This window comes from Streptomyces sp. NPDC030245, from assembly GCF_055572995.1.
Genome location: NZ_JBVICF010000005.1, coordinates 570,562 through 619,041, shown reverse-complemented (window position 1 = coordinate 619,041; position 48,480 = coordinate 570,562). Strand labels below are relative to the sequence as shown.

Here is a 48,480-nt window from a genome sequence, read left to right as displayed (position 1 = left end):
AAACGCCCGGTTACATTCCGAACCCGGAAGCTAAGCCTCATAGCGCCGATGGTACTGCAGGGGGGACCCTGTGGGAGAGTAGGACGCCGCCGAACAATTTTTGGAGGACCCTTGGTCCCAGCGTCCACGCTGGGACCAAGGGTCCTTTTGTTTTTGTCGAAGCGCGCCGGCCTCCAGGCTGCGCGAGAATGACTGCGGTACCGAAGACTAGGAGTCACCGATGTCCCCCAACTCTCCCGACGAGCGTCCGGAGCGCGAGCAGCGCGGCCGGGACGGTGGTGACCGGGGCGGATACCGCGGGGCTCCCCGTCGTGACAACAACCGTGGCGACCGTGGTGGTTTCCGCGGCCGCGACGACCGCCGCGACGGCAACCGTGGTGATAGCCGTGGCGACAACCGCAGTGGTGGCTACCGAGGTCGCGACGACAGCCGTGGCGACCGTCGCGAGGGGGACCGGGACCGCGGTGGGCGTCCCCCGTTCCGGCGTGACGACCGGCCGAGCAGTGGGCCGCGCCGTGACGACCGTGACCGTGGCGGCTTCCGTGGCCGGGACGACCGTCGTGACGGTGACCGTCCCGCCTTCCGCCGCGATGACCGGCGCGATGGCGACCGGCCCGCGTTCCGTCGTGACGACCGCAGGGACGATCGTCGTGACAACGACCGCGGCGACCGTGGCGGCTTCCGTCGCGACGACAACCGTGACAACCGTGGTGGCGGCTTCCGCGGGCGCGATGACCGCCGCGACGGGGACCGCGGTGGCTTCCGCCGCGACGACCGGCCGAGCAGTGGGCCGCGCCGTGACGACCGTGACCGTGGCGGCTTCCGTGGCCGGGACGATCGCCGTGACGGTGACCGTCCCGCCTTCCGCCGCGACGACCGGCGCGATGACCGCCGTGATGACCGGCGGGACAACGACCGTGGCGACCGTGGCGGCTTCCGTCGTGATGACCGTGACCGTGGTGGCTTCCGCGGCCGCGACGACCGCCGCGATGACCGTCGTGACGGTGACCGTGGTGGCTTCCGTCGCGACGACCGGCCGTACGAGCGTCGTGACGATCGTCGGGACGACCGGCGTGACGGTGACCGCGGTGGGTTCCGTGGTGGGCGTGACGACAACCGTGGTGGCGGTGGCTACCGGGGCCGTGACGACCGTGGGCGTGGACCGCGCCGTGACGACCGTGGCGGGCGCCCCGGTGGGTTCCGTGGGCGCGACGACCGGCGGGACGGCGACCGCGGTGGATACCGTGGTGGGCGCGACGACCGCGACCGTGACCGCGAGCCGATCAGGCGGCTGCCGATCCCCGAGGACGTCACCGGTCACGAGATCGACAAGGACGTACAGCAGGAGCTGCAGAGCCTTCCCAAGGGGCTTGCCGAGGACGTCGCCAAGAACCTGGTGATGGTCGCCAAGCTCATCGACGAGGACCCCGAGCAGGCCTACGCCTACTCGCGGATCGCCCTGCGGCTGGCCTCCAGGGTCGCCGCCGTGCGCGAGGCCGCCGGCTTCGCCGCGTACGCGAACCAGAAGTACAGCGAGGCGCTCGCCGAGTTCCGGGCGGCCCGGCGGATGACCGGCAGCGTCGAGCTGTGGCCCGTCATGGCGGACTGCGAGCGCGGCCTCGGCCGGCCCGAGAAGGCGCTGGAGATGGCGGGCGCGCCCGAGGTGCACAAGCTCGACAAGGCGGGGCAGGTCGAGATGCGGCTCGTCGCCGCCGGAGCCCGCCGCGACATGGACCAGATCGACGCGGCCATCGTGACCCTCCAGAGCCCCGAGCTGGCGTCGAACTCCGTGCAGCCCTGGACCGCGCGGCTGCGGTACGCGTACGCCGACGCGCTGCTCTCGGCCGGGCGCGAGGACGAGGCGCGGGAGTGGTTCGCGAAGGTCGTCGAGTCCGACAAGGACGGCAGCACCGACGCGTCGGACCGGCTCGCCGAGCTCGACGGCGTCGAGTTCGTGGACGCGCTGGGCGATGACGAGGACGCCGTGGAAGTGGTTGCCCCCGACGCCGACGGCCTCGACGACAGCGACATCGACGAGCGCGACAAGGACTGACGCGGGCAGTAGGCAGTAGGCAGGAAAGGGCGGGCTCCCTTGAAGGGGCCCGCCCTTTTTTGCGTACTGGCGGTCAGAACGTGAGGTCGCGCAGGACCAGGCCCGAAGCCGGCTTCGGGCCGAAGGACGTCGACTTGCGGGGCATCGTGACGCCCTGCCGGGCCAGCTCGCGGACCACCTCTTCGCGGACCGGGTGCATCAGGACCGCGGTGCCGCCGTCGCGCTCCGCCTTCTCGACCGTCGCCGCCGTGTCGTGGATGTACGCGATGTGCTCCGGGGTGTCGGGGATCCGCCACACGTGGTCGAGCAGGGTGGAGTGCAGGACCGTCGCGTCGAGGGTGCGCCAGGCCTCCGGGCGGTCGTCCGGGATCGTCCGGGCGAGGAGGTCCGGGGACGGATGGTGCACGAGGTGGAAGGCTCCGTCGCCCGCGAGGACGAAGGCGTTGCTCTTCGCCGCGGCCTCGGCCAAGGCTTCGAGGGCGTGGTCGAGCGGGCCCTCGACCGTACGTATGCGGAAGGAGTCACCGAGGGCCTGGAGAGCGTCGGCCACCGGCAGCCTGTGGAGGTAGCGGTGGATGGCACGGACTCGCAGCGGGTAGCGGGCGGTGTCCACCAGAAGGACGAGGCCGTAGTCCCAGGCGCTCGGTGACGGGTGCTCCGCGCGCAGGCGCAGATTGGTCGCCCAGCGGTGGTGGCCGTCCGCGATAAGGGCCTGGTGGTGGGCGAGGTCCGACCGGATCTCGGCGATCTCGGCGGGGTCCGTGACGGACCACAGGCGGTGGTGGAAGCCGTCCTCCGTAGTGGTCGACAGGAGAGGCTCGCGCAGGGCGGTCCGCTCGATGACGGCCATCGCGCCGCCGGCCTCGGGCCGCCCCGAGCCGTCCTCGTCGTCCCCGCTGTCACTGCGGTAGGTCAGGAGCAGCGGCTCCAGGTTGGCGGAGGTGGCCCGCATCAGGGCGGCGCGGTCCTCGACGACATGGGGCATGACGCCCTCATGCGGCAGGACGATGCCGTCCGCCGCCTCCGACAGGCGGAGCGCGCCGATGACGCCGCGCTGAAGGATGTCGCTGTCGCGCTGTTCGTAGACGTACAGGCTGGGCTCGGTGTCGGGGGCGAGGATGCCCTCGGCGAGCCAGGTGTGCAGGGTGTCCGCGGCCTGTTGGTTGCGGACGGCCGGGGTGGTGGCCTGGGGAAGGATCAGTCGGACGATGTTGTGCGGGTCGGCGGACTCCAGGTGCAGCAGGCCGTCCGGCCGTACGACCACGTCGTACGGCGGTGAGGTCACCGCGGCGAGACTGCCGACCCGTTCGGGGACATAGCGCACGCCCCGGAACGGGATCAGGTCGAGGCCGCTGTCGTCGGTGTGACCCGCTGTGTTCATTAGGGCATCGTATGTGTGTCAGTGGCATGAGCGATGATCGGGGGAGTGGGATCGAGCGAGGAGCGATGTGTAATGAGCCAGACCGCGGGCCGCAGTGCCGACAAGGCCGCGAGGACACGGCCGCAGGGCAGCGGTAGGGCGCTGAGTGAGGCCTACGACACGGCTCTGCTCGACCTGGACGGGGTGGTGTACGCGGGCGGCCGGGCCATCGCGCACGCGGTGGAGTCGCTGGGCACGGCGCGCGACGGCGGCATGCACCTCGCGTACGTCACGAACAACGCGCTGCGCACCCCGGACGCGGTGGCGGAGCATCTGACGGAGCTCGGGATCCCGACCGACGGCTCGGACGTCATCACGTCGGCGCAGGCGGCGGCCCGCCTGGTGAGCGAGCAGGTGCCCGAGGGGGCGCGGGTGCTGGTGATCGGCGGTGAGGGGCTGCGGGTCGCGCTGCGCGAGCGGGGGCTGGAGCCGGTCGAGTCGGCGGACGACGACCCGGTGGCGGTCGTGCAGGGGTACGGGGGGCCGGACCTGGCGTGGGGGCGCTTCGCGGAGGCCTGTTACGCGATCGCGCGCGGGGTGCCGTGGTTCGCTTCGAACACGGACCTGACGATCCCGAGCGCCCGCGGCATCGCGCCCGGCAACGGCGCGGCGGTCGAGGTCGTCCGGATCGCGACGGGCGCCGAGCCGCAGGTCGCGGGCAAGCCGCTGCCGCCGATGCACCGGGAGACGATCCTGCGGACCGGCGCCGAGCGGCCGCTGGTGGTGGGCGACCGGCTGGACACCGACATCGAGGGGGCGTTCGCCGGGGAGGTGGACTCGCTGCTCGTGCTGACCGGTGTCACGGACGGCGCGCAGCTGCTGGCCGCGCGGCCCGAGCACCGGCCGACGTACGTGGACGCGGATCTGCGCGGGATGCTCACCGGCCAGCCCGAAGTCGGCCCGGTGCAGGGCGGGTTCGGCTGCGGCGGGTGGACCGCCTCGGTGCGCGGCGAGGAGCTCGCGCTGGACGGCGAGGGCGAGGCCATGGACGGGCTGCGGGCGCTGTGCGCGGCGGCCTGGACGCAGGCCGGCGACGGCGTGTGCGAGCTGGACGCGGGGAAGGCGCTGTCCCGGCTGGGGCTGTGAGTCCGGGATGTGCGGCCCGGCGCGGGCCGTGACGGAAAGCGCCCGCTCAGGAGGAGGGTCCTGGCGGGCGCGGTACCGGTGCGGCGGTTTCGGTGTCAGGCTTCTTCGCCGCTGTCGATGAGCTGGTCCGTCGTCGTCCCCTTGCGCCAGTAGCCCGAGAACGACACCTTCTTGCGGTCGAAGCCGCGTTCGCCGACGAGGTGGCGGCGGACGGCCTTGACGGTGGAGGATTCGCCGGCGATCCAGGCGTAGGGGGTGCCTTCGGGAAGGTCCGCCCCGCGGATCGCGTCCGTGGTGGCGCCCTCGCGGGTGAGCCAGTGGATCTCCGCGTCGGCCGCGGTGGGCAGGTCCTGGCGGTCGGCGAGGTCGTGGACCTCGATCCAGACGCGGGTCGGCAGGCCCGCCGGCAGCTTCTCGAGGATGTTCGCGACGGCGGGCAGCGCCGACTCGTCGGCGGCGAGGAGCAGCCAGTCGGTCTCCTGCGGCAGGCGGAAGTCGTACGCCGCGTTCTCCTCCTCGACCGGGCCGAGGACGCCGATGCGGGCGCCGGGGCGCGCGGTCCTGGCCCAGCTGGTCGCCGGGCCGTCGGCGGGCGAGGGCGCCGGGTCGTGGACGGCGAAGTCGACGATCAGCTCGTCCGGGTCGCGGCGCAGCTGCCGGGTCGTGTACGTGCGCATGATGCCGCGCACCGACGGGTCGAGGGCGCACCACGCGGCGTACCAGGCGGCGGTGTCCCCGGAGTCGGTGTCGGGCATGACCGGGCTGTCCTGGCCGGGGTGCGGCAGGAAGATCTTGATGCGCTGGTCGGGGCCGCCCGCCGCCATGCCGGACAGGTCGGCGCCGCCGAGGACCACCCTGATCATGGCGGGGGTGACCTGCTCGGTGCGCAGCACCTGGACGTCGAAGTACTGGTACGGGGAGTCGGTCATCGCGGGGGCCTCGGGGTGCGCCGGGCTGCGTGCATGGGTGGTGCTTCTCTCGTCGGAGTCTCTCGTCGAAGGCGAGTGCGAGGGTAGGCTAACCTAACCCGGTGTTGGTCGACAGTCCCCCTGGAAGCCGCGCGGCGACCGCCCCCGCGCCCCCCGCACGCCGGGCGATACGCAGCGTCGGGCTGCTCGTCTCGGTGGCCGTCCTGCTGCTCGTCTTCCTGACGAGCGTCGCGGTCGGCGCCAAATCGATGTCCATGGACCAGGTCTGGCACGGACTGTTCCACGACACGGGGACGTATGCGGACGTCGTGGTCGGCGAGCGGCTCGCGCGCAGCCTGCTCGGGGTCCTCGCCGGAGTCGCCCTCGGCCTCTCCGGCGCCGTCCTCCAGGCGCTCACCCGCAACCCGCTGGCCGACCCCGGACTCCTCGGCATCAACCTCGGCGCCTCGGCCGCGGTCGTCAGCGCGATCAGCTTCTTCGGCGTCACCTCGCTGAGCGGCTACGTGTGGTTCGCGTTCGTGGGGGCGCTGCTCGTCGGCGTACTGCTCTACCTCCTCGGCGGCTCGCGCGGAGCGACCCCGGTGCGGCTCGCGCTGGCCGGCACCGCGCTCAGCGCGGCGCTCTACGGCTATCTGCAAGCCGTCATGATCATGGACGGTGCCGCGCTCAACAAGATGCGCTTCTGGACCGTCGGCTCCCTCGCCTCCGCCAACATGGACACCATCCAGCAGGTGCTGCCCTTCCTCGCGATCGGCACCGTGCTCGCCCTCGGCCTTGCCCGGCCGCTGAACGCCATGGCCATGGGCGACGACACCGCCCGCGCGCTCGGCGCCCACCTCACCCGCACGCGGATCCTGGCCATGGCGGCGGCGACGCTGCTGTGCGGGGCCGCGACCGCCGCCTGCGGGCCGATCGTGTTCGTCGGCCTGATGGTGCCGCACATCGTGCGCTCCTTCACCGGGCCCGACATGCGCTGGATCCTGCCGTACGCGGCCGTCCTCTCGCCGGTCCTGCTGCTCGGCGCGGACGTCGTCGGACGCGTCGTGACGCGGCCCTCGGAGCTCCAGGTGGGCATCGTGACCGCGGTCATCGGCGCGCCGGTCTTCATCTTCCTCGTACGCCGTCGGAAGGTGGCCCAGCTGTGAAGGCGATACGCACCAGGGGCGGCCTCTCCGTCCGGCTCGACGTCCGCACGGCCGTGGTCGTCACCCTCCTCGTCGTCGCCGCGCTCACCGCGAGCGTTGCCCTGATCGGCACCGGCGACTTCCCCATCCCGGCCGCCGACGTCGTCCGCACCCTCCTCGGCAACGGCGACGCCGGGCAGGAGTTCATCATCAACGACCTGCGGCTGCCGCGGGTCCTGGTCGGACTCCTGGTGGGCGCGGCCCTCGGGCTCGGCGGCGCGCTCTTCCAGTCCATCGCCCGCAACCCGCTGGGCAGCCCCGACGTGCTCGGCCTCGGCCAGGGCTCGACCGCCGGGGCGCTCACCATGATCGTCCTGTTCCAGGGCAGCGCGGCCGAGGTCGCGGGCGGCGCGCTCGTCGGCGGTCTCGTCACCGGCCTCGCCATCTATCTGCTCGCCTGGAAGCGCGGCGTGCACGGCTACCGTCTCGTCCTCGTCGGCATCGGCGTCTCCGCGTTCATCACGGCCATCAACGGCTATCTGCTCACCAAGGCGGACTTCGTCGACGCCGCCCGTTCCGTGGTCTGGATGACCGGCTCCCTCAACGGCCGCGACCGGGAGCAGGTGTGGCCGCTGCTCGTGCTCTGCGCCGTCCTCGTACCGCTCGTGCTCGTGTACGGGCGTCCGCTGCGGATGCTGGAGATGGGCGACGACGTCGCCAACTCCCTCGGCGTACGCGTCGAACGCACCCGGCTCGTCCTGCTGACGGCCTCCGTGCTGCTCACCGCGGCCGCCACCGCCGCCGCCGGACCGGTCAGCTTCGTCGCGCTCACCGCGCCGCAGCTGGCGCGCCGGCTCACGCGCTCGCCGGGCCCCAACCTCATGCCCGCCATGTTCATGGGCGCCACGCTCCTGATCGTCGCGGACTGGGCCTCGCAGCGGGCCTTCGGCGCGGACCAGCTGCCCGTCGGCGTCGTCACCGGCGTGCTCGGCGGCGTCTATCTGCTCTGGCTGCTCGTCACCCAGCGCAAGGCGGGCCGCATATGAAGTCCCGCCGCGACCCCGCCACGGACCCGAACCAGACCAAGAACCAGAAGCAGGAGCGTGCTGCTGTGAACCGGCTCGTCGCCGACGACGTCACCCTCGGCTATGACCAGCGCGTCATCGCGTCGAAGCTGTCCGTCGAGATCCCCGACAACTCCTTCACCGTGATCGTGGGCCCCAACGCCTGCGGCAAGTCCACCCTGCTGCGCGCCCTGTCCCGGATGCTCAAGCCGTCCGCGGGCCGGGTGCTGCTCGACGGGCACGTCATCCAGTCGATGCCCGCGAAGAAGGTCGCCAAGACGCTCGGCCTGCTGCCGCAGTCGTCCATCGCGCCCGACGGCATCACGGTCGGCGACCTCGTCGCCCGCGGCCGCTACCCCCACCAGGGGCTGCTGCGGCAGTGGTCGGAGGACGACGAGCGGATCGTCGACGAGTCGATGGCGGCGACCGGGGTGCGCGAACTCGCCGAGCGCTACGTCGACGAACTCTCCGGCGGTCAGCGCCAGCGCGTCTGGATCGCCATGGCACTCGCCCAGCAGACCCCGCTGCTGCTCCTCGACGAGCCGACGACCTTCCTCGACATCCAGCACCAGCTCGACGTCCTCGACCTCTGCGCCGAGCTCCACGAGGAGCAGGGCCGCACGCTCGTCGCCGTCCTGCACGACCTGAACCACGCCGCCCGCTACGCCACGCACCTCATCGCGCTGCGCGACGGCGCGGTGCTCGCCGAGGGCCCGCCGTCCGAGATCGTCACGGCGGAGCTGGTGGAGCAGGCCTTCGGGATCCAGTGCCGGGTCGTCGACGACCCGGAGACGGGGACCCCGCTGGTGATCCCGGCCGCCCGCGCCGGGCGGCGGGCCCCGGCTAAAGCAGCGACCTGAGCTTCAGCAGGTCCCGGAAGCCCGCCTCCAGGCGGACCCGGCCGGACGCCCAGGCCTTCGCGAAGTTGAGCTCGCCGCCCACCATCGACACCAGGTCGTCGCCCGTCATCGCGAGGCGGATCTGCGCCTTCTCGCGCGGCGGGCCCGGGTGGTCGTCGACCACCGTGATCCGGCCGTTCCCGAGACGGCCGGTGAAGGTGGCGTCGAGATCGGTGATGTGGCAGCTCAGCGAGCGGTCGAGGGCAGCGGCACCGCGCACGTCGCCGTCGGCGGACGCGAGCGTGTCCGAGAGTCTGTCGAGTGCGGTACGGCACTCCGCCATGGTCGCCATCGTGATCGACGGTACCCCAGGCCTTCGGGGTAGCGTCGTGCCATGAGCGACTCATACGCGGGCCCCGGGGAAGGGGAGGCGGTACGACCGGAGCTTCACGCTCCGGACGAGCCGTCGTACGACCCCGCGGCCCCCGCCCCCCTCGGCGTCGAGCGCACCCCCACCGGCAACGCCGAGGTGGACGCCTCGCTCGCCCGGCTCGGTGACGCCGACCACCTCGCCACGGACGGCCACATCGAGGTGTACGAGGATGTACACCGGGGCCTGCGGGACGCGCTGACCGCGCTCGACGCGCGCCCCGGCCCACCGGCACCCACCGGGGCGCCGCCATCATCCTCGTACGACAACAGGAGCTGAACCGAACGTGGCAGGAGTGGCACGACGCCGCCTCGACGCCGAGCTCGTCCGCAGGAAGCTCGCGCGCTCGCGCGAGCACGCGAGCCAGCTGATCGCCGCAGGCCGGGTCGCGGTCGGCAAGACCGTCGCGACCAAGGCGGCGACCCAGGTCGAGACGGCCGCCGCGATCGTGGTCTCGCAGGACGACAGCGACCCCGACTACGTGTCGCGCGGCGGGCACAAGCTCGCGGGCGCCCTCGCCGCCTTCGCGCCCCAGGGGCTCGTCGTCGAGGGGCGGCGCGCGCTGGACGCCGGCGCCTCCACCGGCGGCTTCACCGACGTGCTGCTGCGCGCGGGCGCCGCACACGTCGTCGCCGTCGACGTCGGCTACGGCCAGCTCGCGTGGTCGCTTCAGAGCGACGACCGGGTCACCGTGAAGGACCGCACGAACGTACGCGAGCTGACGCTCGAAGCCATCGACGACATCCCCGTCGACGTGGTCGTCGGGGATCTCTCCTTCATCCCGCTCGGCCTCGTGCTCCCCGCCCTCGTGCGGTGCGCGGCGCCCGACGCGGACCTCGTCCTGATGGTCAAACCGCAGTTCGAGGTGGGCAAGGAGCGGCTCGGCAGCGGTGGTGTGGTGCGCAGCGCCGAGCTGCGGGCCGACGCCGTGCGCAACGTGGCACGGCAGGCGTGGGGGCTCGGCCTCGGGGTGCGCGGCGTGACCGCGAGCCCGCTGCCCGGACCCTCCGGGAACGTCGAGTACTTTCTGTGGCTGCGCGCCGGGGCCGATGAGCTGGACCCGGCGGACGTTGACCGTGCCGTGGCGGAGGGGCCCCGTTGACCCAGACCCGAGTGACCCAGACCCGAGCTCGTACCGTCTTCCTGCTCGCGCACACCGGACGGCCCGCGGCCATCCGCAGCGCCGAGCTCGTCGTGCAGGGGCTGCTGCGCAGCGGCATCGGCGTGCGGGTCCTGGACGCGGAGGCGGTGGACCTGACGCTGCCCGCGGAGGTCCAGACGGTCGAGGAGGCCACCGCCGAGTGCATCGACGACTGCGAGCTGATCGTCGTCCTCGGCGGTGACGGGACGCTGCTGCGCGGCGCCGAGTTCGCCCGGGCGTCCGGGGTGCCGATGCTCGGGGTGAACCTCGGGCGCGTGGGCTTCCTCGCGGAGGCCGAGCGCGACGACCTCGACAAGGTCGTCGACCGGGTGGTCACCAGGGCGTACGAGGTCGAGGAGCGCATGACGATCGACGTCGTCGTGCACCGCAACGGCGACGTCGTGCACCGCGACTGGGCGCTGAACGAGGCGGCCGTGCAGAAGGTGTCGCCCGAGCGGATGCTGGAGGTCGTCCTGGAGATCGACGGGCGGCCCGTCACCGGCTTCGGCTGCGACGGCATCGTGTGCGCGACGCCGACCGGCTCGACGGCGTACGCGTTCTCCGCGGGCGGGCCCGTGGTGTGGCCGGAGGTCGAGGCGCTGCTCATGGTGCCGATCAGCGCGCACGCCCTGTTCGCCAAGCCCCTGGTGACCTCGCCGGACTCCGTGCTCGCCGTCGAGGTGCAGCCGGACACACCGCACGGGGTGCTGTGGTGCGACGGGCGCCGGACGCTGGAGCTGCCCTCCGGGGCGCGGGTGGAGGTGCGCAGGGGGGCGGTGCCGGTGCGGCTTGCGCGGCTGCACCATGCGTCGTTCACGGATCGGCTCGTCGCGAAGTTCGCGCTGCCGGTTTCGGGGTGGCGCGGGGCGCCCCACTAGGTCTCGCCGGGGGCGGTTGTGCGGTGCGGGTCGTGTGTGGCTGGGCGCGCAGTTCCCCGCGCCCCTTGGTTACCCTTCGCCCCCGGCGCTTTTACGTATTGCTCAGTACGGAGACTGCTCGTCTGCGCATCACTGCGCGTACCGGGACGCCCGTGGCCAGGAGCGTGAGGAGCAGCGTGCCTGTCGCCACTGCCGCCGGTACCGGCCACGGGAGGTACGGGACCGCCGAGCCGAACGCCGTGCTGAGGATCGGCGCCAGCGTGCCCAGTGCGATCGCCGTGCCCAGGAGCAGGGCCGTTCCCGCCACCACCACCGCCTCCCAGGCCGCCATCGCGCCCACCTGCCCCCGCCGGCTGCCGACGACCCGCAGCAGCGCCACGTCGCGGCGGCGTTCGAACGAGATCATGGCGAGGGTGTTCGCCGCGGCGATGGCGGCGAAGCCCGCGTACAGCCCCGTGCCCACGTAGTCGAGCCAGACCTCGCCCGCGCTGCCCGCGGATCCTGTGTGGTGCTGGGCCGTCGTGTGCATGCCGATCTTGGTGAGGCCGAAGCCCACGACCAGGACGAGGGGGACGACCGCGGCGGAGAAGCGGCGGGGCTGCGAGCGGACGTTGAGCATCGCCAGGCGTGCGCCGGGGCCGAACCGGCCGACGGCCGCCGAGACCAGCCAGGCCGCGGGGCCGATGAGGCGCGGGCCGAGCAGACCGGTGCCGACGCAGAAGAGGATGAGGACGAGGAAGGCGCCCTCGCCCGCCTCGCCCGCGGGCTGCTCCGACAGGAGCACGGAGACGAAGCAGGCCCCCGCCACCGCGAGCACGCCGAGCGGCGCCCGCAGGATGCCGAGCCCGCGGCGGCCCGTGGCGGCCTCGCTCAGGGCGCGGGCCGGGCGCAGCAGCGAGAACCGCAGGGCGGACAGGAGCGCGGCGACGGCCGTCGTCACCACGGCCACGCCGACGCACACCGGCAGGGCGAGCCAGCTGAAGCGGAAGCCGGCCTCGGCGGGCAGCAGCCCGTGGTCGACCATGCCGGCGTGCCACCACCGGGCCGCGAAGCCGCCGAGCACGAAGCCGGCGAGCGCGGCGGGGACCGACGCGGCGAGGGCCTGGACGGCCACCGCGCGGCGGACCTGGCGGGGCCTGGCGCCGATGGAACGCACCAGCGCGAGCTCGCGGTGCTGCTGCGCGACGGCCGTGCCCATCGTCGAGACGACCACGAAAATCGACATGTAGATGGAGCCGATCAGGAGGACGACCGCCATGTCGCCCACGCCGTTCTCCGCGATCTGCCTGCGGGCCGGTGCGGAGAGCCCGGCGCGGTCGGTGCTCGTCGTGCCGAGCATCATCGTCGACGCGCTCACCACGGTCGCCGCGAAGAGCGCGGCCACCCCCGTGCCCACAAATGCCGGGCGGTGCGCGCGCAGCGCCGCCCGTGCCAGTCCTGTCGTCATGTGGATCATGGTCGCCGCGGGTGTGGGCGCGGAGCCATGCGGCGAGCTGGTGGATCTTGCTGGGGATAACCCCACCCCCCACTCCAGCAGGTGCCCACCCCCACTCCAGCGGGTGACAGCGGCCGCGGATGCGCCGTTTCGACCTGCGCCTTCGCGGCCGGAGGCCAGGGCCCGTCGCACACCGGGCCTCAGACCTCGTAAGGTCGTGTCCGTGTTGGAGGAGATGCGGATACGGTCGCTCGGAGTCATCGACGACGCGGTCGTCGAGCTGTCGCCGGGCTTCACCGCCGTGACGGGTGAGACCGGTGCGGGCAAGACGATGGTGGTCACCAGCCTTGGCCTGCTGCTCGGCGGCCGTGCGGATCCCGCCCTGGTGCGGATCGGCGCGAAGTCGGCGGTGGTGGAGGGGCGCCTCGCCGTGCCCGCCGACGCCGCGGCGGTGGTGCGTGCCGAGGAGGCCGGGGCCGAACTCGACGACGGGGCGCTGCTCATCAGCAGGACCGTCTCGGCGGAAGGGCGCTCGCGGGCGCACCTCGGGGGCCGCTCGGTGCCGGTCGGGCTGCTCTCCGAACTCGCCGACGACCTCGTCGCCGTGCACGGCCAGACCGACCAGCAGGGTCTGCTCAAGCCCGCCCGGCAGCGCGCCGCCCTCGACCGGTACGCGGGCGACGCGGTCTCGGTGCCGCTCGCCAAGTACACGGCCGCCTACCGCAGGCTGCGGGCCGTCACCACCGAGGTCGAGGAGATCACCACGCGCGCGCGGGAGCGCGCCCAGGAAGCGGATCTGCTCCGCTTCGGCCTCGACGAGATCGCGGGGGTCGAGCCGCGCGCGGGCGAGGACGTCGAACTCGCGGCCGAGGCCGAGCGGCTCGGCCACGCGGAGGCCCTCGCCTCCGCCGCCACCGCCGCGCACGCCGCGCTCGCGGGCAACCCCGAGGACCCCGAGGTCGTCGACGCCTCGACGCTGGTCGCGGGCGCCTCACGGGCCCTCGAAGCCGTCCGCTCCCACGATCCCGCCCTGTCCGCCCTCGCCGACCGCCTCGGCGAGATCGGGATCCTGCTCGGCGACGTGGCGGGCGAGCTCGCCGGATACGCCGACGACCTGGACGCCGACCCGCTGCGGCTCTCCGCCGTCGAGGAGCGCAGGGCCGCGCTGACCCAGCTCACCCGGAAGTACGGCGCGGACATCGACGCCGTGCTCGCCTGGGCCGAGCAGGGCGCGGCGCGCCTCACCGAACTGGAGGGCGACGACGACCGGTTGGCGGAGCTGACCGCCGAACGGGACGCGCTGCGCGCCGAACTCGCCGGGCTCGCCCAGGCGCTGACCGACGCGCGGCAGGAGGCGGCGTCGCGGTTCGCCGCGGCCGTCACCGAGGAGCTCGCCTCGCTGGCGATGCCGCACGCGCGCGTGTCGATCGCCATCAGCAGCACGGAGGTGCCCGAGGGGTCCGACGGCGTGGAGGTCGGGGGCCGCACCGTGGCGTACGGTCCCGCGGGCGTCGACGAGGTCGAGCTGCTCCTCGCCCCGCACCCGGGCGCCCCGCCCCGGCCCATCGCCAAGGGCGCGTCGGGCGGTGAGCTGTCGCGTGTGATGCTCGCCGTCGAGGTGGTCTTCGCGGGCACGGACCCGGTGCCCACGTACCTTTTCGACGAGGTCGACGCGGGCGTCGGCGGCAAGGCGGCCGTCGAGATCGGCCGGCGCCTGGCACGCCTCGCCAAGTCGGCGCAGGTCGTGGTCGTCACGCACCTCCCGCAGGTCGCGGCGTTCGCCGACCGTCAGTTGCTCGTCGAGAAGACGAACGACGGGATGGTGACCCGCTCCGGGGTCCAGGTCCTTGAGGGCGAGGCGCGGGTGCGGGAGCTGTCGCGGATGCTGGCGGGCCAGGAGGACTCCGAGACGGCCCGTGCGCACGCGGAGGAGCTGCTTGCCACGGCCCGGGGCGACGGCCGGATCGCCCGCTGAGCGGCCGGACGTAGGGTGATCGCATGATCGAATCCGAGTCCGGCCGACGGCTCGGCGCGCTGGTCGCCGCCGCCGTCGTCACCCGTGCCGCGAGTGCCGCGCTGCGCTCGCGCGCGCCCGGCGGGGCCGCCCGGTGGACGCGGCGGAACTACGCGGGACAGAGCGTCGAGCTGTACGCCGGGCCCGCTGCCGCCGTCGGCGCCGCGGCCGGTGCCGCCGTGCTGCCCGCCCGTCCGCGGGCGGCCGCCGCCCTGGCCGTGCTCGCGGCCGGTGCCTGCGGGGCGTACGACGACATGGTGGGAGCCGGAGACCCGCGCCGCGGGTTCCGCGCGCACCTGGGCGCGCTGCGCGGCGGCGAGGTCACCAGCGGCGCCGTGAAGCTGTTCGGCATCGCGACGGCGGGGCTCGCCGCCGGGGCACTGCTCAAGGAGCGTCCCGTGGACAAGGTCCTCGCGGGCGTGGTGATCGCCGGGTCCGCGCACTTCGTGAACCTCGTCGACGTGCGGCCGGGACGGGCCTGCGCGACCGTGCTCGCCCTCGCCGGGCCGGGGCTGCTGCGCAAGGGGCCGGGCGCGGTCGTCGCCGCCGCGTCCATGGGGGCCGCGGCAGCCGTGCTCCCCGACGACATCGCCGAGCGCGCGATGACCGGCGACACCGGCGCACACGCGCTGGGCGCGGCCCTCGGCACCGCCGTCGCCGCGGGCAACGGCCGTTTGGGCCTGGCCCTGCACGCCGCGGCGCTGGTGGCCGCGGCGGTGTACGGGGACGGGCTCAGCCGGGCGGCGGGGGCGGAGCTCGGCTGATCCGGGAACCGAAGTACGGACGGGCGAGGTGTGGCAGCCGTCCGGCGCCGCGGCCGTCGTGCCGCTCGAAGCCGGCGTCTGGCTGTCCATGGCCTTTCCGCGCGTCCAGTTGCCCGTGCCCGTGACGGGTGGCATGCCCGAAGGTGCCCACCGGCGACGATCCGCTGCCGCCGTATCCCTTCCGGCTGTTCACGCCCGACCGGCGGGTGTTCCTCAGTACGCCGGCGCGGTTGCCCGCCGTCCGCGAGCCCTGGCTGTGCGAATTTCACGACCGTTTCCAGCACGGTCCGTACGCGTGTCCGTTCTGAGCGCCATCACCCATGTGGGTGATCCCGTCCGCTGAGTTGCCCGTCCAAATGCGGAAGTGACCTTTCGGCAGTGCCGGAACGCCCGTACGGACTGGCATCCTTGGCGCAGCATCTGCCCGAGTACCAGTCCGAGCACCGCCCGACGCAGACCCAGGAGCCCCGGCCACGTGAGCCACGTGAGCAGCCACTCGCCGCACGGACAGACGCCGCTGCACACCGTTCAAGTTCTCGGCGGGGGCAGCGCGGGCAGCAGCGCGCACGTCAGGTCACTGGCCGCGGGGCTCACCGCCAGGGGCGTGCGAGTCACGGTGTGCGCCCCCGAAGAGGCCGCCCGCACCTACGACCTCACAGGAACCGGCGCCCGGCACGTCCCCGTGCCCCGCAGCGGCGACCCCGCCGCCGTGGCCGCTCTCCGCGCGGCCTGCGCCGACGCCGACCTCGTCCACGCGCACGGACTGCACGCCGCCCTCCGCGCCGCCCTCGCCCTCACCGGGCGCCGCACCCCGCTCGTCGTCACCTGGCACACCCGTGCCCACGCCGAGGGAGCGCGCGCCCGCCTCCTGCGCCTCCTGGAGCGGCGCGTCGCGAAGGCCGCGGCCGTCGTCCTCGGGACCTCGTCCGACCTCGTCGACCGGGCCCGCAGCAGGGGCGCGCGCGACGCCCGCCTCGCGCCCATCGCCCTGCCCGCGCCGCGCCGCCCGGAACCGACGGACGAGACCGACTCCCTGTTCCACAAGGCCCGCGCCGAACTCGGCGCCGTGGAGCGCCCGTTGATCCTGGCCGTCGGCGCCCTCGAACAGAACCGTGGATACGACGTACTCCTGGACGCCACGCGCGCGTGGCGGCACCTGGACCCGCTGCCGCTCCTCGTCGTCGCGGGGGAGGGGCCCGCACGGGCCGCCCTCCAGCGCCGCATCGAGGAGGAGCAGCTCCCGGCCCGCCTCGTCGGACGGCGCGACGACGTCCCCGAACTCCTCGCGGCCGCCGACCTCGCGGTGCTGCCCAGCAGTTGGGAGTCCCGCTCCGTACTCGTCCAGGAAGCCCTCCACGCGCGCGTGCCGCTCGTGGCGCCCGCGGTCGGCGGCGTGCCCGAACTGGTCGGCGACGCGGCGGAACTCGTCGCGTACGGCGACGCGGAGGCCCTCGCCACCGCGGTCGTACGCCTCCTCGCCGACCCCGTCCGCCGGGCGGAGCTGAAGGACCGGGGCGCGGCCCAAGCGGCCACCTGGCCGACCGAGGACGACACGGTCACCCAAGTCCTCAGCGTCTACGACGAGTTGACCCAGCCCCAGCCGTACAGCTGACCGCGCCGCGGGGTCACGCCACGTGCCTGCGCGCCCGCAGCGCCAGGCTCAGCGCGAGCACCGTCTGCGGGTCGTCGAGATCGGTGCCGAGGAGCTCGCTGATCCGGGCGAGCCGGTTGTAGAGGGTCTGGCGGTTGAGATGCAGCTCGCGGGCGGTCTCCGCCTTGCGGCCCGCGTGCGCCAGATACGTTTGCAGCGTGGGCAGCAGCGGCGGCTTCGACCGCTCGTCGTGGGCGCGCAGCGGGCCGATCGCCCGGTCCACGAACGCCGCGAGGACCCCGTCCTCGTCATGCCGGTGCAGCCGCCACAGCAGCAGGTCGATGTCGAGGCGCCGCGCGTCGTACCAAGGGCGGTCGGAGAGCCCCTGCGCGGCCGTCGCCGTCTCCGCCGCGTGCCGCAGCCCCGCCGACGCCGCCGCCCAGCCGCCCGCGACCCCGACCACCACGACCGGCGGCTGCGCCCCGGGCCGCCGCATCCCGGCCCGCTCGACCCCGGCCCGCAGCGCGGCGGCGACCCGGTCGGCGACCGCGGTCCGCTCGGACTCCGACCGCAGCCCGAGCAGCACCGGCACACGGCCCTCCACGGGACGCACACCGAGCAGCGCGGGCACCCCCACCGACGCCAGCTCCTCCGCGACCGCCCGCGCGAGCACCGCCCAGCCGCCGCCGGTCGGCAGCCCGTCCGCGAGCCGCATCACCACCGGCAGGAGCGGGCTGTCGGCCGACCCCGGCTTGAAACCGAGGACGCGCGCCTGCGCGGGGGCGTCCTCGGCGGCGATCCGGCCCTCCGCGAGGTCGGTCAGGAAGTCGCCCCGGCCGCGCGCCGCGAGCTCCTCCTCCTGGCGGGCCTGCATCAGCACCACCGCGAGGCTGCTCGCCGCCCGCTCCGCCGCGATGCGGTGCACCGGCAGCGGCGCCGACTCCACGGCGAGCAGCACGAGCCGGGCCCGCACCGAACCGCCGCCGGGGCCGCCGCCCGGCACGTCCACGATGACCGCGCTCGCGGGCGGCCCCTCCCGGTCGACGGCACGGCCCCGCAGCCCCTCCCACACCTGGAGCGGATCCGCGCACTCGGTGCCCGCCCCGGCGGCGTACAGGAGCTGCCCGTCCGCCGTCTCCAGGAACACCGGATTGCCGCTGAACTCCGCGAGGACGGCGAGGACCTGCGGTATGCCGCCCCCGCCGAGCAGCGCCTCCGTGCAGCGCCGGTGGACCTCCTCGGCCCGCCGCAGCAGCGCGTAGTGGCCGTTGACGATCTCGGTGTGCACCTCTTCGGTGACCGTCACGAACGGCACCTCGCGGTGCAGCTGCACCAGCGGGAGGCCGGCCGCCCGCGCGGTCTCCACGATCGCCGCGGGCAGCCGCGTGAAGCGCGGCCCGAGCTCGACGACGAGCGCCGCGATGCCCCGCTCGGCGAGCTTGCGCACGAAGGCGCGCTGCTCGGCCGGGCGCGCGCCGAGCCCGAGCCCCGTGGTGAGCAGCAGCTCGCCGCCCTTGAGCAGCGAGGCGATGTTGGGCACCTCGCCCGCGTGCACCCACCGCACCGTCCGGTGCAGCCGCTCCGCGCCCGCCACGATCTCGGGGAGCCCACCGCGCAGCCCCGGAAGTTCCAGCGCGCGCTGCACGGTGATGCCGCCCTGAGTGCCCTGACTGTCCATGGCGCGGACGCTACCGCCGCGCCCGTCCGCGGCACATCTCCGGCCGATCACGGCGCAGGCCGCCGACCCTCGCGGCCCGACAACTCGTCGTGCCCGCGCGGCAATTACGCGACCCTCTGCCGGTTGTGGCGTACGTCACTCGACGGCAGGGTGCCCGCCATGCCAGAGCAACCCAGCACACCCGAGGTCCACCGTCTCAAAGCGAACTCCGTCGGGGTCGTCGGCGTCGTCTTCATGGCGGTCGCCACCGCGGCGCCCATCACGGCGATGACCGGCAACCTCCCGATAGCCGTCGGCGCGGGCAACGGCACCGGAGCCCCCGCCGGCTACCTCTTCGCGACGCTCGTCCTGACGGTCTTCTCCGTCGGATACGTCGCCATGGCCAAGCGGATCACCGCCGCGGGCGCCTTCTACGGCTACATCTCGCACGGCCTCGGCCGCATCGCCGGCATGGCGTCGGGAATGCTCGCCGTCCTCGCCTACATCGTCTTCGAGGCGTCCATCGTGGGCGTCTTCGCGTACTTCGCGCAGACCACCGTCCTCGACCAGCTGGGCGTCGACCTGCCGTGGGTGCTGTACGCGGCCGTGATGCTCGCGGCGACCGCGGTCCTGTCGTACTTCGACATCAACCTCACCGCGAAGGCGCTCGGCGTGATGCTCGTCGCGGAGATCGCCGTCCTCTTCGCGGTGGCCACGGCCGTCCTGGTGCACGGCGGGGGCCCCGACGGCATCCCCGTCGAGCCGGTCGACCCGAGGAACGCGTTCACCGGCACCTCCGCCGGGCTCGGCCTGTTCTTCGCCTTCTGGTCGTGGGTCGGCTTCGAGTCGACCGCGATGTACGGCGAGGAGTCCCGCGACCCCAAACGCGTCATCCCGCGCGCCACACTCGTCTCCGTCGTCGGCGTCGGCCTCTTCTACATCTACGTCTCCTGGATGACCATCGCGGGCAGCGGCCTGAGCGGCTCGGTCGAGGTCTCCCGGTCGGCGGGCCCGCTCGACCTGTTCTTCGACCCGGCGCACCGCTTCATCGGCGCCTGGGCGGTCGACACCTTCCAGTGGCTGCTCATCACGGGCTCGTTCGCCTGCGGCATGGCCTTCCACCAGTGCGCGTCGCGCTATCTGTACGCGATCGGCCGGGAGGGCTTCCTGCACCCCGCGCTCGGCCGGACCCACCCCGCGCACGGCTCGCCGTACATCGCCTCGTACGTCCAGTCCGTCATCGCCGTCGCCCTCGTGGCCGCCTTCTGGCTCACCGGACAGGACCCGTACATCCACCTGTACACGCTGCTCGCGATCCTCGGCACGATGGCGATCCTCATCGTCCAGACGCTCTGCTCCTTCGCGGTGATCGGCTACTTCCGGCGCAACCACCCCGAGGACCGGCACTGGTTCAGGACGTTCCTCGCGCCGCTCCTGGGCGGCCTCGGCATGATCGCCGTCGTCGTCCTGCTGGTGATCAACATGGACACCGCGGCGGGCTCGGCGGCCGGCTCGCTCCTGTTCGAGGCCATCCCCTGGATCGTCGGCCTGGTCTTCCTCGGGGGCCTCGGGCTCGGCCTGTACCTGCGGGTCAGGCACCCGCGGCGCTACGAGATCATCGGCCGCATCGTCCTGGAGGACGTGGCCGAACGCACGGACGGCGACGGGCAGCGGCCCGTCGCCGTCCGGAGCCGGAGCTGACGGCCCTAGCCGCCGTACGCCCCCGACGCCGTCAGCCGCAGCGCCGTGTCGATCAGCGGCACGTGGCTGAACGCCTGCGGGAAGTTGCCCACCTGGCGCTGGAGCTTGGAGTCCCATTCCTCGGCGAGGAGCCCCAGGTCGTTGCGGAGCGCCAGGAGCTTCTCGAAGAGCTTGCGGGCCTCGTCGACCCGGCCGATCATCGCGAGGTCGTCGGCCATCCAGAACGAGCAGGCCAAGAAGGCCCCCTCGTCACCCTCCAGGCCGTCCAGGTTCTCCTCGTCGTCGGCCGTGGGGTAGCGCAGGATGAAGCCGTCCGGCGTCGAGAGCTCCCGCTGGATCGCCTCGATCGTGCCGATGACCCGCTTGTCGTCGGGCGGCAGGAAGCCCATCTGCGGAATCAGCAGCAGCGAGGCGTCCAGCTCCTTCGAGCCGTACGACTGCGTGAAGGTGTTCCGCTCCTTGTCGTAGCCCTTCTCGCAGACGTCCCGGTGGATGTCGTCGCGCAGCTCGCGCCACTTCTCCAGCGGGCCGTCCGCGTCACCGGACTCGATGAGCTTGATGGTGCGGTCCACGGCGACCCAGGCCATCACCTTCGAGTGCACGAAGTGGCGGCGCGGGCCGCGCACCTCCCAGATGCCCTCGTCCGGCTCGTTCCAGTGGTCCTCCAGGTAGCGGATCAGCTTGAGCTGGAGGAGTGAGGCGTAGTCGTTGCGGGCCAGGCCGGTCATGTGGGCCAGGTGGAGGGCCTCGGTGACCTCGCCGTACACGTCGAGCTGTAGCTGGCCCGCCGCGCCGTTGCCCGCCCGGACCGGCTGCGAGCCCTCGTACCCCGGCAGCCAGTCCAGCTCCGTCTCGCCGAGCTCGCGCTCGCCCGCGATGCCGTACATGATCTGAAGGTTCTCCGGGTCGCCCGCCACCGCGCGCAGCAGCCACTCGCGCCAGGCGCGGGCCTCCTCGCGGTAGCCCGTGCGCAGCAGCGACGAGAGCGTGATCGCGGCGTCGCGCAGCCAGGTGAAGCGGTAGTCCCAGTTCCGCGAGCCTCCGACGTCCTCGGGCAGTGAGGTGGTGGGGGCCGCGACGATTCCGCCGGTCGGCGCGTACGTCAGCGCCTTGAGCGTGATCAGCGAGCGGATCACGGCCTCGCGGTACGGGCCGTGGTACGTGCAGTGGTCGACCCACTCCCGCCAGAAGTCCTCCGTCGCGGTGAGCGCCGCCTCGGGCTCCGCGAGCGCGGGCTGCTCCTTGTGCGAGGGCTGCCACGAGATGGTGAACGCGATCCGCTCACCCGGCGAGACCGTGAAGTCGGCGTAGGTGGTGAGGTCCTTGCCGTAGGTCTCGGCGGTGGTGTCCAGCCAGACCGAGTCGGGGCCCGCGACGGCCACCGTGCGCCCGTCGAACTTGTGTACCCAGGGCACCACGCGGCCGTAGCTGAACCGCATCCGCAGGGCCGAGTGCATCGGCACCCGGCCGGTGACGCCCTCGACGATCCGCACCAGCTGCGGTGAGTCGCTGCCGCGCGGCGGCATGAAATCGATCACGCGGACCGTGCCGCGTGGCGTGTCCCACTCGGATTCCAGCACCAGTGAATCGCCGCGGTAGGTACGGCGCGCGGCAGTGGGTGGCTGCGCGTCCGGGCCGTACGCGGGCCCGAGGCGCCAGAAGCCGTGCTCCTCGGTGCCCAACAGGCCGGCGAAAACGGCGTGGGAGTCGAAGCGGGGCAGGCACAGCCAGTCGACTGTGCCGTCCCGGCAGACCAGGGCGGCGGTCTGCATGTCTCCGATGAGTGCGTAGTCCTCGATGCGCCCGGCCACGTCTATCTCCAGTCGAACGGCCACGTTCGCCCCGCGGGGCGCTTACAGATCAGGGATCAAGTGATCGTTGCCGAGCGCTTGTTCCGGGTGCAAGGCGGGATGATGCCGTGTGCCGGATGGGCTCGGCAGCGAGTGTTTGAGCAGGATACGACGCACCTCGGTGATCCGCGCGCCCCTCCCGGCAACGATGCTGCGCCGAACGGGTGAGCGCCAGGTGAGAGCGGGTGCGGGCGGAAAAAAGTGAGGGCGTGCGAGTCCGGTGACCACCTTGTGTGCGTCTGGTGGCGGAGCGTGGCCGGAAGCAGCCTCGTTCCGTCGCTGATACCCTGGTAGCCCGTGAGCCGGTGGTCATAGAACCCCCGAACCGCAGCGACGGCGCCTCCCCGAATCCCTGGTGAGGACGTCGGTACGCACCTCCAGACCGCGACCACGGGAGCCCCCTCTTGGCCATGCAGCCCGCTGCTTTCCGAAACAGCACAGCCACGACGACCAAGCACATCTTCGTCACCGGGGGTGTCGCCTCCTCGCTCGGTAAGGGTCTGACGGCGTCCAGTCTCGGCGCGCTGCTCAAGGCTAGGGGCTTGCGCGTCACGATGCAGAAGCTCGACCCGTATCTGAACGTGGACCCCGGCACGATGAACCCCTTCCAGCACGGTGAGGTGTTCGTCACCAACGACGGCGCCGAGACCGACCTGGACATCGGCCACTACGAGCGCTTCCTCGACGTCGACCTCGACGGCTCGGCGAACGTGACCACCGGCCAGGTCTACTCCCAGGTGATCGCCAAGGAGCGGCGCGGCGAGTACCTCGGCGACACCGTGCAGGTCATCCCGCACATCACCAACGAGATCAAGCACCGCATCCGCCGCATGGCCACCGACGACGTCGACGTCGTCATCACCGAGGTCGGCGGCACGGTCGGCGACATCGAGTCGCTGCCGTTCCTGGAGACCGTCCGCCAGGTCCGCCACGAGGTCGGCCGGGACAACGTCTTCGTCGTGCACATCTCGCTGCTGCCCTACATCGGCCCCTCCGGCGAGCTCAAGACCAAGCCGACCCAGCACTCCGTGGCCGCCCTGCGCAACATCGGTATCCAGCCGGACGCCATCGTGCTGCGCGCCGACCGCGACGTGCCGACCGCGATCAAGCGCAAGATCTCGCTGATGTGCGACGTCGACGAGGCCGCCGTGGTCGCCGCCATCGACGCCAAGTCGATCTACGACATCCCGAAGGTGCTGCACACCGAGGGCCTCGACGCGTACGTCGTGCGCAAGCTCGACCTGCCGTTCCGCGACGTCGACTGGGCCCAGTGGGACGACCTGCTCGACCGGGTGCACAACCCGAAGCACGAGGTCACCGTCGCGCTGGTCGGCAAGTACATCGACCTGCCCGACGCCTACCTCTCGGTGACCGAGGCGATGCGCGCGGGCGGCTTCGCGAACAAGGCCCGCGTCAAGGTGAAGTGGGTCACCTCCGACGAGTGCAAGACCCCGGCGGGCGCCAAGAAGCAGCTCGGCGACGTCGACGCGATCCTGATCCCCGGCGGCTTCGGCGAGCGCGGCGTCGACGGCAAGGTCAGCGCCATCCGGTACGCCCGCGAGAACAAGGTGCCGCTGCTCGGCATCTGCCTCGGCCTCCAGTGCATCGTCATCGAGGCCGCCCGCAACCTCGCGGACATCCCGGACGCCAACTCCACGGAGTTCGACGCCGCCACCGCCCACCCGGTGATCTCCACCATGGCCGAGCAGCTCGACATCGTCGCGGGCGAGGGCGACATGGGCGGCACCATGCGCCTGGGCATGTACCCGGCCAAGCTGGCCGAGGGCTCCATCGCCCGCGAGGTGTACGACGGCAAGGAGTACGTGGAGGAGCGCCACCGCCACCGCTACGAGGTGAACAACTCCTACCGCGCCGACCTGGAGAAGAAGGCGGGCATCCAGTTCTCCGGCACCTCCCCGGACGGCAAGCTCGTCGAGTACGTCGAGTACCCCCGCGAGGTGCACCCCTACCTGGTCGCCACCCAGGCGCACCCGGAGCTGCGCTCGCGGCCGACGCGCCCGCACCCGCTCTTCGCCGGTCTGGTGAAGGCGGCGGTCGAGCGCAAGACGGGCGCCAAGTCCGGTAAGTGACACCTGAGCGATACGGTTGCCGGGGTACACGCCTTGTGGGGCGCGTACCCCGGTTTTCGTTTGCACGTGTGGGAGGACAGGGCGACATGACGATCAAGGACACCGCCGAGGAGTGGCAGGTCACGGCGACGGAGACCCCCTTCGTCGGGAACAAGACCTCCGTGCGCACCGACGACGTGGTCATGCCCGACGGGTCCGTCGTCCGCCGCGACTACCAGGTCCACCCCGGCTCGGTGGCCGTCCTCGCGCTCGACGGCGAGGGCCGCGTCCTGGTCATCCGCCAGTACCGCCACCCGGTCCGCGAGAAGCTCTGGGAGATCCCCGCGGGCCTCCTCGACGTCCCCGGCGAGAACCCCCTGCACGCCGCCCAGCGCGAGCTCTACGAAGAGGCACACGTCAAGGCGGAGGACTGGCGTGTCCTCACCGACGTCTACACCACCCCCGGCGGCTGCGACGAGGCCGTGCGGATCTTCCTCGCCCGCGACCTCGCGGAGGCCGAGGGCGAGCGGTTCGAGGTCTTCGAGGAGGAGGCCGACATGGAGCTCTCCCGGGTCCCCCTCGAAGAGCTCGTGCGCGGTGTGCTCGCCGGTGAGCTGCACAACAACTGCCTGGTGGTGGGCGCCCTCTCGCTGTACGCGGCCCTCAACGGCGACGGCCTCGACGCGCTGCGCCCGGCCGAGGCCCCCTGGCCGGCCCGGCCCTTCGAGGCGTAGCACCCCTTGAGGCCCCAGCTCCTTCCGATATGACGATCTGCTGATCCGATCGGGTGACTTGTGCGTGCTGCGCGACCGGGAGGGACGCGGGGCCTGAACTAGGCTCTGAAAGCGTCCCGCCCGAAGTCCCGGCGGGTTCGTGCGCAGGCGGACGGGAGCGTGGCCCGTGACGGATCAGGCGGTCGACACGGACGGTGTCGCGGGCGGCGCGGTGCCGCCGCCCGCGAGTGCCCCGGTGGAGCCGACGAGGAGTCAGTTCATCGGCAGACGCCGGGAACTGAAGGAACTCCGCGCCGACATCGACCGGGCGGGCCTCGACACCCTCTCCGGCCGCAAGGCCCCCCGCGCGCGCGTGCTGCTGATCGCGGGCCGCCCCGGCTCGGGCCGCACCTCGCTCGCCGGGGAACTCGCCCGGCAGCTCGCCGGCGACTACCCCGACGGGGTGCTGCGCGCCCGCCTCACGGAGCCCGACGGCAGCCGGGTGCCCACGGAGCGCACCGCCCGTGAACTCCTCGACGCCCTGCGCGTGCCCGCACCCCCTGGCGCGGCCGAGGACGACCTCACCGGCCTCCTCCGGGAGGCACTTTCCGGCCGCAGGGTGCTGCTGCTCCTCGACGACGCCGCCGACGCCGAACAGGTCGACCCGCTGCTTCCGGAGACGCCCGACTGCCTGGTCGTCGCGGTCTCCGAGGGACCGCTCACCGGCATCCCCGACGTGCGGCCCTGCACCCTCGGCGGCCTGGACAAGGAGGCCGCCGTCGAGCTCCTCGCCCGCGCCGCGGGACCCGTCCGCATCACCGTCGACCCGCGCGCCGCGGAATCCCTCGTCGAGGCGTGCGCGGCGCATCCCGCCGCGCTCGTCCTCGCCGGCGGCTGGCTCGCGGCGCGGCCCAAGGCGGCCGTCGCCGACCTCGCCAAGCGGGTGCACGACATGCCCGACGAGGGCTCGGCCCTGGCACGTGTCTTCGCTCACACCTACGCCTCGCTGCCCTCGGCCGCCGCGCGGATACTGCGGTTCCTCTCCCTCGCCCCGGCCGGGGACATCGACGCGCACACCGCCTCCGCGCTCGCGGGCTGCTCGGTCTCCGCGGCCGGGACGACGCTCGACGACTTCGTGGCCCTCGGGCTCCTGCGGGCCGTGGACTCCCCGCTCCCGCAGTACGAGGTGCCGGGCTGCCTGGTCCCGCTGCTCAGGGCTCGTACCGGGAGCCAGGACCGCCCCGCCGAGATCCAGCTGGCCAGGGCGCGGATGCTGGAGCGGACCGTGCGCCTGCTCCAGTCCTGCCGGGCCGTCACGGAACCGGACACCTCCGCCGCGCGCAAGAAGCTCGCGGGGCTGCCGCGCGCCCTGCGCTTCCCCGGACCGCCCGCCGCCGCCGAGTGGCTGCGCGTCCGGCAGCCGGCGCTGCTCGCCGCCGCCCGGCTCGCGGTGGCCGACGGCGAGCTCGACACCCTCGCGCGGCGCCTGATGGCGGCGCTGGTCAGGGCGCTGGTCGCACACCGCGGCACCGAGGCCGCGGCCCCCGAGCTGTACGGCATCCACCGCCTCGTCCTGGACGTGGCCGAGCGGCGCGACCTGCCGCGCGAGCAGGCGGCGGCGCTCCTGAACCTCGCGGACCTGGACGCGTGGACGGGGCGGACCCGGGACGCGCTGGTCCGCTACCGCGCGGCGCTCGACGCGGGACGCGCGGCGAACGATCCGTACGCGACCGGGCGCGCGATGGAATCCGTAGGCGGCGCCTATCAGGAGCTGGGGGACTGGCCGCGGGCCTCCGACTGGTTCGGCCGCGCACTGGTCCAGCGCCTGGCCCGCGACGAGCGCGCGGACGCCGCCAGGCTGTACGGCCGGATCGGCGCGGTGCACACCTACGCCGGGCGCTACGGCGAGGCGCTGCGCAACTGGAGTTCGGCGGTCACCGGGCACCGCAGGAACGGCGATGTGCCCGCCCAGGCAAGGGCGTTGAGCGAGCTGGCCCGGGTGCAGGAGTACGCGGGACGGCCCGAGGAGTCGTTGCGCACCTGCCAGGAAGCCGTCGAGCTGGCGCGGCACGCCAAGGACGTCCGCCTCCAGGCGGCGTTGCAGCTCCGCCTCGCCGACACCCTGGAGCGGCTCGGGGACCCGGCGGCCGCCCGGCTGCACCGGGCCGCGGCCGAGCGCATGCTGGGAAGTGAGCTCTCCCCGGGGCCGAGGCTTGAAACAAATGGTGGAGCGGAGCCTTCCGCCTGCGAAATCCGTAGTGCATCTGCGGAAGATTGAAGTATTGAAAGGCTAGACAGCGCGAAATCCTTCATTAGACTGGCTCCGCCGCATACCTCTGCGGTGTCTCCCGCTGCGCCCCCACGCGCACCGGTATGCGTTGCATTGCCCGAAAAATCCCCTGAGCCAAGGACCGTGATCGACGATGAAGGTCGGCATCCCCCGCGAGGTCAAGAACAACGAGTTCCGGGTGGCCATCACCCCCGCCGGTGTGCACGAGCTGGTGCGCCACGGCCACCAGGTCGTCATCGAGCGGAACGCCGGGGTCGGCTCCTCGATCACGGACGCCGAGTACGTCTCGGCCGGCGCCACGATCCTGGACACCGCCGACGAGGTCTGGGCCACCGCGGACCTGCTCCTCAAGGTCAAGGAGCCCATCGCGGAGGAGTACCACCGCCTCCGCAAGGACCAGACCCTCTTCACCTACCTGCACCTGGCCGCGTCCAAGGAGTGCACGGACGCGCTCCTGGAGTCGGGCACCACCGCCATCGCGTACGAGACCGTCGAGACCGCGGGCCGCGCGCTCCCGCTGCTCGCCCCGATGTCCGAGGTCGCGGGCCGTCTCGCCCCGCAGGTCGGCGCCTACCACCTGATGGCCGCCAACGGCGGCCGCGGCGTCCTGCCGGGCGGCGTCCCGGGCGTGGCCGCGGGCAAGGCCGTCGTCATCGGCGGCGGCGTCTCCGGCTGGAACGCCGCGCAGATCGCCATCGGCATGGGCTTCCACGTGACCCTGCTCGACAAGGACATCAACAAGCTCAAGGAAGCGGACAAGATCTTCGGTACGAAGATCCAGACCGTCGTCTCCAACGTCTTCGAGCTGGAGAAGGCGTGCCTGGAGGCCGACCTCGTCATCGGCGCCGTCCTCATCCCGGGCGCCAAGGCCCCGAAGCTGGTCACCAACGAGCTCGTCTCCCGCATGAAGCCGGGAAGTGTCCTTGTCGACATCGCGATCGACCAGGGCGGCTGCTTCGAGGACTCGCGCCCGACCACGCACGCCGAGCCGAGCTTCCCGGTCCACAACTCGGTCTTCTACTGCGTCGCCAACATGCCCGGCGCGGTGCCGAACACCTCGACGTACGCGCTGACCAACGCGACCATGCCGTACATCGTCTCGCTGGCGAACAACGGCTGGGCCGAGGCGCTGCGCCGCGACCCCGCCCTCGCCCTGGGTCTCAACACCCATGACGGCAAGGTCGTTTACAAGGAGGTCGCGGAGGCCCACGGTCTCGACCACGTCGAGCTGGAGTCGCTCCTCGGCTGAACCTGACCGCTTTCGTCAACGAAAGTCGTCAATCTCACGCCCACGGCCGGACCTTGAGAGGGGTCCGGCCGTGTGCGTATCAGTGCGGACACGCTCAACTGGCCTTGAACGTAACCCTTTAACCGTTTCGCCCACCCCGGAAATGTGTCGATGGCGGGCCGCATGCCCTTGACACAAGGGTGTTCCATTGCCGACACATCGGGCCGGGTCCGGCGGATTGTGTTGCTGTGGACCGGTGACACGCCATAGAGTCGCCAACCGTCGGCATGGTGCCACGCTGACCTATCGAGAAATTTCCTGGTCACCAAGGAGGTAAGACGACTTGTGAATGAGTCGACATTTGCTCCCGGGGGTGGTCAACCAGGAACGTCTGCACGGGACCAGGGTCCCGTGGGGCTCGAGGCCGTCGGCTCGGTCGCTGTCCGCACCTTCGAAGCCCGGCAGAGCCCAAAGCCGACACAGTCAGCACCCCAGAGCATGGATGGCCATCACGTGAACGCCATGGCCGGCGACCGGAGTGGCGATAACACCCACACCCACCTCGCCGACTACGAGGAACTGCCCCAGGGGCACTTCTACGACCCCGACGCCGAGTACGAGCCCGATCCGGAGTACGCGGCCACGCTCGCGCCCGACGCGGCCCGCCAGCGCCGCGAGCGCATCGGCCCCACGGGGCGCCCGCTGCCGTACTTCCCGATCCCGGGCCCGCTGACGGACCACGGGCCCGCCAAGATCATCGCGATGTGCAACCAGAAGGGCGGCGTCGGCAAGACGACGTCGACCATCAACCTGGGCGCGGCCCTCGCGGAGTACGGACGCCGGGTCCTGCTCGTCGACTTCGACCCGCAGGGCGCCCTCTCGGTCGGCCTCGGCGTCAACCCGATGGAGCTGGACCTCACGGTCTACAACCTCCTCATGGAGCGCGGCATGGCCGCGGACGAGGTGCTGTTGAAGACGGCGGTCCCCAACATGGACCTGCTGCCCAGCAACATCGACCTGTCCGCGGCCGAGGTCCAGCTGGTGAGCGAGGTCGCGCGCGAGTCCACGCTCCAGCGCGCGCTGAAGCCGCTGATGCAGGACTACGACTACATCGTGATCGACTGCCAGCCCTCGCTCGGCCTGCTCACCGTGAACGCCCTGACGGCCGCTCACAAGGTGATAGTGCCGCTCGAGTGCGAGTTCTTCGCGCTGCGCGGGGTGGCCCTCCTGACGGAGACCATCGAGAAGGTCCAGGAGCGGCTCAACCCCGACCTGGAGCTCGACGGCATCCTCGCGACCATGTACGACTCCCGCACGGTGCACAGCCGTGAGGTGCTCGCGCGCGTGGTCGAGGCCTTCGACGACCACGTCTACCACACGGTCATCGGGCGCACGGTCCGCTTCCCGGAGACCACGGTCGCCGGTGAGCCGATCACGACGTACGCCTCCAACTCGGTCGGCGCGGCCGCCTATCGCCAGCTCGCCAGGGAGGTGCTCGCCCGGTGTCACGCCGAGTGAGTCTGCCCGGGGCCGACGAACTGTTCCGTACGACCGGGGGGATGGCGCTCCAGTCGTCGTCCCCGCGCCGCCAGGCGAACGGCGAGGCGAAGGTGCCCGCGCCGGCGGGCGAGAGCGACGAGACGGCCGCGTCGGCCGAGGAGACGGCGGCGCAGGGCGACGGCGGTGACCCCGCCGAACACGCGGCCACCGACGCGGAGTCCGGCTCCGGCGAGTCCCGCAGCCGTACCGCGGGCGACGCCGACAAGGGCGCCGGACGGCGCTCGGCGTCGGGGGCGTCCTCGGCGCAGGAAGGTTCGGCCGCCCAGGGCGGCGGCAAGTCCGGCTCCTCGACCGCGCAGGCGCGGCGGCGGGCGCGGGCGGCCAACCGGCGGCCCAGCGGGCGCGAGCGGCACGACGAGAAGATCACCGTGTACGTCTCCGCCGAAGAGCTGATGGACCTCGAACACGCGCGGCTCGTGCTGCGCGGCGAGCACGGGCTCGCGGTCGACCGCGGGCGGATCGTGCGGGAGGCCGTCGCGGTCGTCCTCGCCGATCTGGAGTCCCGCGGGGACGCGAGCATTCTCGTACGACGGCTGCGCGGGCGGTAGGGGTAGCGTTTCTGGCCTCATGGCCTCGAACAGTGCATCCGTACCGCCCCCGCCCTCCCGCCGCCGCGCCCTGGGCCGCGGGCCCGGCGCGGCGCCCGTGGAGCGGGTCGCGGTGGAGGAACCGACCTCGGCCCCGGAACCCCCGGCCGACTCCGTCGAGCCCGCGGAACCCGCCGAACCCCTGGAACCCGCCGAACTTGCCGACGGGCGGTTCAAGGTTCGCCTCGCGAACTTCGAAGGGCCCTTCGATCTGCTGCTCCAGCTGATCTCGAAGCACAAGCTGGACGTCACCGAGGTCGCCCTGTCGAAGGTGACCGACGAGTTCATGGCGCACATCCGGGCCATGGGGGCCGACTGGGACCTGGACCAGACGACCGAGTTCCTGGTCGTCGCCGCCACCCTGCTCGACCTCAAGGCGGCGCGGCTGCTGCCCGCCGCCGAGGTCGAGGACGAGGCCGATTTGGCGCTCCTGGAGGCACGGGACCTGCTGTTCGCGCGGCTGCTGCAATATCGCGCGTACAAACAGGTCGCGGACATCCTCAGCGGGCGGCTCGACGACGAGGCGCGGCGTTATCCGCGGACCGTGGGCCTTGAGCCGCACCACGCCGAGCTGCTGCCGGAAGTCGTCATCAGCATCGGGGCGGAAGGATTCGCCAGGCTCGCCGTGAAGGCGATGCAGCCCCGCGCGAAGCCACAGGTGTACGTGGAGCACATCCACGCCCCGCTCGTCTCCGTGCAGGAACAGGCCGGGCTCGTCGTCGCCCGGCTGCGGGAGCGGGGCGAGGCCAGCTTCCAGGTGCTCGTCGCGGACGCGGGGGACACCCTCACGGTCGTGGCCCGCTTCCTCGCCCTCCTGGAGCTCTACCGCGAGAAGGCCGTCGCCCTGGACCAGGAGGACCCGCTGGGCGAGCTGATGGTGCGGTGGACCGGCGGGGACGGCGCCGGGGAGCCGGCCGTGACCGACGAGTTCGACCGGGCCCCCGAACCGATGGAGGAGAAGGCGTGAACGAGCACCCCGCGGGGCCGGGCGGTGTCGCGGACCTGGAGCTGCGGCCCGCCCTGGAAGCCGTTCTGATGGTCGTCGACGAGCCGGCCACCGAGGAGCACCTCGCGAAGATCCTCCAGCGGCCCAGACGGGCCGTCGCGGACGCGCTGCGGGAGCTGGCCGACGAGTACACCGTCCAGAAGCGCGGTTTCGAGCTGCGGCTCGTCGCGGGCGGGTGGCGGTTCTACACGCGCCCGGAGTACGCCGCCGCGGTGGAGGGCTTCGTCCTCGACGGGCAGCAGGCGCGGCTCACCCAGGCGGCCCTGGAGACCCTCGCGGTCGTCGCGTACCGCCAGCCGGTCAGCCGTTCCAGGGTCTCCGCGGTGCGCGGCGTGAACTGTGACGGCGTGATGCGCACCCTGCTCCAGAGGGGTCTGGTGGCGGAGGCGGGCGCGGAACCCGAAACAGGTGCGATCCTGTACAGGACGACGAACTACTTCCTGGAGCGGATGGGCCTGCGCGGCCTCGACGAGCTCCCGGAGCTCGCGCCCTTCCTCCCCGAGGCGGACGCGATCGAGGGAGAGACGCAGGAAGGCGTTCCGTCGTTCGACCCGGACGCACCCGATGCGCCGGGGTACGAGTACACCCAGGACTCAGCCGACTAGACGGAACTTTTGATGCGAAGCAGCAGCGGCAGGAACAGCAGCGGAAACAACGGCGGGAGCCGTGGTGGCAACAGCGGCGGCCGCGGCGGGAGCAGCGGTGGCCGCGGTAACCACCGCGGGGCCGGGAACAACCGCGATGACAAGCAGGGCGGCTCCGGCCGTCCGAAGAAGCCGCGTCCGGAGGAGCGGCGCTACGACGTGGGTGCCGACGGCACGCGCAACGGTCCGAAGTCGGGCCGCGGCGCCTCGGCGCGCGGCGGCGCCAAGGGCGGGCCCAAGCAGGGCCAGGGCAGCGGACGGGGCCGCTGGGCCCCTGCCACCTCCCGTGAGTACGACGCGCGGGCCGAGGAGCGCAACCGCGAGCGGTACGCGGGCAAGCCGAAGACCAGCCTGCCCAAGACCTTCCCGGGTGCCGAGCAGGAGGGCGAGCGGTTGCAGAAGGTCCTGGCCCGTGCCGGGTACGGCTCGCGCCGCGCCTGCGAGGAGCTGGTCGAGCAGGCGCGCGTCGAGGTCAACGGCGAGATCGTCCTGGAGCAGGGCATGCGCGTCGACCCCGAGAAGGACGAGATCAAGGTCGACGGTCTGACCGTGGCCACGCAGTCGTACCAGTTCTTCGCGCTGAACAAGCCCGCCGGTGTCGTCTCCACCATGGAGGACACCGAGGGTCGCCAGTGCCTGGGGGACTACGTGACCAACCGCGAGACGCGGCTGTTCCACGTGGGGCGGCTCGACACCGAGACCGAGGGTGTCATCCTGCTCACCAACCACGGCGAGCTGGCGCACCGCCTGACCCACCCCAAGTACGGCGTGAAGAAGGTCTACCTCGCGCACATCGTGGGCCCGATCCCGCGTGACCTGGGCAAGCAGCTCAAGGACGGCATCCAGCTGGAGGACGGGTACGCCCGCGCGGACCACTTCCGCGTCGTCGAGCAGACCGGCAAGAACTACCTCGTCGAGGTCACCCTCCACGAGGGCCGCAAGCACATCGTGCGGCGCATGCTCGCCGAGGCGGGCTTCCCCGTCGACAAGCTGGTGCGGGTGGCGTTCGGGCCGATCACCCTGGGCGATCAGAAGTCGGGCTGGCTGCGGCGGCTTTCCAACACGGAGGTCGGCATGCTGATGCAGGAAGTCGACCTGTAGGAATCGCTTGCCTGAACCACCCCCCTCTCTTTATAGTCATCAAGACCATAAAGAGAGGGGGGTGGTTGTGCATGCAGGGATACGACAAGTACGCCTTCGAGCCCTTTGCCGTCACCGTCGACCTGGCGGTGTTCACCGTCCGGGACGGCGCGCTGCACGTGCTGCTCGTCGAGCGGGGCCAGGAGCCGTACGCGGGGCGCTGGGCGCTGCCCGGCGGATTCGTGCTGCCCGACGAGTCGGCCGAGCAGGCGGCGGGGCGTGAGCTCGCCGAGGAGACCGGGATCGCGGACGTCGGGCGGCTGCACCTGGAACAGGTGCGCACCTACAGCGACCCGGACCGTGACCCGCGCATGCGGGTCGTCTCCGTCGCCTTCGCCGCGCTGGTGCCGGACCCGCCGGAGGTCCGCGGCGGCGGTGACGCGGCCCGCGCCGCCTGGCTGCCGTACAGCCCGGCCACGTACCGGCCGCTCGCCTTCGACCACGACCGGATCCTCGCCGACGCCCACGACCGGGTCGGCGCCAAGCTGGAGTACACCGGGCTCGCCACGGCCTTCTGCGCTCCCGAGTTCACGCTCGGCGAGCTGCGCCAGGTCTACGAGGCGGTGTGGGGCGCCGAGCTCGACCCCGCCAACTTCCGGCGCAAGGTCGTCGGCACCGCCGGGCTCGTCGAGGCGATCCCCGGCGCGGCCCGGCTGACCGGCGGACGCGGCAAGCCCGCGGCCCTCTTCCGGGCCGGCACCGCCACCGCCCTGCACCCGCCGCTGCTCCGCCCCGCCCCGGAAGGACGGCCCTCATGAAGCGCGCCGCCACCGGCTCCCTCCTGGGCCTCGCCCTCGGGGACGCACTCGGCTTCCCCACGGAGTTCAACGACGTACCGTCGATCCTCGCCAAGTGCGGGCCCTGGCGCGGGATGGAGCTGCCGAAACCCGCGTTCATCACGGACGACACCCAGATGACGCTCGCGCTCGGCCGCGGGTTGCGCACCGCCATGGACCGCGGCCTCCTCGGTCCGAAGCGGCTGGAGCGGCCGCTGCGCGAGGAGTTCGTGGCGTGGTACCAGTCGCCGGAGAACAACCGCGCGCCCGGCAACACCTGCCTGAAGGCCTGCTACCTCCTCAAGACCGGCAAGCCCTGGGAGGAGGCCGGCCAGGTGCACTCCAAGGGCTGCGGCGCCAACATGCGCGTCGCGCCGCTCGGACTCGCGCCCGGCCTGAGTGACGAGCAGCGGGCGGGCGCCGCCCAGCTCCAGTCCGCCCTCACCCACGGCCACCCGACCGCGCTCGCCGCCTCCGACCTCACCGCCCGCGCCGTGCGGCTGCTCGCCGAGGGCGCCGAGCCGACGGGACTCGTCGGACTGCTGCGGTCGTACGCGTACGAGAACCGCGAGACGTACCACGAGCGCTGGCTCGGCGAGCTGTGGACGCGGGGCGGGGACGCGACGCCCCAGGCCTTCATCGCGCGCGGCTGGGACGAGTGCCTGGGCGTGCTGGCGCGGCTGAGGGACGCGCTGCGCTCGCCCTCCCCCGAGACCGACCCCTGCCTCGCCACCGGTGAGGGCTGGATCGCGGAAGAGGCCCTCGCCACCGGCCTGCTGTGCTTCCTGATGTTCGTCGACGACCCGGTCACCGCCCTGCGCAGGGCGGCCTGCACATCGGGCGACTCGGACTCGATCGCCTGCCTCACCGGCGCCTTCGCGGGCGCCCACCTCGGCGCGGACGCCTGGCCCACGGAGTGGACGGCCCGAATAGAACACGGGGCCGAGCTCCAGGAGCTCGGGGCGCTCTGGGACGCTTGACCGATGCCTGTGGACCTGAGCCCCGACCTGCACATCGACCTCACCTCCGTCGTCGCCGAGCAGCGCGACCCGCTGCTCTTCGCGACGGTCTCCGGAGCGCACCTGTACGGCTTCCCGTCCCAGGACTCGGACGTGGACCTGCGCGGAGTGCACCTCCTTCCGGTGGCCGACCTGGTGGGGCTCAGGGAGCCGGACGAGACCCGGTCCCGGATGTGGCACCGGGACGGGGTCGAGCTGGACCTCGTCACGCACGACCTGCGCAAGTTCGTCCGGCTGATGCTGCGGAACAACGGCTACGTCCTGGAGCAGCTGCTCTCCCCGCTGGTCGTGCACACCACCGACGCGCACGCGGAGCTCGTCGCGCTCGCGCCGGCCGTGCTCACCAGCCACCACGCCCACCACTACCGCGGGTTCGCCGGGACCCAGTGGCGGCTCTTCGAGAAGAACGGCGAGCTCAAGCCGCTGCTCTACACCTTCCGGGTGCTGCTCACCGGCATCCACCTGATGCGCAGCGGACAGCTCGTCGCCCAGCTGCCCGCGCTGCTGGCGGAGGTGGCGGACGCTCCCGCGTATCTGGCGGAGCTGATCGACGCCAAGCGCGCGGCCGAGCACGGCGGTGCCGATGTGGACCACGCGCGCGTGGCCGGCGATGTGGAGCGGCTGCACGGCCTCCTCGACGAGGCGCAGGCGGGGTCAGCGCTGCCCGGGGCCCACACGGCGTACGACGCCCTGCACGACTTCGTCGTCCGCGTGCGGCTCCAGGGCTGACGTCCGGCGCGTGCGGAACAGGAAGTCGGCGATCCGTTCGCGGTCGGGCTCCGGCGGGAGCGGGCTGTGCTCGGCCGCCGCCTCCGCTTCGGCCGCGAGCCGGTTCATCCAGGACTCGACCTGCGGCCAGGAGAGCTCGCCGCGCTTCACCGCGAGCAGCGGCTCGCGCTGATCGCCGACGTCGAGCGTCAGCTCACCGGTGCGCAGCAGGTCGCGGCAGGACATCAGGAGCCGCAGCAGGTGCATGGCGTGCTTCCAGCGCGGGGCGCCGTGCGTGCGGACGTCGGCGTCGAGCTTCTTGCGCTGGCCCAGCGCGTACCGGGCGAAGGTGTCGTGGGCCTGCCGGGAGAGGAACGCGTCGCGCAGCGCGAGGAGTTCGCGGCCGGTGTCGGTGACGTGCTCCACGAGCGGCGAGTGCAGGCACTCCAGCACGTTCGGATTGGCGCGCAGGGCGAGCTCGCAGAAGCGTTCCAGCTCCCAGCTGAACTGCTCCTCGGCCGGCCCGTCGACGTGCGTCGGAGGCTTCTCGAAGCGCCAGAACAGCGGGGTGGGGGCCAGGAAGATGCCCCTGCGGTCGGTGTCGCTGCCGTCCGTCGCCAGGCCGAAGGCGCGCGAACCCATCACACAGGAGTAGACCGTGTGGTCGCGTACCAGGTCCTGAGGGTGCATGGGGCGAGCGTACGAGCCTGCTCCACGGCTCGTACGGCCAGGTCCGTACGGGCCCCGATAGGCTTGCCTCCACATCTATGGCGTGCGCGGTACGAGAAGGGGCAGCGACGTGGCGGTACGAGCGGTTCGGGGTGCCGTCCAGCTGGAGAGGGACGAGGCCGGGCACATGGGCGAGCAGGTCAGCGCGCTGCTCACCGCCCTCCTGGAGCGGAACGGGCTGACGGGGGACGACCTGATCAGCATCTGGTTCACGGCCACGCCCGACCTGCACTCCGACTTCCCGGCGGCCGCCGCCCGCGGCCTCGGCATCGGCCTCTCCGACGTGCCGCTGATCTGCGCCCAGGAACTGGACGTGGCGGGCGCCATGCCCCGCGTCGTCCGCGTCCTCGCCCACATCGACACCGACCGCCCCCGCTCCGAGATCACCCACGTGTACCTCGGCGCCGCGGCCGCACTCCGCAAGGACATCGCCCAGTGAGAACCGCCCTCGTCATCGGCACCGGCCTGATCGGCACGTCCGCGGCCCTCGCCCTCGCCTCCCGCGGCGTCGCCGTCCACCTCGCCGACCACGACCCGGAGCAGGCCCGCACCGCGGCCGCCCTCGGCGCCGGTACGGACGAGCCGCCCGAGGGCCCCGTGGACCTCTGCGTCGTCGCCGTGCCGCCCGCGCACGTCGCCGCCACGCTGGCCGACGGCATACGGCGCGGCACCGCGCGCGCCTACCTCGACGTGGCGAGCGTGAAGGGCGGCCCGCGCCGCGAGCTGGAGGCCCTCGGCCTCGACCTGACCACGTACATCGGCACGCACCCCATGTCGGGCCGCGAGCGCAGCGGCCCGCTGGCCGCCACGGCCGACCTCTTCGAGGGCCGGCCGTGGGTGCTGACCCCGACCAGGGACACCGACACCGAGGTGCTCAACCTCGCCCTGGAGCTCGTCGCCTTCTGCCGTGCCGTGCCCGTCGTCATGGAGGCCGACGCCCACGACCACGCGGTCGCCCTCGTCTCGCACATGCCGCACCTGGTCTCCAGCATGGTCGCGGCCCGCCTGGAGAACGCCGACGAGACGGCGGTCAGGCTCTGCGGCCAGGGCATCCGCGACGTCACGCGGATCGCCGCGTCCGACCCGCGGATGTGGATCGACATCCTCGCCGCCAACCCCGGCCCCGTCGCCGACCTGCTCGCCGACGTCGCGTCCGACCTGGCGGAGACGGTCACCGCGCTGCGCGCGTTGCAGTCCGCCGACGGGGCGGAGCGGTCGCAGGGCGCGGCCGACGTCGAGAGCGTGCTGCGGCGCGGCAACGCGGGCCGGTCCCGGGTGCCCGGCAAGCACGGGGCGGGTCCCGCGGCGTACGAGATCGTCGCGGTGCTCATCGACGACAAGGCGGGCCAGCTGGCCCGGATCTTCGCCGACGCGGACTCGGCGGGGGTCAACATCGAGGACGTCCGCATCGAGCACGCCACCGGCCGGCAGGCGGGTCTGGTGCAGCTCATGGTCGAGCCGGCGTCCGCGCCGGTGCTGAGCGCGGCGCTGCGGGAGCGGGGCTGGTCGATCAGGCAGTAGGCCACCCACCCGCGCGCTGCCGCGCCCCGGCGTGCTCCGCGAAGGCCCGCCCGTGTTCTCCGCGAGGGCCGTCGCACGTTCTTCGCAGGGGCTGTCGGGGCAGGGTGTGCGAGCCAGTAACCTTGTGCGGGGCGCGGTCGCGTCCCGCTTCCCTGGCCCGCGTACAGCGAAAGGTGCCCACCGCCCCGTGGAAACAGCCGAAACCGCCGCCCCGGCAGCCGTGATCGTCGCCATCGACGGACCGTCCGGCACGGGCAAGTCGAGCACCTCGAAGGCCGTTGCCGCCCAGCTCGGTCTCAGCTACCTGGACACGGGCGCCCAGTACCGGGCCATCACGTGGTGGATGGTCCACAACGGCATCGATCTCACGGACCCGACGGCGATCGCCGCCGTGGCGGGCAAGCCCGAGATCGTCTCCGGCACCGACCCGGCCGCCCCGACCATCACGGTCGACGGCACGGACGTCGCGGGCCCGATCCGCACCACCGACGTCACCTCGAAGGTCAGCGCGGTCAGCGCCGTCCCCGAGGTGCGCGCCCGCATCACGGAGCTCCAGCGCTCCATCGCGGTGTCGGCGGAGAAGGGCATCGTCGTCGAGGGCCGTGACATCGGTACGACGGTGCTGCCCGACGCCGACCTGAAGATCTTCCTCACCGCCTCCCCCGAGGCGCGCGCCGCCCGCCGCTCCGGCGAGCTGAAGGGCGCCGACATCAAGGCGACCCAGGAGGCCCTGATCAAGCGGGACGCGGCCGACTCCAGCCGCAAGACGTCCCCGCTGGCCAAGGCCGACGACGCCGTCGAGGTCGACACCACCGAGCTCACGCTCCAGCAGGTCATCGAGTGCGTCGTCACCCTCGTCGGGGAGAAGCGGGCCGCGAAGTGAGCGAGGCTCCCTCCGAGCGGGGTGCCGAGGTCGGCCGCCGGATCGGCGTCGGCCTGATGTACGGGCTCTGGAAGCCGCGCGTCCTCGGCGCGTGGCGCGTGCCCGTGAGCGGACCGGTCATCCTGGCCGTCAACCACTCGCACAACGTCGACGGCCCGATGGTCATGGGCGTCGCGCCCCGGCCGACACACTTCCTGATCAAGAAGGAAGCGTTCATCGGCCCGCTCGGCTCCTTCCTGCACGGCATCGGCCAGCTGAAGGTGGACCGCTCGGTCGCCGACCGCACGGCCATCACCCGCGCCCTGGGCGTCCTGGAGCAGGGCGGCGTCCTCGGGATCTTCCCGGAGGGCACCCGGGGGGACGGCGACTTCGCGTCGCTGCGGGCCGGCCTCGCGTACTTCGCGGTGCGGGCCGGAGCCCCGATCGTGCCGGTCGCGGTGCTGGGAAGCACCGAGCGCCCCGGACGGTTGATAAAGCAGCTGCCGCCGCTGCGCAGCCGCGTCGACGTCGTCTTCGGCGACCCCTTCGACGCGGGTGACGGAAGCGGGCGGCGCACGCGCAAGGCGCTGGACGAGGCGACCGTGCGCATCCAGGAGCGGCTCACCGCCCACCTGGAAAACGCCAGGCGCCTGACCGGGCGCTGAGCGAGACTTATCAGTAGTGCCCCGGCCCGACAGGCAGGACGGTGCACCGATCACCACGATGAACGACGAGGTACGGACTTCATGAACGACCAGATCCAGCCCGAGGGCGACGGCTTTGCCGAGCACGACCACGGGGCGCTCGGCGACGCCGAGTACGCACAGTTCATGGAGCTCGCCGCCGAAGAGGGCTTCGACATCGAGGACGTCGAGGGCGCCATCGAGGAGGCGGGCCACGGCCCGCTGCCCGTCCTCGCCGTCATCGGCCGCCCCAATGTCGGCAAGTCGACTCTGGTGAACCGCATCATCGGCCGCCGCGAGGCCGTCGTGGAGGACCGCCCCGGCGTCACCCGCGACCGCGTCACCTATGAGGCCGAGTGGGCGGGCCGCCGTTTCAAGCTCGTCGACACCGGCGGCTGGGAGCAGGACGTCCTCGGCATCGACGCGTCCGTCGCCGCCCAGGCGGAGTACGCGATCGAGGCCGCGGACGCCGTCGTCTTCGTCGTCGACGCCACGGTCGGCGCCACCGACACCGACGAGGCGGTCGTCCGCCTCCTGCGCAAGGCCGGCAAGCCCGTCGTGCTCTGCGCCAACAAGGTCGACGGCCCGTCCGGCGAGGCCGACGCCACCGCCCTGTGGGCCCTCGGCCTCGGCGAGCCGCACCCCGTCTCCGCGCTGCACGGCCGCGGCACCGGCGACATGCTGGACGCCGTCCTGGAGGCGCTGCCGGAGGCGCCCGCGCAGACCTTCGGCACGGCCATCGGCGGCCCGCGCCGCATCGCGCTCATCGGCCGGCCGAACGTGGGCAAGTCCTCCCTGCTCAACAAGGTGGCGAACGAGGACCGCGTGGTCGTCAACGAGCTCGCGGGCACCACCCGCGACCCGGTCGACGAGCTCATCGAACTCGGCGGCATCACCTGGAAGTTCGTCGACACGGCGGGCATCCGCAAGCGCGTCCACCTCCAGCAGGGCGCCGACTACTACGCCTCGCTGCGCACGGCGGCCGCCGTGGAGAAGGCGGAGGTCGCGGTGATCCTCATCGACGCCTCCGACACCATCTCGGTCCAGGACCAGCGCATCGTGACGATGGCCGTCGAGGCGGGCCGCGCCATCGTCGTCGCGTACAACAAGTGGGACACCCTCGACGAGGAGCGCCGCTACTACCTGGAGCGGGAGATCGAGACCGAGCTCGGCCAGGTCGCCTGGGCGCCGCGGGTGAACGTCTCGGCGGCCACCGGGCGCCACATGGAGAAGCTGGTCCCGGCGATCGAGACGGCGCTGGAGGGCTGGGAGACGCGCGTGCCGACCGGCCGGCTCAACGCGTTCCTCGGCGAGATCGTCGCCTCCCACCCGCACCCGGTCCGCGGCGGCAAGCAGCCCCGCATCCTCTTCGGCACGCAGGCGGGCACCAAGCCGCCGCGGTTCGTCTTCTTCGCCTCCGGCTTCATCGAGGCGGGCTACCGCCGCTTCCTGGAGCGCCGCCTGCGCGAGGAGTTCGGCTTCGAGGGGACGCCGATCCATATCTCGGTGCGGGTGCGCGAGAAGCGCGGCCGCAAGAAGTAGAAGGACTGACGAGGCACGGGAATGCCCGGCCTCCCCTCGCGGGAGGCCGGGCATTCGGCTGTCCGGGTGCGGCTCGGCTCAGTGCTCGCGGCGCGGCCCCGGCGGCAGCGCCGCGGGAAACTGGTAGTGACCCGTGGCGTAGTGGTCCTGCTGGCTGTGGCGGGCCATGTGGAACTGGCCGTAGGAGTTGTGGCGCGGTTCGTGCCGTCCGTCGGTGCGGTGCTGGACGCCGTACTGCCCCGAGCCGAAGGAGACGAACCCCAGATCCTCCTCGCCGGACCGGTCGCCCGGCAGGGCCCTGAAGGACCTGAGGTACTCCGAGTACAGCGTGTCGTAGATGGGTGTGGCCGAGTGGCTGCCCGCGGTGTCCGGCGCGGTGCGCATGGACGGGATGGGGCTCTGGTACGCGGGCCGGTGACGGGAGGGGTCGTATGGGTGCACGACTGTGCCAACGAAACGACCGCTCTACGGATGCGGGGGCCGCGCCGCTTTCGCCGGTCCGGCAGGGGTGTGACCGGCACTTTCGGGGTCCGGGGCGGCCCTCCGACGCCTCCCGGAAGCTCAGGTTCCGGCGAGCGGCATGGTGGCCGCGACGAGCCGGCCGTGGGTCGCGGCCTTGTCCAGGGCAGCCCGCAGCATGTCCTCGCGGGGCTGCCGGCCGATGGAGCCGACGGGCGCCGCGAAGAGCAGCACGGTCTGCGTCTTGTTGGCCGCGGTCCGCCAGTCCTCGGTGACCTGGAGCGGGTGGTGCGCCTGCCACCAGGCGACGGGGGAGCCGCCGCCGGTGCCGGGCTGTAGGACGGCGTGCAGCTGGCCCATGGCGAGCAGCACGGACCAGCCGGGCAGCGCGGGCGGCGGGGAGTCGAGCGAGGCCACCGGCGTGAAGCCCTGCTCGATCAGGAGCGGCAGGAAGTCGTCGCCGCCGCCCGGCGCGGCGCCGGGGCGGGCGATGGGGCCGGTCGGTTCGACGACGAGCGCCGGGCGCAGCTCGCCCTCGATCAGGACGAGGCCGCTGGTCACGCCGAGGACGGCCTGGGTCGGCGGCGCCTCGGAGGGTGTCCCGGGCGCCGCCTCGGGCGCCGCTTCGCCGTCGTCCCCGGTGATCGAGCGCACGGCGCCCTGCAACTGCTCCTCGGAGACCGTGACGATCTGGGAGGGCAGGCAGCTGGAGTGGGCGAAGGCCAGTACGGCCGTCTCCTCGCCGACGAACAGGACGGTGCTGGTGCGCTCCTGTTCGGCGTCGCCCGGGGTGCGGCAGGACGTGCAGTCGTAACTGCCCGGGGTGTTGTCTCCGGCGAGCAGCCGGTCGGCTTCTTCGTCGCCGATCTCGGCGCGTACGTCGTCGCTGAGGTCGAGCATGCGCGGCACGGGTGGCTCCTCGGGATCGTCTTCTGGGGTGCATGGGGAAGGTGCGCCGAGCCGGACGGTGTCCGGCTCGTAAGAAGACAACGGTGGATCAGTGGCGCAAGTCACGCGTGGAGGCGAACGGAATCGAACCATCCGCAGCGGAGGGTGAGACGGCTCCTCGAATCCGTCACTCCGCGCCAACAGGTGGTGGGGGCACGGAAGTTGGGGCGGTGAGGTGAGTCACAGATCGGCAGGGTGAGGGGTCGACAAATGCCGATATCAGCTCATGAAGTGGGTGGCTGAAACTCGCCGATACCGCAGGTAACACTCAACTGGCCTGGAATGACAAGGACTTGGTTGATACCGGGCGAGGGGACTCCTACATTCCACCGCCGTGTGCAGCGAGCACCGCTCGGGTACGTCCGCCGGTCGCACCAGCCAGCTCGAAGCGACGACACCGCCGGACGGGGCCGCCCGGGCCCTGAGCGCCGGATGCGTGAGGGGCCCGCACGGTCAGGGGGAGCCCGGGTCCTCCGAGAGGGAAATACATGTCCGCACGTCCCAAGAGCACGCGCACCACGGCAGTGATCGGAGGGGCCGCACTCCTGGCCCCGCTGGGGCTGCTCGCCGCGACCGGCCAGGCCGGCGCGGCCGACAGCGGAGTGTGGGACCGCATCGCGCGGTGCGAGAGCGGCGGGAACTGGCACATCAACACGGGCAACGGCTACTACGGCGGATTGCAGTTCTCCGCCGGTACGTGGCACGCGTTCGGCGGCGGGGCCTACGCGCCGACCGCCGACAAGGCGTCGAAGGCGCAGCAGATCGCAGTCGCCACCAAGGTCCAGCGTGCCCAGGGATGGGGCGCGTGGCCCACCTGTGCGGCCAGGGCGGGCGCGTACGGCAGCGCGCCGTCCGCCGCCGCGCCGGTCCCGAAGGCCGCGAAGCCGGCGCCGAAGGCCGTGCAGCAGCGGCCGGGCGAGGCGCCGGGACGGTCCGACCGCGGGGCCTCCCGTGCCGCCGGCGACTACACCGTCCGGCAGGGCGACACCCTCAGCCGCATCGCGGCCCGGTACGGCACCGACTGGCGGCGGCTCTACGCCGCCAACCGGCAGGTCATCGGCGGTGACCCGGACGTGATCGTGCCCGGACAGCGATTGAGCGTCTGATCCGATAGTCCGACCGGGTGGGCGCGGCTCCGCGGCGGGCGCGGCACACTCAGGGCCCGCCGCGGAGCTGCCTAGCGTGACCCGATGCACCTGATGCAACGGAAGTTGACCAAGCGTGCCCGGTCCGTGTCCCTGGTCCTCGGCGCGGTCCTGGCGACGGCGGCACTGCCGTCGGCCCCCGCGTCCGCGGCTCCGCCGTCGAAGCCGGGGGCCGCCTCCGCCGCTTCCAGGGCGGACGACTGTTCCGTCACCGATGGACCGTGGGAGTGCCTCGCCGAGTGCGAGAGCAACGGCCGATGGCACGCCAATACGGGAAACGGCTTCTACGGTGGGCTCCAGTTCTGGCAGCCCACCTGGGAGGCCCACGGCGGGCTCAAGTACGCGCCGCGCGCCGATCTCGCCACCAAGGAGGAGCAGATCAAGGTCGCCGAGAAAGTCCTGCGCACGCAGGGCTGGGGCGCCTGGCCCGCCTGCTCCAGGAAACTGCGCCTCCAGCGGCTCGACAGTGACGCCCACACGGTGAAGACGGGCGAGACGCTGAGCTCGATCGCGGGCCGGTACGGGGTGAAGGGAGGGTGGCAGGCCCTCTACAGGGCCAACCGCGACAAGGTCGGGAGCAGCCCCGACCGGATCGGCGTGGGCACCCTCCTCGTCATTCCGGGGCGCGCCGCGTCGGGACGGAACTGACCTCTCCCGCCTCCCCGCTGAACACGACCTCGCCGCGGCGCAGTTCGTGCACCACCGCCGTCCGGCTCGCGCCCTCGCGCAAGGCGGGCGGCAGGCGCTGCTCGGCCAGGACCACACACGCGTCCAGACCGGCCAGGAGGGCGTGGGTCCGGGCCGTGACGGCGGGCGACATGCCCTGTGTCGGCTCGTCCGCGAGGACGACCCGCACGGTCGGGAGCAGCGCCCGCGTCAGGGCCAGCATGCGCTGTTCGCCTCCCGAGAGGGTGCCCGCGCGGCGGTGCAGCAGCGGGCGCAGCTCGGGGTAGGCGTCCAGCGGGCGGGTGAAGTCGCCCGCCGGGTACGCCAGGCGCAGGTTCTCCGCGACGGTGAGGGAGGCGAACACCGCCCGGCGGTCCGGTACGAAGCACACGCCGTGCGCCGCACGTTCGTGGGCGGGCCGGCGTGTGATGTCGCGGCCGTCGTGGAGCACCGCGCCCGAGGAGAGGGCGACCGTGCCCGCCAGGGCGCGCAGGACCGTGGTGCGGCCGGCACCGTTGCGGCCCAGGAGCACGGTGACGGCGGTGGCGGGGGCGGCCAGGGTCACGCCGTGCAGGGCCTCCAGCGGGCCGTAGCGGACGCGGGCCTCGCGCAGTTCGATGCCTGCTCGCATGTCAGCGGACCTCTTCCAGTGCCTGGCCCGCGGGGCCCGTGGTCACGATGCGGCCCGCCGCCATCACGTGCACGGTGTCGGCGAGGCCCGCCACGAGGTCGAGGTCGTGCTCGACGACCAGGAGCGCCGTGCCGTCGGCCGCGAGGGCGCGCAACAGGGTGGCCAGCGCCGTCACTTCGGCCGCGTCCAGGCCCGCGGCCGGCTCGTCGAGGAGGAGGGTGTGGGGATTGCCCGCGAGGGCCCTGGCGAGTTCCGTGCGTCTGAGGGCGCCGGTGGAGAGGTCGGCGGCGGGGTGGCTGCCGAGGGGCGTGAGGGCCAGGAGGCGGAGGGCGTCGGCGGTGGCCCGGGTGTGCCGACCGGGAGTTCGGTCCGCGCCCACCTGGATGTTCTCGGCGACCGTCAGCGACGGGAAGACCGCCGGTTGCTGGAAGGTGCGGGCCAGGCCGGTGCGGGTGCGGGCGTGGGCGGGGAGCGCGGTGATGTCGCGGGGGCCCAGGGTGACGCGTCCGGAGGTGGGGCGGAGGGTGCCGGCCAGGCAGTGGAAGAGGGTGCTCTTGCCCGCGCCGTTGGGGCCCACTATCGCGGTGATGCGGCCGGGCGGGACGGTGAGGCTCACGTCGTCGAGCGCCTTGAAGCCGTCGTAGGTGAGGGTGAGGTGGTGGGCGGTCAGGGGGTGGTTCGGGCGGGTGGGTGCGGGTGCCGTCCGGGTGGGGCCACGGGTCGGCCGGCGCCGGTTCGGCGGTTGCGGGGATTCTGGGGCGGCCGTCTTCTCGGGCGCGCCGGTACGTGCGGGTGTGCGGCTCGCGTGATCGTCCGTGCGTGGCGTCCGGGTGGAGTGCGGGGCTGTGGGGGTGGCCTTCTTCTCGTTCGTGATCGTGTGTGGGTGAGTGCGGCTCGCGTGGACCGCCTCGCGTGGCGTCCGGGTGGGGTGCGGGGCCGCGGGGGTGTCTGCGTGCTCGCCATCCCTGCGGCCCGGCCCCCTTGGTTCGGCTCCGGCAGCGTTGGCTCGGTGCTGCGCTCGCAGAAACCCCCACGTCCCCTCCCGTGGGTTCGGCGGCTGCGGGACGGTGGTGCTTCCGGTGCCCACCAGCCTCGCGCGGGCCGCCCGGCCCGCCGGAGTCAGGCGTGGGGTGCTGCGGAGTCTGCGGGTGGCCGTGTGCAGGGCCTCGTACGGGCCGCCGGGGAAGCGGCCGATCAGGACGGCCAGGAGGCCGATCACGGCGGCCGCCATACCGCCTTGCGTTCCCGCGTCCAGGCCGACGAGGAGCGCTGCCGCGCCCAGGGCGCCGAGGACGCTGTCCGAGCCGAGGACCACGACCGCGGCGAACCAGAGGAGTCCGCGCACGGGGTCGTACGCGCCCGCGTCGAACGCCCGGTGGCCCATGGCGAGCATCCCGCCGCCGAGCGCGGCGAGCGCCGCCCCCGTGACGAACGCGGCGAGTTTCAGGGCGGGGACCGGCACCCCGGCGGCCGCCGCGCCCGCCTCGTGGTCCCGCATCGCCGCGAGGGCCCGGCCCGTGCGGCCCCGGCGCAACGCGGTGACCAGGAGCGACGCGCCCGCGAGGAGTACGAGTTCGAGGACGTAGTACGCGCGGTCGCCCGTGAAGCCCGCGGGCCGGTCCAGGGTCAGGCCCGCCGTCGCGTACGGCTGGGTGAAGACGAAGCGGCTCACGCCCACGCCGACCGCGAAGGTCGCGAGGGCCAGCGCCAGGCCGTGCCTGCTGATCGCGGGTCGGCCCGTGAGCAGCCCCAGGGGCGCGACGAGGAGGACCGCGACGGCGAGAGCGGGCAGGTGCGGGAGTTCGGGGAGGCCGGGGAAGCGGCCCGCCGCGAGGAGCGCCGTGAAGAGGGCGCCCAGACCCGCGTACGCCGCCTGGCCCAGGGAGATCTGGCCGCCCCGGCCCGTGACGATCACGAGCGAGAGGAGGATCACCGCGAGCGCCGGGACCTGCACCGACGTCGTGAGGTCGCGGCCCGCGAAGCCCAGCGGGATGAGGAAGAGGACCGCCGCCACGATCCAGGCGCCCGGGGGCGTGGGGACGCGGGCCGTCGCCGTGCGGGGGAGGGCGTCCCGGGAGCCGATGCCGGGCAGGACGAGCGCCGCGACGAGCAGGGCGATCACGAAGAGGTTGGCGCCCGCCGTCTGGAGGAGCTGTTCCTGCCAGTCCCCGGGGTGCAGGCGCGTCAGCTGGCTCTGCGCCACGCCCAGGCCGAGGGCGACCGCCACGGCGACGGGCAGGCTGCGCATGCCGGCCGCCACGGCGACCGCCACCACCTCCATGACCAGCAGTGGCATGCCGTACGGGTCCAGGCGTACGTGGGGGGCGAGCAGGACGCCGGTGAGGCCGGCCGTGCAGGAGCCGAAGGCCCAGCCCGCCGCGGCCACCCGGTCCGCGTCGATGCCGGAGACCACGGCGAGATGGCGGTTGTCGACGACCGCGCGCAGCTCGCCGCCGAAGCGGGTCCAGCGGGTCAGCGCGCCCACGGCGGCGGCGAGGGCGACGGCCGTGCCGAGCTGCGCCCAGGGGTCGGCGGTGAGGAGTTCGGGCGCGTCGTCGCGGGCGCCGGGACCCCAGAGGAGGGCCGCTCCGCCGACGAGCAGGACGAAGACGCCGATCGAGGCGACCAGGGTCTGGGCGGGGTCGCTGCCCAGGACCGCGAGGGGGCGGAAGACCGCGCGGTCGAGGAGCAGGCCGATGGCGGGCGCGACGACGAGCAGGGTGACCGCGGCGGCCAGGGGGAGCGGCCAGTGCCATTCGGCTGTCAGCTGGCGCAGGACGTAGGCGCAGAGCATGGCGATCGCGCCGTGCGCGAAGTTGAGGACGCCGGTGGCGCGGTGGGTGACGATCAGGCCGATGCCGGTGAGGGCGGCGGCGCTGCCGACCGAGAGCCCGGCCAGTGTCAGGTCGTAGCTCAGGGACGCCACCGGGTCAGTGCTCCGACGCCGGTGCGGGGGCGGTCGGCGGGTCGTCGGGCTCCGGGGGACGCCCCGGTTCGCAGATCGGGCAGGGGGCCAGGGCGCCCGCGGCGACGACCGTGGCGTCGGCGGGGACGGCCGTCGGCTTCCCGGCGGCCAGCGGGCAGTCCGCGCGGTGCCAGAGCGTGCCGCCGGGGACCGTGAGGAGCGCGTCATCGGTCGCCACGGGGACCTGCTGCCGGTCCCCGGTGGGTGGGGGCTCCGCCGCCACCAGGAGTCCGTACAACTCCTCGACGCGCGCCGCCGCGAGGGCGCTCCTGCCGTGGGTGAGCAGCACCGCGCCCGCGACGATCAGGGCGGCGCCCGGCACCGTGCAGGAGGCGAGGTAGGGCAACTGCCGCTCGGCGAACCGCTCTCCGGAGACGCCGTACCAGCCGATCACGCAGAGCACCGCGCCGCCGGCGAGCGCCGCGAAGGCCGCCCACAGCACGGGGCGCACGGCGCGCGAGCGGTCCCGGCCGGACGCCCCGGCCGTCCGAACTGTCCGATCCGCCCCCATCGGAACCCCCCTGGGACACATCGTCGGTCACGTCAGTGACGTCAGTGGGCTGTCCATGTCAGCCGATGGCTTGCACTATGCCTCCTGGAAGCCGACGCTGAA

At 72.9% G+C, this 48,480-nt stretch carries 44 protein-coding genes, 1 rRNA gene and 1 pseudogene; 34 read left to right on the top strand and 12 right to left on the bottom strand.

Annotation, left to right across the window (positions count from 1 at the left end; genetic code table 11):
- The 3 genes and pseudogenes from rrf to ACZ4Z4_RS17395 form a co-directional block, all read left to right on the top strand.
- Positions 1 to 95, top strand: a 5S ribosomal RNA gene (gene rrf / locus ACZ4Z4_RS17405); the annotation flags it as partial.
- A gap of 248 nt (positions 96 to 343) precedes the next feature.
- A pseudogene (locus ACZ4Z4_RS17400) lies at positions 344 to 1,114 on the top strand (hypothetical protein); the annotation flags it as partial.
- 177 nt (positions 1,115 to 1,291) lie between these two features.
- Complete coding sequence (locus ACZ4Z4_RS17395) at positions 1,292 to 2,053, top strand: tetratricopeptide repeat protein (RefSeq protein ID WP_468327712.1); 762 nt, start codon at positions 1,292 to 1,294, stop codon at positions 2,051 to 2,053.
- A 73-nt stretch (positions 2,054 to 2,126) separates the two neighbouring features.
- Here the strand turns inward: ACZ4Z4_RS17395 and ACZ4Z4_RS17390 are convergent, their stop codons facing one another.
- Positions 2,127 to 3,434, bottom strand: a complete 1,308-nt coding sequence (locus ACZ4Z4_RS17390; RefSeq protein WP_468327653.1) for a DUF1015 family protein — start codon at positions 3,432 to 3,434, stop codon at positions 2,127 to 2,129.
- A gap of 72 nt (positions 3,435 to 3,506) precedes the next feature.
- Here ACZ4Z4_RS17390 and ACZ4Z4_RS17385 point away from each other — a divergent pair, with 72 nt between their 5' ends.
- Positions 3,507 to 4,559, top strand: a complete 1,053-nt coding sequence (locus ACZ4Z4_RS17385; RefSeq protein ID WP_468327651.1) for an HAD hydrolase-like protein — start codon at positions 3,507 to 3,509, stop codon at positions 4,557 to 4,559.
- Between the two features lie 95 nt (positions 4,560 to 4,654).
- Here ACZ4Z4_RS17385 and ACZ4Z4_RS17380 read toward each other — a convergent pair whose 3' ends face one another.
- Complete coding sequence (locus ACZ4Z4_RS17380; RefSeq protein ID WP_468327649.1) at positions 4,655 to 5,488, bottom strand: siderophore-interacting protein; 834 nt, start codon at positions 5,486 to 5,488, stop codon at positions 4,655 to 4,657.
- A 101-nt stretch (positions 5,489 to 5,589) separates the two neighbouring features.
- On the opposite strand from ACZ4Z4_RS17380, the gene ACZ4Z4_RS17375 reads away from it, so the two are divergent.
- From ACZ4Z4_RS17375 to ACZ4Z4_RS17365, 3 genes are read left to right on the top strand one after another with little or no spacing between them, the layout of a single operon-like run.
- Complete coding sequence (locus tag ACZ4Z4_RS17375) at positions 5,590 to 6,633, top strand: FecCD family ABC transporter permease (protein WP_468327647.1); 1,044 nt, start codon at positions 5,590 to 5,592, stop codon at positions 6,631 to 6,633.
- Positions 6,630 to 7,658 (top strand): FecCD family ABC transporter permease, encoded by a 1,029-nt coding sequence (locus tag ACZ4Z4_RS17370; protein WP_468327645.1) that lies wholly within the window; start codon positions 6,630 to 6,632, stop codon positions 7,656 to 7,658. Before ACZ4Z4_RS17375 ends, ACZ4Z4_RS17370 begins: the two co-directional genes overlap by 4 nt.
- Positions 7,655 to 8,536, top strand: a complete 882-nt coding sequence (locus ACZ4Z4_RS17365) for an ABC transporter ATP-binding protein (RefSeq protein WP_468327643.1) — start codon at positions 7,655 to 7,657, stop codon at positions 8,534 to 8,536. The genes ACZ4Z4_RS17370 and ACZ4Z4_RS17365 overlap by 4 nt, the downstream gene beginning before the upstream one ends.
- Here the strand turns inward: ACZ4Z4_RS17365 and ACZ4Z4_RS17360 are convergent.
- Entirely contained in the window at positions 8,520 to 8,867 is a 348-nt protein-coding gene (locus ACZ4Z4_RS17360; RefSeq protein ID WP_468327641.1) for an alkyl sulfatase C-terminal domain-containing protein, read from the bottom strand. The two genes, ACZ4Z4_RS17365 and ACZ4Z4_RS17360, sit on opposite strands and share 17 nt — an antisense overlap.
- 42 nt (positions 8,868 to 8,909) lie before the next feature.
- Here ACZ4Z4_RS17360 and ACZ4Z4_RS17355 point away from each other — a divergent pair, with 42 nt between their 5' ends.
- The 3 genes from ACZ4Z4_RS17355 to ACZ4Z4_RS17345 are packed head-to-tail and all read left to right on the top strand — an operon-like array spanning position 8,910 to position 10,964.
- Positions 8,910 to 9,224, top strand: coding sequence for a hypothetical protein (locus ACZ4Z4_RS17355; RefSeq protein ID WP_468327639.1), 315 nt, complete (start codon positions 8,910 to 8,912; stop codon positions 9,222 to 9,224).
- Between the two features lie 7 nt (positions 9,225 to 9,231).
- Positions 9,232 to 10,047 carry a TlyA family RNA methyltransferase gene (locus tag ACZ4Z4_RS17350; protein ID WP_468327637.1) on the top strand — a complete coding sequence of 272 codons (816 nt, stop codon included), beginning with the start codon at positions 9,232 to 9,234 and terminating at the stop codon, positions 10,045 to 10,047.
- Between the two features lie 11 nt (positions 10,048 to 10,058).
- Positions 10,059 to 10,964 (top strand): NAD kinase, encoded by a 906-nt coding sequence (locus tag ACZ4Z4_RS17345; protein WP_468327710.1) that lies wholly within the window; start codon positions 10,059 to 10,061, stop codon positions 10,962 to 10,964.
- 91 nt (positions 10,965 to 11,055) lie between these two features.
- On the opposite strand, the gene ACZ4Z4_RS17340 is transcribed toward ACZ4Z4_RS17345, so the two are convergent.
- Complete coding sequence (locus ACZ4Z4_RS17340; protein WP_468327635.1) at positions 11,056 to 12,411, bottom strand: FtsX-like permease family protein; 1,356 nt, start codon at positions 12,409 to 12,411, stop codon at positions 11,056 to 11,058.
- A gap of 223 nt (positions 12,412 to 12,634) precedes the next feature.
- On the opposite strand from ACZ4Z4_RS17340, the gene recN reads away from it, so the two are divergent.
- The 4 genes from recN (at position 12,635) to ACZ4Z4_RS17320 (ending at position 16,789) form a co-directional block, all read left to right on the top strand.
- Entirely contained in the window at positions 12,635 to 14,374 is a 1,740-nt protein-coding gene (gene recN / locus ACZ4Z4_RS17335) for a DNA repair protein RecN (protein ID WP_468327708.1), read from the top strand.
- A gap of 23 nt (positions 14,375 to 14,397) precedes the next feature.
- Positions 14,398 to 15,177: a hypothetical protein gene (locus ACZ4Z4_RS17330; protein WP_468327633.1), complete on the top strand. Its 780-nt coding sequence runs from the start codon at positions 14,398 to 14,400 to the stop codon at positions 15,175 to 15,177.
- A gap of 143 nt (positions 15,178 to 15,320) precedes the next feature.
- Entirely contained in the window at positions 15,321 to 15,485 is a 165-nt protein-coding gene (locus tag ACZ4Z4_RS17325) for a hypothetical protein (RefSeq protein WP_468327631.1), read from the top strand.
- Between the two features lie 167 nt (positions 15,486 to 15,652).
- Positions 15,653 to 16,789: a glycosyltransferase family 4 protein gene (locus ACZ4Z4_RS17320; RefSeq protein WP_468327629.1), complete on the top strand. Its 1,137-nt coding sequence runs from the start codon at positions 15,653 to 15,655 to the stop codon at positions 16,787 to 16,789.
- A 13-nt stretch (positions 16,790 to 16,802) separates the two neighbouring features.
- Here ACZ4Z4_RS17320 and ACZ4Z4_RS17315 read toward each other — a convergent pair whose 3' ends face one another.
- Positions 16,803 to 18,446, bottom strand: coding sequence for a PucR family transcriptional regulator (locus tag ACZ4Z4_RS17315; protein ID WP_468327627.1), 1,644 nt, complete (start codon positions 18,444 to 18,446; stop codon positions 16,803 to 16,805).
- A 159-nt stretch (positions 18,447 to 18,605) separates the two neighbouring features.
- Here ACZ4Z4_RS17315 and ACZ4Z4_RS17310 point away from each other — a divergent pair, with 159 nt between their 5' ends.
- Positions 18,606 to 20,126: an APC family permease gene (locus ACZ4Z4_RS17310; protein ID WP_468327625.1), complete on the top strand. Its 1,521-nt coding sequence runs from the start codon at positions 18,606 to 18,608 to the stop codon at positions 20,124 to 20,126.
- Between the two features lie 5 nt (positions 20,127 to 20,131).
- On the opposite strand, the gene ACZ4Z4_RS17305 is transcribed toward ACZ4Z4_RS17310, so the two are convergent.
- Positions 20,132 to 21,943, bottom strand: coding sequence for a glycoside hydrolase family 15 protein (locus tag ACZ4Z4_RS17305; protein ID WP_468327706.1), 1,812 nt, complete (start codon positions 21,941 to 21,943; stop codon positions 20,132 to 20,134).
- Positions 21,944 to 22,386: 443 nt separating this feature from the next.
- Between ACZ4Z4_RS17305 and ACZ4Z4_RS17300 the strand changes: the two genes are divergently transcribed.
- The 12 genes from ACZ4Z4_RS17300 to ACZ4Z4_RS17245 all read left to right on the top strand — a co-directional run bounded on the left by ACZ4Z4_RS17300 (position 22,387) and on the right by ACZ4Z4_RS17245 (position 35,737).
- The gene (locus ACZ4Z4_RS17300; protein ID WP_468327623.1) at positions 22,387 to 24,066 is read left to right on the top strand and encodes a CTP synthase; all 1,680 of its coding nucleotides are present in this window, start codon (positions 22,387 to 22,389) and stop codon (positions 24,064 to 24,066) included.
- 86 nt (positions 24,067 to 24,152) lie between these two features.
- Complete coding sequence (locus ACZ4Z4_RS17295) at positions 24,153 to 24,779, top strand: NUDIX domain-containing protein (protein ID WP_468327621.1); 627 nt, start codon at positions 24,153 to 24,155, stop codon at positions 24,777 to 24,779.
- Positions 24,780 to 24,945: 166 nt separating this feature from the next.
- Positions 24,946 to 27,036 carry a tetratricopeptide repeat protein gene (locus tag ACZ4Z4_RS17290; protein WP_468327620.1) on the top strand — a complete coding sequence of 697 codons (2,091 nt, stop codon included), beginning with the start codon at positions 24,946 to 24,948 and terminating at the stop codon, positions 27,034 to 27,036.
- A gap of 145 nt (positions 27,037 to 27,181) precedes the next feature.
- Positions 27,182 to 28,297 carry an alanine dehydrogenase gene (gene ald, locus ACZ4Z4_RS17285; RefSeq protein WP_468327618.1) on the top strand — a complete coding sequence of 372 codons (1,116 nt, stop codon included), beginning with the start codon at positions 27,182 to 27,184 and terminating at the stop codon, positions 28,295 to 28,297.
- A gap of 324 nt (positions 28,298 to 28,621) precedes the next feature.
- A complete protein-coding gene (locus tag ACZ4Z4_RS17280) occupies positions 28,622 to 29,794 on the top strand; it encodes a ParA family protein (protein ID WP_468327616.1) in 1,173 nt (390 codons plus the stop codon).
- Positions 29,779 to 30,384 (top strand): hypothetical protein, encoded by a 606-nt coding sequence (locus ACZ4Z4_RS17275; RefSeq protein ID WP_468327614.1) that lies wholly within the window; start codon positions 29,779 to 29,781, stop codon positions 30,382 to 30,384. The genes ACZ4Z4_RS17280 and ACZ4Z4_RS17275 overlap by 16 nt, the downstream gene beginning before the upstream one ends.
- A gap of 19 nt (positions 30,385 to 30,403) precedes the next feature.
- Positions 30,404 to 31,390: a segregation and condensation protein A gene (locus ACZ4Z4_RS17270; protein ID WP_468327612.1), complete on the top strand. Its 987-nt coding sequence runs from the start codon at positions 30,404 to 30,406 to the stop codon at positions 31,388 to 31,390.
- Positions 31,387 to 32,034: an SMC-Scp complex subunit ScpB gene (scpB, locus tag ACZ4Z4_RS17265; protein ID WP_468327610.1), complete on the top strand. Its 648-nt coding sequence runs from the start codon at positions 31,387 to 31,389 to the stop codon at positions 32,032 to 32,034. Before ACZ4Z4_RS17270 ends, scpB begins: the two co-directional genes overlap by 4 nt.
- Positions 32,035 to 32,046: 12 nt before the next feature.
- Positions 32,047 to 33,174 carry a pseudouridine synthase gene (locus ACZ4Z4_RS17260; protein WP_468327608.1) on the top strand — a complete coding sequence of 376 codons (1,128 nt, stop codon included), beginning with the start codon at positions 32,047 to 32,049 and terminating at the stop codon, positions 33,172 to 33,174.
- Between the two features lie 71 nt (positions 33,175 to 33,245).
- Complete coding sequence (locus ACZ4Z4_RS17255) at positions 33,246 to 33,971, top strand: NUDIX hydrolase (protein ID WP_468327607.1); 726 nt, start codon at positions 33,246 to 33,248, stop codon at positions 33,969 to 33,971.
- On the top strand, positions 33,968 to 34,969 hold the full coding sequence (locus ACZ4Z4_RS17250) for an ADP-ribosylglycohydrolase family protein (protein ID WP_468327605.1): 1,002 nt from the start codon (positions 33,968 to 33,970) through the stop codon (positions 34,967 to 34,969). Before ACZ4Z4_RS17255 ends, ACZ4Z4_RS17250 begins: the two co-directional genes overlap by 4 nt.
- Positions 34,970 to 34,972: 3 nt before the next feature.
- Entirely contained in the window at positions 34,973 to 35,737 is a 765-nt protein-coding gene (locus tag ACZ4Z4_RS17245) for a nucleotidyltransferase domain-containing protein (RefSeq protein WP_468327603.1), read from the top strand.
- On the opposite strand, the gene ACZ4Z4_RS17240 is transcribed toward ACZ4Z4_RS17245, so the two are convergent.
- A complete protein-coding gene (locus ACZ4Z4_RS17240) occupies positions 35,663 to 36,406 on the bottom strand; it encodes a nucleotidyltransferase domain-containing protein (protein WP_468327601.1) in 744 nt (247 codons plus the stop codon). The genes ACZ4Z4_RS17245 and ACZ4Z4_RS17240 overlap by 75 nt on opposite strands.
- Positions 36,407 to 36,515: 109 nt before the next feature.
- Here ACZ4Z4_RS17240 and aroH point away from each other — a divergent pair, with 109 nt between their 5' ends.
- The 5 genes from aroH (at position 36,516) to der (ending at position 41,053) form a co-directional block, all read left to right on the top strand.
- The gene (aroH, locus tag ACZ4Z4_RS17235) at positions 36,516 to 36,884 is read left to right on the top strand and encodes a chorismate mutase (protein ID WP_468327599.1); all 369 of its coding nucleotides are present in this window, start codon (positions 36,516 to 36,518) and stop codon (positions 36,882 to 36,884) included.
- Entirely contained in the window at positions 36,881 to 37,966 is a 1,086-nt protein-coding gene (locus tag ACZ4Z4_RS17230) for a prephenate dehydrogenase (RefSeq protein WP_468327597.1), read from the top strand. Before aroH ends, ACZ4Z4_RS17230 begins: the two co-directional genes overlap by 4 nt.
- Positions 37,967 to 38,153: 187 nt before the next feature.
- Entirely contained in the window at positions 38,154 to 38,849 is a 696-nt protein-coding gene (cmk, locus tag ACZ4Z4_RS17225) for a (d)CMP kinase (protein ID WP_468327595.1), read from the top strand.
- Positions 38,850 to 38,905: 56 nt separating this feature from the next.
- Complete coding sequence (locus ACZ4Z4_RS17220; protein WP_468327704.1) at positions 38,906 to 39,493, top strand: lysophospholipid acyltransferase family protein; 588 nt, start codon at positions 38,906 to 38,908, stop codon at positions 39,491 to 39,493.
- An 81-nt stretch (positions 39,494 to 39,574) separates the two neighbouring features.
- Positions 39,575 to 41,053, top strand: coding sequence for a ribosome biogenesis GTPase Der (der, locus tag ACZ4Z4_RS17215; RefSeq protein WP_468327593.1), 1,479 nt, complete (start codon positions 39,575 to 39,577; stop codon positions 41,051 to 41,053).
- 78 nt (positions 41,054 to 41,131) lie between these two features.
- Here the strand turns inward: der and ACZ4Z4_RS17210 are convergent, their stop codons facing one another.
- Both ACZ4Z4_RS17210 and ACZ4Z4_RS17205 read right to left on the bottom strand, forming a co-directional pair.
- Positions 41,132 to 41,437 carry a hypothetical protein gene (locus ACZ4Z4_RS17210; RefSeq protein WP_468327591.1) on the bottom strand — a complete coding sequence of 102 codons (306 nt, stop codon included), beginning with the start codon at positions 41,435 to 41,437 and terminating at the stop codon, positions 41,132 to 41,134.
- A gap of 177 nt (positions 41,438 to 41,614) precedes the next feature.
- Positions 41,615 to 42,421: a hypothetical protein gene (locus tag ACZ4Z4_RS17205; RefSeq protein WP_468327589.1), complete on the bottom strand. Its 807-nt coding sequence runs from the start codon at positions 42,419 to 42,421 to the stop codon at positions 41,615 to 41,617.
- A gap of 527 nt (positions 42,422 to 42,948) precedes the next feature.
- Between ACZ4Z4_RS17205 and ACZ4Z4_RS17200 the strand changes: the two genes are divergently transcribed.
- Positions 42,949 to 43,566 carry a LysM peptidoglycan-binding domain-containing protein gene (locus ACZ4Z4_RS17200; RefSeq protein ID WP_468327587.1) on the top strand — a complete coding sequence of 206 codons (618 nt, stop codon included), beginning with the start codon at positions 42,949 to 42,951 and terminating at the stop codon, positions 43,564 to 43,566.
- A gap of 84 nt (positions 43,567 to 43,650) precedes the next feature.
- The gene (locus ACZ4Z4_RS17195; RefSeq protein ID WP_468327585.1) at positions 43,651 to 44,253 is read left to right on the top strand and encodes a transglycosylase family protein; all 603 of its coding nucleotides are present in this window, start codon (positions 43,651 to 43,653) and stop codon (positions 44,251 to 44,253) included.
- Here ACZ4Z4_RS17195 and ACZ4Z4_RS17190 read toward each other — a convergent pair.
- The 3 genes from ACZ4Z4_RS17190 to ACZ4Z4_RS17180 are packed head-to-tail and all read right to left on the bottom strand — an operon-like array spanning position 44,219 to position 48,378.
- Positions 44,219 to 44,902: an ATP-binding cassette domain-containing protein gene (locus ACZ4Z4_RS17190; protein WP_468327583.1), complete on the bottom strand. Its 684-nt coding sequence runs from the start codon at positions 44,900 to 44,902 to the stop codon at positions 44,219 to 44,221. The genes ACZ4Z4_RS17195 and ACZ4Z4_RS17190 overlap by 35 nt on opposite strands.
- Before the next feature lies 1 nt (position 44,903).
- Entirely contained in the window at positions 44,904 to 47,828 is a 2,925-nt protein-coding gene (locus tag ACZ4Z4_RS17185) for an ABC transporter permease subunit (RefSeq protein WP_468327581.1), read from the bottom strand.
- A gap of 4 nt (positions 47,829 to 47,832) precedes the next feature.
- A complete protein-coding gene (locus ACZ4Z4_RS17180) occupies positions 47,833 to 48,378 on the bottom strand; it encodes a hypothetical protein (RefSeq protein ID WP_468327579.1) in 546 nt (181 codons plus the stop codon).
- Between the last annotated feature and the right edge of the window lie 102 nt (positions 48,379 to 48,480).

Bases quoted from the DNA above. Each gene is read 5' to 3' on its own strand.
- ACZ4Z4_RS17390 (WP_468327653.1), bottom strand. From the start codon at position 3,434: ATGAACACAGCGGGTCACACCGACGACAGCGGCCTCGACCTGATCCCG.
- ACZ4Z4_RS17385 (WP_468327651.1), top strand. From the start codon at position 3,507: ATGAGCCAGACCGCGGGCCGCAGTGCCGACAAGGCCGCGAGGACACGG.
- ACZ4Z4_RS17380 (WP_468327649.1), bottom strand. From the start codon at position 5,488: ATGACCGACTCCCCGTACCAGTACTTCGACGTCCAGGTGCTGCGCACC.
- ACZ4Z4_RS17365 (WP_468327643.1), top strand. From the start codon at position 7,655: ATGAAGTCCCGCCGCGACCCCGCCACGGACCCGAACCAGACCAAGAAC.
- ACZ4Z4_RS17360 (WP_468327641.1), bottom strand. From the start codon at position 8,867: ATGGCGACCATGGCGGAGTGCCGTACCGCACTCGACAGACTCTCGGAC.
- ACZ4Z4_RS17355 (WP_468327639.1), top strand. From the start codon at position 8,910: ATGAGCGACTCATACGCGGGCCCCGGGGAAGGGGAGGCGGTACGACCG.
- ACZ4Z4_RS17340 (WP_468327635.1), bottom strand. From the start codon at position 12,411: ATGACGACAGGACTGGCACGGGCGGCGCTGCGCGCGCACCGCCCGGCA.
- recN (WP_468327708.1), top strand. From the start codon at position 12,635: ATGCGGATACGGTCGCTCGGAGTCATCGACGACGCGGTCGTCGAGCTG.
- ACZ4Z4_RS17330 (WP_468327633.1), top strand. From the start codon at position 14,398: ATGATCGAATCCGAGTCCGGCCGACGGCTCGGCGCGCTGGTCGCCGCC.
- ACZ4Z4_RS17315 (WP_468327627.1), bottom strand. From the start codon at position 18,446: ATGGACAGTCAGGGCACTCAGGGCGGCATCACCGTGCAGCGCGCGCTG.
- ACZ4Z4_RS17310 (WP_468327625.1), top strand. From the start codon at position 18,606: ATGCCAGAGCAACCCAGCACACCCGAGGTCCACCGTCTCAAAGCGAAC.
- ACZ4Z4_RS17300 (WP_468327623.1), top strand. From the start codon at position 22,387: ATGCAGCCCGCTGCTTTCCGAAACAGCACAGCCACGACGACCAAGCAC.
- ACZ4Z4_RS17295 (WP_468327621.1), top strand. From the start codon at position 24,153: ATGACGATCAAGGACACCGCCGAGGAGTGGCAGGTCACGGCGACGGAG.
- ald (WP_468327618.1), top strand. From the start codon at position 27,182: ATGAAGGTCGGCATCCCCCGCGAGGTCAAGAACAACGAGTTCCGGGTG.
- ACZ4Z4_RS17270 (WP_468327612.1), top strand. From the start codon at position 30,404: ATGGCCTCGAACAGTGCATCCGTACCGCCCCCGCCCTCCCGCCGCCGC.
- ACZ4Z4_RS17260 (WP_468327608.1), top strand. From the start codon at position 32,047: ATGCGAAGCAGCAGCGGCAGGAACAGCAGCGGAAACAACGGCGGGAGC.
- ACZ4Z4_RS17255 (WP_468327607.1), top strand. From the start codon at position 33,246: ATGCAGGGATACGACAAGTACGCCTTCGAGCCCTTTGCCGTCACCGTC.
- ACZ4Z4_RS17250 (WP_468327605.1), top strand. From the start codon at position 33,968: ATGAAGCGCGCCGCCACCGGCTCCCTCCTGGGCCTCGCCCTCGGGGAC.
- ACZ4Z4_RS17245 (WP_468327603.1), top strand. From the start codon at position 34,973: ATGCCTGTGGACCTGAGCCCCGACCTGCACATCGACCTCACCTCCGTC.
- ACZ4Z4_RS17240 (WP_468327601.1), bottom strand. From the start codon at position 36,406: ATGCACCCTCAGGACCTGGTACGCGACCACACGGTCTACTCCTGTGTG.
- ACZ4Z4_RS17220 (WP_468327704.1), top strand. From the start codon at position 38,906: ATGTACGGGCTCTGGAAGCCGCGCGTCCTCGGCGCGTGGCGCGTGCCC.
- der (WP_468327593.1), top strand. From the start codon at position 39,575: ATGAACGACCAGATCCAGCCCGAGGGCGACGGCTTTGCCGAGCACGAC.
- ACZ4Z4_RS17210 (WP_468327591.1), bottom strand. From the start codon at position 41,437: ATGCGCACCGCGCCGGACACCGCGGGCAGCCACTCGGCCACACCCATC.
- ACZ4Z4_RS17200 (WP_468327587.1), top strand. From the start codon at position 42,949: ATGTCCGCACGTCCCAAGAGCACGCGCACCACGGCAGTGATCGGAGGG.
- ACZ4Z4_RS17195 (WP_468327585.1), top strand. From the start codon at position 43,651: ATGCACCTGATGCAACGGAAGTTGACCAAGCGTGCCCGGTCCGTGTCC.
- ACZ4Z4_RS17190 (WP_468327583.1), bottom strand. From the start codon at position 44,902: ATGCGAGCAGGCATCGAACTGCGCGAGGCCCGCGTCCGCTACGGCCCG.
- ACZ4Z4_RS17180 (WP_468327579.1), bottom strand. From the start codon at position 48,378: ATGGGGGCGGATCGGACAGTTCGGACGGCCGGGGCGTCCGGCCGGGAC.